At 60.0% G+C, this 57,671-nt stretch carries 51 protein-coding genes and 1 pseudogene (2 of these 52 cut by a window edge); 25 read left to right on the top strand and 27 right to left on the bottom strand.

Going from position 1 to position 57,671, the window contains the following annotated elements; translation table 11 throughout:
• The 10 genes from FP026_RS29000 to trxA all read left to right on the top strand — a co-directional run.
• Positions 1-278: the 3' portion of an HPr kinase/phosphorylase gene (locus FP026_RS29000; protein WP_149638012.1), read on the top strand. The gene continues 175 nt to the left of window position 1, outside the view; 278 of the gene's 453 nt are visible here — the last part of the coding sequence; its start codon lies off the left edge, out of view; the stop codon is at positions 276-278.
• Between the two features lie 153 nt (positions 279-431).
• On the top strand, positions 432-833 hold the full coding sequence (locus FP026_RS28995; RefSeq protein ID WP_015338202.1) for a PTS sugar transporter subunit IIA: 402 nt from the start codon (positions 432-434) through the stop codon (positions 831-833).
• Between the two features lie 19 nt (positions 834-852).
• Entirely contained in the window at positions 853-1,128 is a 276-nt protein-coding gene (locus tag FP026_RS28990; protein ID WP_149638011.1) for an HPr family phosphocarrier protein, read from the top strand.
• Between the two features lie 181 nt (positions 1,129-1,309).
• Positions 1,310-2,710: an adenosylhomocysteinase gene (gene ahcY, locus FP026_RS28985; protein WP_149638010.1), complete on the top strand. Its 1,401-nt coding sequence runs from the start codon at positions 1,310-1,312 to the stop codon at positions 2,708-2,710.
• Between the two features lie 205 nt (positions 2,711-2,915).
• Positions 2,916-5,495, top strand: coding sequence for a PAS domain-containing sensor histidine kinase (locus FP026_RS28980; protein ID WP_149638009.1), 2,580 nt, complete (start codon positions 2,916-2,918; stop codon positions 5,493-5,495).
• On the top strand, positions 5,492-7,003 hold the full coding sequence (gene tsaE, locus FP026_RS28975; RefSeq protein ID WP_149638008.1) for a tRNA (adenosine(37)-N6)-threonylcarbamoyltransferase complex ATPase subunit type 1 TsaE: 1,512 nt from the start codon (positions 5,492-5,494) through the stop codon (positions 7,001-7,003). The genes FP026_RS28980 and tsaE overlap by 4 nt, the downstream gene beginning before the upstream one ends.
• Positions 7,004-7,078: 75 nt before the next feature.
• Positions 7,079-7,810 (top strand): nucleotidyltransferase family protein, encoded by a 732-nt coding sequence (locus FP026_RS28970; protein ID WP_149638007.1) that lies wholly within the window; start codon positions 7,079-7,081, stop codon positions 7,808-7,810.
• Positions 7,811-7,814: 4 nt separating this feature from the next.
• The gene (gene addB, locus FP026_RS28965) at positions 7,815-11,006 is read left to right on the top strand and encodes a double-strand break repair protein AddB (protein WP_149638006.1); all 3,192 of its coding nucleotides are present in this window, start codon (positions 7,815-7,817) and stop codon (positions 11,004-11,006) included.
• Entirely contained in the window at positions 10,999-14,565 is a 3,567-nt protein-coding gene (gene addA, locus FP026_RS28960; RefSeq protein ID WP_149638005.1) for a double-strand break repair helicase AddA, read from the top strand. Before addB ends, addA begins: the two co-directional genes overlap by 8 nt.
• Positions 14,566-14,639: 74 nt before the next feature.
• Positions 14,640-14,960, top strand: coding sequence for a thioredoxin (gene trxA / locus FP026_RS28955; RefSeq protein WP_004127513.1), 321 nt, complete (start codon positions 14,640-14,642; stop codon positions 14,958-14,960).
• 276 nt (positions 14,961-15,236) lie between these two features.
• On the opposite strand, the gene FP026_RS28950 is transcribed toward trxA, so the two are convergent.
• The 7 genes and pseudogenes from FP026_RS28950 to FP026_RS28920 all read right to left on the bottom strand — a co-directional run bounded on the left by FP026_RS28950 (position 15,237) and on the right by FP026_RS28920 (position 22,356).
• Positions 15,237-16,565: a bifunctional folylpolyglutamate synthase/dihydrofolate synthase gene (locus tag FP026_RS28950; protein ID WP_188112713.1), complete on the bottom strand. Its 1,329-nt coding sequence runs from the start codon at positions 16,563-16,565 to the stop codon at positions 15,237-15,239.
• A 56-nt stretch (positions 16,566-16,621) separates the two neighbouring features.
• Positions 16,622-17,533 (bottom strand): acetyl-CoA carboxylase, carboxyltransferase subunit beta, encoded by a 912-nt coding sequence (gene accD / locus FP026_RS28945; protein ID WP_149638004.1) that lies wholly within the window; start codon positions 17,531-17,533, stop codon positions 16,622-16,624.
• Positions 17,534-17,641: 108 nt separating this feature from the next.
• Positions 17,642-18,481 carry a tryptophan synthase subunit alpha gene (trpA, locus tag FP026_RS28940; RefSeq protein WP_149638003.1) on the bottom strand — a complete coding sequence of 280 codons (840 nt, stop codon included), beginning with the start codon at positions 18,479-18,481 and terminating at the stop codon, positions 17,642-17,644.
• Between the two features lie 10 nt (positions 18,482-18,491).
• Positions 18,492-19,706, bottom strand: coding sequence for a tryptophan synthase subunit beta (gene trpB / locus FP026_RS28935; RefSeq protein ID WP_149638002.1), 1,215 nt, complete (start codon positions 19,704-19,706; stop codon positions 18,492-18,494).
• A complete protein-coding gene (locus FP026_RS28930; protein ID WP_149638001.1) occupies positions 19,703-20,377 on the bottom strand; it encodes a phosphoribosylanthranilate isomerase in 675 nt (224 codons plus the stop codon). The genes trpB and FP026_RS28930 overlap by 4 nt, the downstream gene beginning before the upstream one ends.
• 91 nt (positions 20,378-20,468) lie before the next feature.
• Positions 20,469-21,469 (bottom strand): annotated as a pseudogene (locus tag FP026_RS28925) (NADP-dependent oxidoreductase).
• A 71-nt stretch (positions 21,470-21,540) separates the two neighbouring features.
• Positions 21,541-22,356 (bottom strand): oxidoreductase, encoded by an 816-nt coding sequence (locus FP026_RS28920; protein WP_149638000.1) that lies wholly within the window; start codon positions 22,354-22,356, stop codon positions 21,541-21,543.
• A gap of 89 nt (positions 22,357-22,445) precedes the next feature.
• Between FP026_RS28920 and FP026_RS28915 the strand changes: the two genes are divergently transcribed.
• The gene (locus tag FP026_RS28915) at positions 22,446-22,877 is read left to right on the top strand and encodes a winged helix-turn-helix transcriptional regulator (RefSeq protein WP_149637999.1); all 432 of its coding nucleotides are present in this window, start codon (positions 22,446-22,448) and stop codon (positions 22,875-22,877) included.
• 132 nt (positions 22,878-23,009) lie between these two features.
• On the opposite strand, the gene FP026_RS28910 is transcribed toward FP026_RS28915, so the two are convergent.
• From FP026_RS28910 to FP026_RS28885, 6 genes are all read right to left on the bottom strand, one after another.
• Complete coding sequence (locus FP026_RS28910) at positions 23,010-23,771, bottom strand: M48 family metallopeptidase (protein WP_149637998.1); 762 nt, start codon at positions 23,769-23,771, stop codon at positions 23,010-23,012.
• A gap of 192 nt (positions 23,772-23,963) precedes the next feature.
• Positions 23,964-24,401: a DUF2852 domain-containing protein gene (locus FP026_RS28905; protein WP_149637997.1), complete on the bottom strand. Its 438-nt coding sequence runs from the start codon at positions 24,399-24,401 to the stop codon at positions 23,964-23,966.
• A gap of 321 nt (positions 24,402-24,722) precedes the next feature.
• On the bottom strand, positions 24,723-26,000 hold the full coding sequence (locus FP026_RS28900; RefSeq protein ID WP_149637996.1) for a polyhydroxyalkanoate depolymerase: 1,278 nt from the start codon (positions 25,998-26,000) through the stop codon (positions 24,723-24,725).
• Positions 26,001-26,293: 293 nt separating this feature from the next.
• Positions 26,294-27,136, bottom strand: a complete 843-nt coding sequence (locus FP026_RS28895) for a fumarylacetoacetate hydrolase family protein (protein WP_149637995.1) — start codon at positions 27,134-27,136, stop codon at positions 26,294-26,296.
• A 133-nt stretch (positions 27,137-27,269) separates the two neighbouring features.
• Positions 27,270-28,688 carry a pyridoxal phosphate-dependent decarboxylase family protein gene (locus tag FP026_RS28890; RefSeq protein ID WP_149637994.1) on the bottom strand — a complete coding sequence of 473 codons (1,419 nt, stop codon included), beginning with the start codon at positions 28,686-28,688 and terminating at the stop codon, positions 27,270-27,272.
• Between the two features lie 63 nt (positions 28,689-28,751).
• Positions 28,752-29,705: a glutathione S-transferase family protein gene (locus FP026_RS28885; protein WP_149637993.1), complete on the bottom strand. Its 954-nt coding sequence runs from the start codon at positions 29,703-29,705 to the stop codon at positions 28,752-28,754.
• Between the two features lie 176 nt (positions 29,706-29,881).
• On the opposite strand from FP026_RS28885, the gene FP026_RS28880 reads away from it, so the two are divergent.
• Positions 29,882-30,172, top strand: a complete 291-nt coding sequence (locus tag FP026_RS28880) for a DUF2218 domain-containing protein (protein WP_149637992.1) — start codon at positions 29,882-29,884, stop codon at positions 30,170-30,172.
• Positions 30,173-30,250: 78 nt separating this feature from the next.
• A complete protein-coding gene (locus FP026_RS28875) occupies positions 30,251-30,850 on the top strand; it encodes a nitroreductase family protein (protein ID WP_149637991.1) in 600 nt (199 codons plus the stop codon).
• Positions 30,851-30,920: 70 nt separating this feature from the next.
• Here the strand turns inward: FP026_RS28875 and gyrB are convergent, their stop codons facing one another.
• The 5 genes from gyrB to FP026_RS28850 all read right to left on the bottom strand — a co-directional run bounded on the left by gyrB (position 30,921) and on the right by FP026_RS28850 (position 36,375).
• A complete protein-coding gene (gene gyrB / locus FP026_RS28870) occupies positions 30,921-33,356 on the bottom strand; it encodes a DNA topoisomerase (ATP-hydrolyzing) subunit B (RefSeq protein ID WP_149637990.1) in 2,436 nt (811 codons plus the stop codon).
• A 256-nt stretch (positions 33,357-33,612) separates the two neighbouring features.
• On the bottom strand, positions 33,613-33,978 hold the full coding sequence (locus FP026_RS28865; RefSeq protein WP_149637989.1) for a helix-turn-helix domain-containing protein: 366 nt from the start codon (positions 33,976-33,978) through the stop codon (positions 33,613-33,615).
• Complete coding sequence (locus tag FP026_RS28860; protein WP_149637988.1) at positions 33,975-34,559, bottom strand: Smr/MutS family protein; 585 nt, start codon at positions 34,557-34,559, stop codon at positions 33,975-33,977. The genes FP026_RS28865 and FP026_RS28860 overlap by 4 nt, the downstream gene beginning before the upstream one ends.
• The gene (gene mltA, locus FP026_RS28855; RefSeq protein WP_149637987.1) at positions 34,559-35,677 is read right to left on the bottom strand and encodes a murein transglycosylase A; all 1,119 of its coding nucleotides are present in this window, start codon (positions 35,675-35,677) and stop codon (positions 34,559-34,561) included. Before mltA ends, FP026_RS28860 begins: the two co-directional genes overlap by 1 nt.
• Positions 35,674-36,375, bottom strand: coding sequence for a Tim44/TimA family putative adaptor protein (locus FP026_RS28850; protein WP_149637986.1), 702 nt, complete (start codon positions 36,373-36,375; stop codon positions 35,674-35,676). Before FP026_RS28850 ends, mltA begins: the two co-directional genes overlap by 4 nt.
• Before the next feature lie 146 nt (positions 36,376-36,521).
• Here FP026_RS28850 and FP026_RS28845 point away from each other — a divergent pair, with 146 nt between their 5' ends.
• Together FP026_RS28845 and secB are read left to right on the top strand one after the other, a co-directional pair.
• Positions 36,522-37,040, top strand: coding sequence for an FxsA family protein (locus tag FP026_RS28845; protein WP_149637985.1), 519 nt, complete (start codon positions 36,522-36,524; stop codon positions 37,038-37,040).
• 93 nt (positions 37,041-37,133) lie between these two features.
• Positions 37,134-37,616: a protein-export chaperone SecB gene (gene secB, locus FP026_RS28840; protein ID WP_112339883.1), complete on the top strand. Its 483-nt coding sequence runs from the start codon at positions 37,134-37,136 to the stop codon at positions 37,614-37,616.
• A 78-nt stretch (positions 37,617-37,694) separates the two neighbouring features.
• Here the strand turns inward: secB and dnaQ are convergent, their stop codons facing one another.
• From dnaQ to FP026_RS28815, 5 genes are read right to left on the bottom strand one after another with little or no spacing between them, the layout of a single operon-like run.
• Positions 37,695-38,411 (bottom strand): DNA polymerase III subunit epsilon, encoded by a 717-nt coding sequence (dnaQ, locus tag FP026_RS28835; RefSeq protein WP_149637984.1) that lies wholly within the window; start codon positions 38,409-38,411, stop codon positions 37,695-37,697.
• 14 nt (positions 38,412-38,425) lie between these two features.
• Positions 38,426-39,025, bottom strand: a complete 600-nt coding sequence (gene coaE / locus FP026_RS28830; protein ID WP_149637983.1) for a dephospho-CoA kinase — start codon at positions 39,023-39,025, stop codon at positions 38,426-38,428.
• Complete coding sequence (locus FP026_RS28825; protein WP_149637982.1) at positions 39,025-39,882, bottom strand: shikimate dehydrogenase; 858 nt, start codon at positions 39,880-39,882, stop codon at positions 39,025-39,027. Before FP026_RS28825 ends, coaE begins: the two co-directional genes overlap by 1 nt.
• A complete protein-coding gene (locus tag FP026_RS28820; RefSeq protein ID WP_149637981.1) occupies positions 39,875-40,474 on the bottom strand; it encodes a Maf-like protein in 600 nt (199 codons plus the stop codon). Before FP026_RS28820 ends, FP026_RS28825 begins: the two co-directional genes overlap by 8 nt.
• 33 nt (positions 40,475-40,507) lie before the next feature.
• Positions 40,508-41,329: a pyruvate, water dikinase regulatory protein gene (locus FP026_RS28815; RefSeq protein ID WP_149637980.1), complete on the bottom strand. Its 822-nt coding sequence runs from the start codon at positions 41,327-41,329 to the stop codon at positions 40,508-40,510.
• A 401-nt stretch (positions 41,330-41,730) separates the two neighbouring features.
• Between FP026_RS28815 and hemE the strand changes: the two genes are divergently transcribed.
• The 8 genes from hemE (at position 41,731) to FP026_RS28775 (ending at position 50,616) form a co-directional block, all read left to right on the top strand.
• Complete coding sequence (gene hemE, locus FP026_RS28810; protein WP_149637979.1) at positions 41,731-42,768, top strand: uroporphyrinogen decarboxylase; 1,038 nt, start codon at positions 41,731-41,733, stop codon at positions 42,766-42,768.
• Entirely contained in the window at positions 42,765-43,310 is a 546-nt protein-coding gene (gene hemJ / locus FP026_RS28805; RefSeq protein ID WP_188112712.1) for a protoporphyrinogen oxidase HemJ, read from the top strand. The genes hemE and hemJ overlap by 4 nt, the downstream gene beginning before the upstream one ends.
• A 200-nt stretch (positions 43,311-43,510) precedes the next feature.
• Positions 43,511-44,776, top strand: coding sequence for a transcription termination factor Rho (gene rho, locus FP026_RS28800; RefSeq protein WP_015341775.1), 1,266 nt, complete (start codon positions 43,511-43,513; stop codon positions 44,774-44,776).
• 154 nt (positions 44,777-44,930) lie between these two features.
• Complete coding sequence (gene mnmE / locus FP026_RS28795) at positions 44,931-46,250, top strand: tRNA uridine-5-carboxymethylaminomethyl(34) synthesis GTPase MnmE (RefSeq protein ID WP_188112711.1); 1,320 nt, start codon at positions 44,931-44,933, stop codon at positions 46,248-46,250.
• A gap of 108 nt (positions 46,251-46,358) precedes the next feature.
• Positions 46,359-48,239, top strand: a complete 1,881-nt coding sequence (gene mnmG, locus FP026_RS28790; protein ID WP_149637978.1) for a tRNA uridine-5-carboxymethylaminomethyl(34) synthesis enzyme MnmG — start codon at positions 46,359-46,361, stop codon at positions 48,237-48,239.
• A 26-nt stretch (positions 48,240-48,265) separates the two neighbouring features.
• Positions 48,266-48,883: a 16S rRNA (guanine(527)-N(7))-methyltransferase RsmG gene (gene rsmG / locus FP026_RS28785; RefSeq protein WP_149637977.1), complete on the top strand. Its 618-nt coding sequence runs from the start codon at positions 48,266-48,268 to the stop codon at positions 48,881-48,883.
• A 19-nt stretch (positions 48,884-48,902) separates the two neighbouring features.
• Complete coding sequence (locus FP026_RS28780; RefSeq protein ID WP_149637976.1) at positions 48,903-49,700, top strand: ParA family protein; 798 nt, start codon at positions 48,903-48,905, stop codon at positions 49,698-49,700.
• 31 nt (positions 49,701-49,731) lie between these two features.
• Positions 49,732-50,616, top strand: coding sequence for a ParB/RepB/Spo0J family partition protein (locus FP026_RS28775; RefSeq protein WP_149637975.1), 885 nt, complete (start codon positions 49,732-49,734; stop codon positions 50,614-50,616).
• 183 nt (positions 50,617-50,799) lie between these two features.
• On the opposite strand, the gene holA is transcribed toward FP026_RS28775, so the two are convergent.
• Genes holA through leuS form a run of 3 tightly spaced genes read right to left on the bottom strand, consistent with a single transcriptional unit; the run spans position 50,800 to position 54,992 of the window.
• Positions 50,800-51,837: a DNA polymerase III subunit delta gene (gene holA / locus FP026_RS28770; protein WP_149637974.1), complete on the bottom strand. Its 1,038-nt coding sequence runs from the start codon at positions 51,835-51,837 to the stop codon at positions 50,800-50,802.
• A gap of 13 nt (positions 51,838-51,850) precedes the next feature.
• Entirely contained in the window at positions 51,851-52,372 is a 522-nt protein-coding gene (gene lptE, locus FP026_RS28765; RefSeq protein WP_149637973.1) for an LPS assembly lipoprotein LptE, read from the bottom strand.
• A complete protein-coding gene (gene leuS / locus FP026_RS28760; protein ID WP_149637972.1) occupies positions 52,362-54,992 on the bottom strand; it encodes a leucine--tRNA ligase in 2,631 nt (876 codons plus the stop codon). Before leuS ends, lptE begins: the two co-directional genes overlap by 11 nt.
• A 201-nt stretch (positions 54,993-55,193) precedes the next feature.
• Between leuS and FP026_RS28755 the strand changes: the two genes are divergently transcribed.
• Positions 55,194-55,853, top strand: coding sequence for a YggS family pyridoxal phosphate-dependent enzyme (locus tag FP026_RS28755; RefSeq protein ID WP_149637971.1), 660 nt, complete (start codon positions 55,194-55,196; stop codon positions 55,851-55,853).
• Between the two features lie 59 nt (positions 55,854-55,912).
• Here the strand turns inward: FP026_RS28755 and FP026_RS28750 are convergent, their stop codons facing one another.
• Positions 55,913-56,620 (bottom strand): DUF1013 domain-containing protein, encoded by a 708-nt coding sequence (locus tag FP026_RS28750; RefSeq protein ID WP_149637970.1) that lies wholly within the window; start codon positions 56,618-56,620, stop codon positions 55,913-55,915.
• Between the two features lie 224 nt (positions 56,621-56,844).
• On the opposite strand from FP026_RS28750, the gene acs reads away from it, so the two are divergent.
• Positions 56,845-57,671, top strand: the 5' end (the start) of a protein-coding gene (acs, locus tag FP026_RS28745; RefSeq protein WP_149637969.1) for an acetate--CoA ligase. The gene runs 1,132 nt beyond the window's last position; only the first 827 of its 1,959 coding nucleotides appear in the window; it begins with the start codon at positions 56,845-56,847; the stop codon falls past the right edge of the window.

The following is a 57,671-nucleotide window of genomic DNA, read 5'->3' as shown; positions in this document are numbered from 1 at the left end:
CAGAACAGAACGGCTCCATTATCGCGAAATGCCCGCCCTCGATCGCGGGGCTCATGGAAATCCGCTATACCGGGATTGTTCGGATGCCTTATATTTCTGAGGGCGAAATGCATTTCGCCGTTCGCGCGGTGGACCCGGCGACGGCGGAAAGACTGCCGCCGGACGACGAGCATATCGATATTACCGGCTCCATCCGGTTGCCCTTGATCCGTCTGGCCGCAACCTCCACGAATCCACTCGCCGTAATAATGGCGAAAATCGGCGCGAGTTTCGATTAATCGGCCATTTAGGCCCGCACAGGCATGCAAATCCTATATTTTAAGCTTGCACTTCGCCTTTTCATCGCCAAGATGTCCCCCCACCGGTGGACGACATTGCTGCATTGCGATATTGGCCACCTGTTTGCGTAATGCCATGGGAGCAGTAATATCATGATTGGACTTGTGCTTGTCACTCATGGCAAGCTGGCTGAAGAGTTTCGGCATGCCGTCGAGCATGTCGTTGGTCCGCAGAAGTTCATAGAGACGGTATGCATTGGTCCCGAAGACGACATGGACAAGCGGCGACAGGACATTCTGCAGGCCGTTGCCGGCGCCGATGATGGCCACGGCGTCATTATCCTCACCGACATGTTCGGCGGCACTCCTTCCAATCTCGCAATCTCCGTCATGAATAGCGGCCACACCGAGGTCATCGCCGGCGTCAATCTGCCGATGCTGATCAAGCTCGCGGGCGTGCGCGGCGACAACAACATGGAAAGGGCCTTGGTGGAAGCTTCAGAGGCCGGGCGCAAATACATCAATGTGGCCAGCCGTGTGCTCAGTGGCAAATAACGAGGCAGACACCGCCCCCATGGCCGAGCTTTCCCGGGAACTCCTGATCATCAACAAACGGGGCCTGCACGCCCGTGCCTCGGCAAAATTCGTCCAGACCGTCGAAGCATACGACGCCGCCATCACCGTTTCGAGGGACGGCACCACCGTCGGCGGCAATTCGATCATGGGCCTGATGATGCTGGCCGCAAGCCCCGGCTGCAGTGTGCTTGTCACGGCAAGCGGCAATCAGGCAGCCGAAGCGCTCGAGGCGCTCGACCAGCTGGTCGCCAACAAGTTCGGCGAGGAAATGTAGGCTTTCCTACCTATCGCCACCTTGGATATAAAGACATAAAGACTTCTTTATATCATCATTGATTTCCGCCCTGAAGCCTGCTACACGGCATCATCCACACGCTGTCAGCGTGCAATTCTTGTTGCATTCGGCCGAGGCGTCTGCCCGCGGCGCGACTGCATCGTTCAGGCTGGAGACCTTCATGAGCACTGAAAAGGACTACATCGTCGCGGATATCGGCCTTGCCGACTTCGGCCGCAAGGAAATCACGATCGCCGAAACCGAGATGCCTGGCCTGATGGCTTGCCGCGCCGAATTCGGCGAAACGCAGCCGCTGAAGGGCGCACGCATCACCGGCTCGCTGCACATGACGATTCAAACAGCCGTTCTCATCGAAACGCTGGTGGCCCTCGGCGCTCAGGTGCGCTGGGCATCCTGCAACATCTTCTCAACGCAGGACCATGCCGCCGCCGCGATCGCCGCTTCAGGCGTTCCGGTCTTCGCCATCAAGGGCGAAAGCCTCGAGGACTACTGGACCTATACCGACAAGATCTTCCAGTGGACCGATGGCGGCGTTTCCAACATGATCCTCGACGATGGTGGCGACGCCACGATGTATATCCTGCTCGGCGCCCGCGCCGAAGCCGGCGAGGATGTGCTCTCCCATCCGCATTCGGAAGAAGAGGAAATCCTCTTCGCACAGATCAAGAAGCGCCTGCAGGCTTCGCCTGGCTGGTTCACCAAGCAGCGGGACGCCATCAAGGGCGTGACCGAAGAGACCACTACCGGCGTCAACCGCCTCTACCAGCTCAGCCAGAAGGGCCTGCTGCCCTTCCCGGCCATCAACGTCAACGACAGCGTCACCAAGTCGAAGTTCGACAACAAGTATGGCTGTAAGGAATCGCTGGTCGACGGCATCCGCCGCGCCACCGACGTCATGATGGCCGGCAAGGTTGCCGTCGTCTGCGGTTATGGCGACGTCGGCAAGGGTTCTGCAGCTTCGCTCTCCGGCGCCGGCGCTCGCGTCAAGGTCACGGAAGTCGACCCGATCTGCGCCCTGCAGGCCGCCATGGACGGCTACGAAGTCGTTCAGCTCGAGGACGTTGTTTCCTCGGCTGACATCTTCATCACCACGACCGGCAACAAGGACGTCATCCGCATCGATCATATGCGCGCGATGAAGGACATGGCGATCGTCGGCAATATCGGCCACTTCGACAACGAGATCCAGGTTGCGGCGCTGCGTAACCTCAAGTGGACGAACATCAAGCCGCAGGTCGACATGGTCGAGTTCGCCAAGGGCAACCGCATCATCCTGCTGTCGGAAGGCCGCCTCTTGAACCTCGGCAACGCTACCGGCCATCCATCCTTCGTGATGTCGGCTTCCTTCACCAACCAGACGCTGGCGCAGATCGAGCTCTTCACCAAGCCCGACCAGTATAAGAACGAAGTCTACGTGCTGCCGAAGCACCTCGACGAGAAGGTCGCCCGCCTGCATCTTGCCAAGCTCGGCGTGAAGTTGACGGAGCTTTCCGAAGAGCAGGCATCGTATATCGGCGTGACGCCGAAGGGTCCCTTCAAGTCCGACCACTACAGATACTGATTACAAAATCAATATCCACAATATCTTGTGGCCCTGGCATTGACAAAATGCCGGGGCTTATTTTTTAGCCAGCTCCCTTCCCGCAGATTCCCTTAGGCAGTATTGTTTTTACACTTGATTCGTGACGAACCGGGCCTGCCCGGAGCCATGAAAATGGGATGTCTTGTCAGGATGCGGCACATTAAAAGACGGAGACAGACCTCTTATGTTTGAAGGGGAAGACAAACTGCATCGACCAGCGCTACACGGAGTGGCGGCGCGGTTGCTGCGGGGCGGCGTATATCGGCTTTCGACAGGGGCAAAGCAGGGCAAGGGCCGGCTCGCTCGCCTGAGCCGCCTGTTGAGGCTCAGCGTTTTCGGCGGCCTGTTGACCGGCCTGGCCGGACCCGTTCTCGCCCAGAGCAATGATGCCGCGCAGGCGAGCATGCGCCTCTTCACTTCCTCGGAAATGGCCGTCTTCTCCGTCATCATCGGCGTCATTTCCGCCGCGCTCCTCTCGACCATGTGGATGGTCCGGCAGCGCGGCAACATGGAAAGCGAAAGCCGCGAGATCCGCACGGCTCTGTCCGATGCCAACCAGCGCATTTCGCAATATCAGGCGCTGATTGCCGACAAGAACCGCCGCATCGTCATTTGGGACGGTCAGAACGCACGGCCCGAGCTGCTCGGCCAGCTTCCGGTCGAGACCGGCGCACCACAGGACAACGAATTCCTCGCCTTCGGACGCTGGCTGAAATCATGGTCGGCCGGCGAACTCGACAAGGCGATCGACAAGCTGCGCGGCAGCGGCCAGAGCTTCGACATGGTGGTCGAAACCAACCGCGACGAAATCCTGGAGGCGCAGGGCCGCATTTCCGGAGGGCGCGCCTTCGTCCGCTTCATCGCCCTCAACAATCTGCGCGCCGAACTCGCCGAGCTCAAGATCGAGCGCGACCGGCTGATGACCTCGATCTCCACCTTCCAGAGCCTGCTCGATGCCATCGACCTGCCGGTCTGGCAGCGCGACGCGGAAGGTACGCTGACCTGGGTCAACCAGGCCTATAGCGAGGCGGTGGAAGCGGTTTCCGCGGAAGAGGCACTCCGTGAAGGACGCGAATTCCTGACAACCGTGGCTCGCGAACGCATTCGTGCGGCGGCCACGCCGGAATCTCCCTTCCACGACAAGATCTCGACCGTCGTGCACGGCAACCGTACCTTCTTCGATGTCGTCGACGTCAGGGCTCCGAATGGATCGGCCGGTATCGCCATCGACGTGTCCGAGGCGGAATCCGTTCGTGCCGAGCTCGCGCGCACGCTGAAGAGCCACGCGGAAACGCTTGATCATCTGGCAACCCCGGTTGCGATCTTCGACGGCGATCGGCGGCTGCAATTCTACAATCAGGCGTTCGTCCAGCTCTGGGAACTCGACATCGCGTTTCTGGAAAAGCGGCCCGATAACAGCGAGCTTCTGGACCGGCTGCGCAGCGCCAAGAAGCTGCCCGAGCAGCTGAACTGGAAGACATGGAAGGACGGCGTCCTTTCGGTCTATCGTGCGCTCGATACGCAGGCCGATCTTTGGCACCTGCCCAACGGCCAGATCCTCAGGGTTTTCGCGACGGCGCATCCGCAGGGCGGCGCCACTTGGGTATTCGAGAACCTGACCGAACAGGTCGATCTCGAAACGCGCTACAACACGCTGGTCAAGGTCCAGGGCGAAACCATCGACCATCTTTCCGAAGGCGTTGCCGTTTTCGGCCCCGATGGCCGCATCCGCCTGTCGAACCCGGCCTTCCGCATCCTCTGGAACATCACAGAAGCGCAGGCCAAGCCCGGCACGCATATCCAGGCCCTGGCAGAGGCCTGCACTCCCTCCTATGACCGGCCCGACGGCTGGAAGCGGTTTGCCGAGCAGATCACCAGCTTCGACGACGAGCGGCCATCCTCGCAAGGCACGCTGGAGCTCTTTTCCAATCTGGTGCTCGACTACGCCGTCATTCCTCTGCCCAATGCGCAGACCATGCTGACCTTCGTCAACAAGACAGACAGCGTGCGCGCCGAACGGGCATTGACCGAGAAGAACGAGGCGCTGCTGAAGGCGGACGAGCTGAAGAACGATTTCGTCCAGCATGTCTCGTACGAGCTACGCTCGCCGCTGACCAACATCATCGGCTTTACCGACCTCCTGAAGACGCCGGGTATCGGTTCGCTGAACGAGCGGCAAGCCGAATATATCGACCATATCTCGACCTCCTCCTCCGTGCTTCTGACGCTAGTCAACGACATTCTCGATCTGGCGACGGTCGATGCCGGCATCATGCGGCTGAACTATTCCGAGATCGTGCTCAACGACCTACTCGACGAAGTGTCGATGCAGATCGCAGACCGGCTGCAGGAAAGCGGCGTGATGCTTGAGATTACCGTGCCCGCTCATCTCGGCTCCATCGTTGCCGATCAGCAGCGGCTGAAGCAGATCCTGCTCAAGCTCCTGACCAATGCCGCCAATTTCGCGCCCGAGGGATCGACGATCTCGCTGAAATGCGGCCGCGAGGGCTCGGATTTCGTCTTCTCGGTCTCCGACAAAGGCCCCGGCATATCGGAAGAGCTGATCCATACGGTCTTCAACCGTTTCGCCTCCGGCGGCAAGGGTGGCAAACGCAGCGGCGCGGGCCTTGGCCTTTCCATCGTCGAGAGCTTTGTCAGCCTGCATGAAGGCGACGTTTCCATCGAAAGCCAGCCTGGCAAGGGGACGATGGTGACCTGCCGGATTCCTTCGGCTGAACTGCCTCACTCCGTCGCAGCAGAATGACAGCCTCCGGCAGCAGCATTTCCCTTTTCCTCGCGGATGACACGGCCACGGCCCAACTTGGCGAAGACCTGGCGCTGGCCTTGAAGATCGGCGACTGTCTGGCACTGTCGGGCGATCTCGGCGCGGGCAAATCCTCGCTCGCACGCGCGCTGCTGCGCTCCATGGCCGACGATGCCGAACTGGATGTGCCGAGCCCGACCTTCACGCTCGTGCAATCCTACGAGCTGCGCATTCCGGTCTCGCATTTCGATCTCTATCGCCTCGGCGACCCCAGCGAATTGACGGAACTCGGCTTCGACGAAGCCGTGCAGGCCGGCATCTGCCTTGTCGAGTGGCCGGAAATGGCCGAGGGCGAACTGCCGAAGGAGCGTATCGACCTCAAGCTCACGCATGAGGGTGATGGCCGGCGGGTCGCGATCACGGCACCGGCCAAACAGATGGCGCGCATCGAGCGCGTGCTGGCACTTCGCGCCTTTCTCGATTCGCATGGCTATCGCGGCGCCCAGAGACGCTTCCTCACGGGCGATGCCTCGCTGCGAGCCTACGAATCCATCTATCGCAGGGATGGCGGTGACCGCGTGATCCTGATGGATTGGCCGCGCCTGCCGGAAGGGCCGCCCGTGCTCGACGGCAAGCCCTATCCGAAGGTCGCGCATCTGGCCTGGGATGCCTATCCTTTCGTGGCGATCGCCAATATCCTCAGGGAGAATGGCTTTGCCGCCCCGGAAATCTTCGCTGCCGACTACGACCAGGGCATCCTACTGATCGAGGATCTCGGCGCCGACGGCGTGCTCGACGGCGAGGGAAAGCCGATTGCCGAGCGTTATCGTGCCGGCGTTGCATGCCTCGCGCATCTGCACGGCCTTTCGATCCCTCGCGACATTCCAGTCACGCCGGATCACGTCCATCACATCCCGGATTTCGACCGGACCGCGATGAAGATGGAAGCGCGGCTGCTTCTCGACTGGCATCTGCCCTGGAAGCGCGGCACGCCGGCAAGTGATGAAGAACGAGGCGACTATCTGGCGATCTGGGATAAACTAATCGACCAGCTCGACGACGCGGAAAAGAACCTGCTGCTACGCGATATGCATTCGCCGAACATCATCTGGCGGGCGCAGGAAAAGGGCATAAAGCGTATCGGCCTCATCGACTTCCAGGATGCGATGATCGGGCCGACCTCCTATGACATCGCCTCGCTGGTGCAGGATGCGCGGGTGACGATCGAGCGCGATCTGCATGACCAGCTGTTGGCTGACTATCTCGCGCTCCGGCACGCCCAGGGTGGCTTTGACGAGGCGAAATTCCTGAGGAGCTGGGCAATCATGTCGGCGCAGCGCAATTGCAAGCTTGCCGGCCTCTGGGTGCGGCTGTTGCAGCGTGACGGCAAGCCCGGATATCTGAAGCATATGCCACGCACGCTCGCCTATCTCGCCATAGCCTTCGAGCATGAAGCGCTCGCTCCCTTGCGCGAATGGTGCGAGAAGGCCGGGATCGGCCTGATATAACAGCCAGAGACCCGGCGACGGCTTTCCGCCCTTGTGCTAAGGAAAGCAGATAGCGAATCGAAAGTTCGAGACGAAATGACCATCAAGCAAGCCATGGTATTGGCCGCGGGGCTCGGAACCCGCATGCGGCCAATTACCGACACCATCCCGAAGCCGCTGGTGAAGATCGCCGGCAAGCCGATGATCGACTATACACTGGACGCGTTGGTGCAGGCAGGTGTCGAACGGGCCGTCGTGAATGTGCATCACCATGCCGACCAGATGGAGGCGCATCTGCGCAGCTATCGCGGCCTTGAAATCCTGATTTCCGACGAGCGGGATGCGCTGATGAACAATGGCGGCGGCCTCGTCAAGGGCTTGAAGCTTTTGAGCCGCGAGCCGGTGTTCGTCATGAATGCCGACCTGTTCTGGATCGGCGAGAGGCCCGGCCATCCCACCAATCTCGAAAAGTTAGCCGGATTCTACGACGAGCAGCGCATGGATATGGCCATGCTCTGCGTCGAACTGCAACGGACCACAGGCCATAACGGCAAGAATGACTTCGGCATGGCGCAAGATGGAAGACTCGCCCGCTACCGCGATGTCGGACACGATGGCGTCGTCTATGCCGGCGCAATCGCGATGAACCCGTCCTTCCTTGATGGCGCGCCTGATAATGCCTTCAACGTCAATATCTACTTCGACAAGGCCATCGAGCGCGGCCGGCTCTACGGCACCATGATGGATGGTCACTGGTTGACCGTCGGTACGCCGGAGGCGATCGGCGAGGCGGAGGAAGCGATCCGGACCTTCCGGGCGTTTGCGTGAGCCTATGACGGGTGGGCACCGGCAGCGCGTCCTGACGATTCCCGCGGGCCTGCCTTTCCTGAAGACCCTTGCGGCAGCGCTTTGCGATGGCCGGCTGACCGAACATTTCCGCCATGATCCGAGCGACCCGCTATCGCTCGCCAAGGTCAGCATCTTCCTGCCGACGCGGCGCGCGGCGCGCGTGCTGCGCTCGGAATTCGTCGACCTGCTCGGCGGCCGTTCCGCCATCCTGCCCGTCATTCGTCCGCTCGGCGAAACCGACGATGACAGCGGCTATTTCGAGGAGACCCTGCCGGAAACGGCCGATCTGGCACAGCCGCTTGCCAATACCGCCCGACTGCTGGAACTGGCGCGACTGATCCTCGCCTGGCGCAACAAGCTGCCGCAGATCGTGCGCGACATTCACTCCGATTCGCCACTGGTGGCGCCGGCAAGCCCGGCGGATGCCATATGGCTCGCACGCAATCTTGCTGAACTCATCGATTCGCTTGAGACCGAGGACCGCGAATGGAGCGAGCTTGCCACTCTCGGCGCAGAGGATCACGCACTCTGGTGGCAGCTGACGGCCGAATTCCTGGCGATTGCCAGCGCCTTCTGGCCGGCGCGCCTTGAAGAGCTCGGCAAATCGTCGCCAGCCCGCAACCGCAATGCCATCCTGCGCGCCGAGGCGCAACGGATCTCTACCATGCGGCACCCCGGGCCGGTCATCGTCGCAGGCTCGACCGGCTCGGTGCCTGCGACGGCGGAGCTCATCGCGGCGGTCGCTGCCCTGCCGCAAGGCGTGATCGTGCTCCCCGGCCTCGATCTTGCGATGCCGGAAGAGGATTGGCAGCTCGTGGCGCCGGAAACCTCCATCGGCGAAAGAGCCGATCCGACCACCCGCAGCCATCCGCAATATGGTCTTTCCCTGCTCTTGAAGCGGTTGCGCGTCACCCGGCGCGATGTCGAACCTGTCGTGGATGCGGCTGATGCCATGCAGATGCGGGCGCAGATCCTGTCGCGCGCGCTGGCGCCGGCCAAGGCGACGAGCGGCTGGGGAAGCTGGCGCAAGACGCTCTCTCCCGATGCGATCCCGGATGCATTCGCCGACGTGGCACTGATCGAAGCCGCCAACGAGCGCGAGGAAGCGACCGCAATCGCCATCGCCCTGCGGCTGGCTTTGGATAAGCCGGCGCGCAACGGCGGCGAAAGCCAGGCGGCCTTGATCACGCCCGACCGCAATCTTGCCCGACGCGTGACGGCCGAGCTTGCCCGCTTCGGCATTACCGCCGACGATTCGGCCGGCACGCCGCTGAACGCCACGCCGCAAGGCACGTTGCTGCAATTGCTGCTGGAGGCGTCGCTTCGCCCCGGCGATCCTGTCGCCGTCGTTGCACTGTTGAAACATCCTCTCGCCTTGTTCGGCCTGCCAGCGGAGACGCATCAGTCTGCTGTCGACGCGCTGGAGATCCTGGCGCTCAGGGGCGGTGTCACCAATATCGAAATCGGCAGGCTGGAGGCCCTGCTGGACGAGCGTGTGGCGGAGCAGGCCAATGACCGCCATGCGCCGCAATGGCGAAAAGCGCTGCCGCCTGAAGCCATCGAGCATGCGCGCGCCCTGGCCCAGCGTGTGACAGCGGCCTGCGAACCGCTGATATCGGCGCTTTTGCTGCCTGCGTCGGAAGGCCTGCTGACCCTTTCGGATTGGGCCGAGCGTACGGGCCGTGCCCTCGAAGCCGTGGCCGTCGACGAGCACGGCAGCCTGGCGGGTCTTTGGTCCGGCGAGGCCGGGGACACGCTTGCCAGCTTGCTCCGAGACGTCATCGACACCGACGGCCAGCTTGAAGCCGATGGGGTGCAGTGGATCGACATTATGGCAGCGCTCTGCGTGGGCCAGGCGGTGAAGCCGCGGGCGCTCAGCCATCCGCGTCTCTTCATCTTCGGCACGCTGGAAGCGCGGCTGCAGAGCGTCGATACGCTGATCCTCGGCGGGTTGAACGAGGGTTCCTGGCCAGGCCAAACCGCGAACAACCCCTTCATTTCCCGCAGCATGAAGACGGAGATCGGCCTGGAGCCGCCGGAGCGCCGCATCGGGCAGCTCGCCCACGATTTCGAAATGGCGAACGGCACACGCGACCTGATCTATTCCCGGGCGCTGCGCCAGGGTTCGACCCCGACGGTCGCGTCGCGTTGGCTGCAGCGGCTGATTGCGCTTGGCGGCAAGGAGTTGGAAGACGCCATGAAGGCGCGCGGCGACCAGTATCGCCATTGGGCCGCGATGATCGACGAGGGTGAAAACCAGGCGCCGGCGCTGCGCCCGGCGCCGAAGCCGCCTGTGGAACTGCAGCCGAAGAGCTATTCCTTCAGCGAGGTGGGCCGGCTGCGGCGCGATCCCTATTCGATCTATGCCCGCCGCGTGCTGCGGCTCGATCCGGTCGATCCGTTCAACCGCGATCCCGGCCCGGCCGAGCGCGGCACGCTCTATCACAAGATCATCGACCGTTTCATCCGTGAAGGGCATATTGCCGGCACGCCGGATGCGACGCTCGCCATGGATCGCATCATCGCCGACCTCTTCGATGCCGAACGGCTGCCCATCCATATCGACAGTGTCTGGCGGCCACGCTTTCGCGAGGTGGCTCGCGCTTTCCTTGACTGGGAAGCGGAACGGCGGCCGGCGGTTCGCATGACGGCGACGGAAGTACCCGCCGGCGTCGAGATCGAACCGATAGGCATCCGTTTGACCGGCGTTGCCGACCGTATCGACATCAAGAGCGACAGGGGCGCCGACCTCATCGACTACAAGACCGGCTACAATCCCTCTCCGCCACAGGCCCGCGCCCTGCTCGATCCGCAGCTGGCTTTGGAAGCCTATGCGCTGAAGGCGGGCGCCTTCCGCAATATCGGCGCACTGATCCCTGAGAACCTGCTCTATGTCCGCTTGCGGCCCGGCGACCGCTTCAAGGTCGATCAGGTCAACAATGAGCACTCCAGCCGCGGCGGCAAGACGGAGACGAAGTCGGCTATGGATCTCGCGCAGGAATCGATGGATCAGCTGGTGAAATTCGTCTCGCTGCTGCAATCCGGCGAGAAGGGTTTTTCCTCGCGGCTCATCCCAGCGCAGCAGTTCGAATATGGCGGCGACTACGACCATCTCGCCCGCGTTTCGGAATGGTCGACGGCCGAGACCGAGCAGGAAGGCGGCGGCGATGAGTGATTTTCCCGCCGACGATATCGCCACCCTGCCCGAAAGCGACGATCCCGGCGTCTGGATCGGCTGGACGACGATCCAGCAATCGATAGCCTCCGACCCCGAGCGCTCGGCCTGGGTCTCGGCCAATGCCGGCTCCGGCAAGACGCATGTGCTGACGCAGCGCGTCATCCGCCTGCTGCTATCAGGCGCACGCCCCTCGGCGATCCTCTGCCTTACCTATACCAAGGCTGCCGCCTCCGAAATGTCGAACCGCGTCTTCGACAGGCTCGCCGCCTGGGCGACGATGCCGGACGAGGAGCTGAAGAAGCGCATCGCAGATATCGAAGGCAGGGAACCGGATCTCTTCAAGCTTGCCGAGGCACGTCGGCTCTTTGCCAAGGCGCTGGAAACGCCGGGAGGGCTGAAGATCCAGACCATCCATGCCTTTTGCGAGGCCCTGTTGCACCAATTCCCGCTCGAAGCGAACGTCGCCGGGCATTTCTCCGTGCTCGACGATCGGGCGGCCGAAACCCTTCTCGACGATGCGCGCCGCGCCCTGCTGACATCAACGACGCCGCATGGCGATGCCGAGCTGGCGGACGCTTTTGCCTATGTGCTCGATCTCGGTGACGAATCCGGCCTTGAGACGCTACTTGGCGATATCGTCGCCAATCGCAATGCCATCCGCCGTTTCACGGAAGCCGCGGAACGCAAGGGCGGCATCGAAGCCGCGCTGCTCGCCCGGCTTGGCCTTTCACTGGGAGAGACGGAAACAAGCATTGCGGAGCAATACTGGCCCCTGCCCGGCCTTTCTGGTGCAACGCTGGAGCTTTACCTGACGCTCGCCGACGAGAAGGGCGGCGCCAAGGCTCAGGAAGTTGCCTATGCGCTCCGCCTTGCCAAGCGCGAGGCAAGTCCGCTCGCCCGCGCCGAGATCCTCGAAAAGGCCGTGCTGACCGCCAAGGGCGAACCGAAGTCGGACAGCCAGTTCTTCGTGAAAGCGATGCTGGCAGATGCGCCTGTCTTGGCGGACGCCGTGGCTACCGCGCGCGCCCATGTCGTTGCCAGCCGCGACCGGCTGAGGCTGATGCGGATGTACCGGGCCACCCGTGCCGCTCTCATTCTCGCCGATCGCCTGAACCGCGATTATGAGGAGCTAAAGAAGCGGCGCAGCCAACTCGATTTCGAAGACCTCATCACCCGCACAGCTGATCTTCTCACCAAGAAGGATGTCGGTCCCTGGATCCACTACAAGCTCGATCAGGGCATCGACCACATTCTGGTGGACGAGGCGCAGGACACCAGCCCGATCCAGTGGAGCGTCATCCAGTCGCTGGCGGAAGATTTCTTCTCCGGCGACAGCGCCCGGCCGACGCTCAGAACCATCTTTGCCGTCGGCGACGAGAAGCAATCGATCTATTCGTTCCAGGGCGCCCGTCCGGAACGGTTTTCCGAGGAGAGCGACCGCACAAGGCGGCGCGTGGCGGCGAGCGGCCAGCAATTCTCGTCGATCCGCCTGCCCCTCTCCTTCCGCTCGACGGCCGATGTGCTTGGCGCCGTCGATCATGTTTTCACCAGCCCGGACAATGCGAGAGGTCTCAGCGCCGTCAACGAGCCGGTGGTGCACCGCTCCAGCCGCATCGGCCATCCCGGCGCCGTCGATCTCTGGGAGATGATCGCGCCTGAACCGGCCGCCAAGGAAGAGGACTGGACCGCACCCTTCGATTCGACCCCGGAGAGTGCACCTCCCGCCATTCTGGCGCGACGGATGGCACAGACGATCGGCAATCTCGTTGGCCGGGAAAAGATCATCGAGAAGGGCAAGGCGCGCTTCATCGAAGCCGGCGACATTCTCGTGCTGGTGCGCAAGCGCGACAGCTTCGTCAACGCGCTGACCCGCGCCCTGAAGCGACGCGGCAACATCCCCGTCGCCGGCGCCGATCGTCTCGTGCTGACCAGCCATATCGCCATTCAGGATCTTCTGGCGCTGGGCCGCTTCCTGCTGCTGCCGGAAGACGATCTTTCGCTCTGCGCGCTTATGAAGAGTCCACTCTTCGATCTCAGCGAAGAGGATGTCTTTGCGGTCGCGGCCTACCGCGACGACGAGGAAAGTGTCTGGAGCCATCTGCAGAGATTTGCCGCAGACGGCCATGAACGTTTCAGCCAAGTGGTCGAACGGCTGCGAACCTTCCTTGCCTTGTCGAAGAGCCTTCCTGTCCATGATTTTTATGCGCGCGTGCTCGGCAGCTTCGGCGGCAGGCGGCAGTTTCTGGCGCGGCTCGGCACCGAGGTCAGCGATATCCTCGACGAATTCCTGACCTTCACGCTCGATCACGAGACAAGCGGCCTGCCCGGCCTGCAATCCTTCATCTCGACGCTGGAATTGGAAGCGCCGACGGTCAAGCGCGAGCAAGATAAGGGCCGCAACGAAGTGCGGATCATGACGGTGCATGCCTCGAAGGGGCTGGAAGCGCCGATCGTCTTTCTCGTCGATGGCGGCGGCAAGGCCTTCACCCATACGCATCTGCCGAAGATGCGGCTGATCGAAACCAGTGGGGATGAGATCCCGCTGCCGGTCTGGGTTCCGGTCTCGGCGCTTGCCAATTCGCTGACGCAGGCCGATACCGCGCGGCTGCAGTCCCTAGCGGAGGAGGAATATCGCCGGCTACTCTATGTCGGCATGACGCGCGCCGCCGACCGCCTGATCATCTGCGGCTATCGCGGTATCCGCGAAAATGCCGAAACCTGGCACGCGATGATTTCAGCCGCGTTGCGCGGGGATGAGCTGCATTGCACGCAGAAGACTTTCTCCGGACCTGACGGCGACTGGCAGGGCTTGAGCTGGCGGGTTGCGCAGGTCCAACTCGCATTCGAGACCGCTAAGGAGCATGAGACACGTTCTGAGCGCGCTGGCCTGCCCGACGGCCTCAACCGGCCGCTGCCGCCGCAAAGAAGCCTGCCGCGGCCACTGAGCCCCTCCGGCGTTGGCACCGTTATCGATGAGGAAGCCGACGACCTGCTCGTGACTTCGGCGCTCTTCGGCGAAAAGGCCAAGTCCGACCGCGCCCTGCAAAAAGGCCGCTTCATTCACCGCATGCTGCAGACCTTGCCTGAAATCGCGCCCGAGGAGCGCGCCGATGCGGCTCGGCGCTATGCGGAGCGGGCCGCGCGCTTTTGGCCGCAGGCCGAGCAAGAGGCGCTGGTGAAGTCCGTCACGGCGCTGCTGTCGCATCCGGATCTGCAGGGCACTTTCAGCACCCATGCGCAGGCGGAAGTCTCGATCATGGGCACGCTGAAGCTCGGCAGCCAGTCCTATGCTGTCTCGGGCCGCATCGATCGGCTCGCGGTGCTGGATGACCGTATCGTCATTCTCGACTACAAGACGAATCGCGTACCGCCGCCCGAGGAAAGCAGCATTCCCTTCGCGCACAGAGCCCAGCTTGCCATCTACCGCGAGATCCTTTCGCCGCTTTATCCGGGAAAGCGTGTAGACTGCATGCTGGTCTATACCGAAAATGCCTCGATCTACACGCTATCCGACGGGGCTCTTGCATTGGCGCTTGCGGAGCTCGAGACAAAGTGAATACCAGATATTGACATATGGGCACCGCACCATCACATATCTAGCATCCCGCAAATCCTGGTAAGGAGCAGCCTATGGCTACCGTTAAAGTCGATACCTCCAATTTCGCCACCGAAGTGCTGCAGTCCGCAGAGCCTGTGGTCGTTGATTTCTGGGCCGAATGGTGCGGTCCGTGCAAGATGATCGCCCCGGCTCTCGAAGAGCTCGCCGTGCAGTTCGAAGGCAAAGTCAAGGTCGCCAAGCTCAACATCGACGAAAACCCGGAACTGGCCGCCCAGTTTGGCGTTCGCTCGATCCCGACGCTCGCCATGTTCAAGGCCGGCGAAGTTGCCGATATCAAAGTCGGCGCCGCTCCCAAGACGGCCCTGCAGAACTGGATCTCCAGCGCATCCTGATCGGGTATCGATCGCATGAAACAAGAGCCCCGCTTCGGCGGGGCTTTTTGTTGGTCGGAGAGAGCGGGCCATCCTCGCCCTTCGAGGCTTCGCTCCTCAGGGTGAGGATGGAGCGCACGCCGTTGCATAAACCGATCCCTGGCGCATGAGGCGAACTCAATAGCTGGCTTGTACAGAAGGTTAGTCCTGATGGCGAGGTGCGTAGGCTCCTGAGCTTGCCGAAGGTGCCGGAGCCTCGAACCACGAGGGCGGGTGGCGAATAACCACCCGCCTCACTTACCGCGGCGGCGTGCCGTTGTCGGCAAGGACATCGCCGACGAGATAAAGCGAACCCCCGATCAGGATGCGCGGGGCGGGTGAATTCGGCACGGCTAAAGCCTTGATCGCATCCAGCGCCTCGACGACATTAGACATGGGCTCGGCTATGAGGCCGGCATCATAGGCGGCATTGGCCAGGATGACGGGGTCGATCATCGCATCGCTGCCGCGGATAGGCACGCAGTAGACCTTCTCCGCAAGGCCGGCAAAGGCCTTGAAGTATCCCACGGGATCCTTGGTGTTGATCATACCGATGATCAGGAACAGAGACCGCGGCCGACGTTCCTCGAAATTGGCCATGGCCTCCGCGATGACTTCTCCGGCGCCGGGATTGTGGCCACCATCGACCCAGATCTCGGCACGCTCCGGCGCATGCGATATCAGATCGCCTTCCGTCAGCCGCTGCAGGCGTCCCGGCCACTCGACGGATGTCATCGCCTTTTCCATCATCGCTTCCGTGACGACGAAACCGGCGGCCTTGACCGCCCGTATGGCGGCAGCGGCATTGCCATATTGGTGTCGGCCCGGCAGGCGCGGCAGCGGCAGGTCGGCCAGGCCGAACTCGTCCTGATAGACCAGCTTGCCATATTCCTCGTGGGCGGAAAAATCCTGGCCGAACACGGCCGTCGGGCAACGAAGCCGCTCGGCCGTCGAGATCAGCACATCGAGCGCGGCATCATAGTCCTGATGGCCAATGACGACCGGATGGCCGGCCTTCAGGATGCCCGCTTTCTCAGCCGCGATCAGCTCGACGCGGTCGCCGAGATAGGGCTGATGATCGAGCGAAATCGGCATGATGACCGAGACGGCAGGATCAGAAATGACATTGGTGGCATCGAAGCGGCCGCCAAGGCCGACCTCGATGACGACGGCATCGGCCGGATGCTCTGAAAAGAGGAGGAAGGTCGCGGCCGTCAGAATTTCGAAGACGGTGATCTTCTGACCGTCATTGGCCTTGGCGATGCGCCTCAGCACATCGGCGAACACGGCATCGTCGACAAGCTTGCCGCGGCCGCCCTTGACGCCGATGCGATAGCGCTCGTGCCAGTTGACGAGATGCGGCGAGGTATGGACATGCACGCTATAGCCGCCGGCTTCGAGCAGGGCGCGGCAGAAGGCCGTCACCGATCCCTTGCCGTTGGTGCCCGCGACATGGATCACCGGCGGCAATTTCTTATGAGGGTTGCCGAGGACGTCGAGCAGACGGGTAATTCTCTCCAAAGACAGATCGAAGCCCTTGGGATGCAATCCCATGAGCTTCTCGATTTCCCGCGCTGCCTCGCTCATTGCGGATTGATCCATGGATGTCATCCCGCACCTCCGCCTGTCGGCAATCGATGATGTCAGGCGCTCGCCGCGACCGGCAGCGCAACGCTGTTCTTGCTTTTTGCGGACACGTCGTTGGCAGGCACCTTGGTCAGGATTTTCAAAAGAGTTGCCAGGGTGTCCGGAATATCGTGACGCTTGACGACCATGTCGACCATACCGTGCTCCAGCAGGTATTCCGAGGTCTGGAAACCTTCCGGAAGCTTTTCGCGCAGCGTCTGCTCGATCACGCGCTTACCGGCAAAGCCGATTTCGGCGCCGGGTTCGGCGAGATGGATATCGCCGAGCATGGCGTAGGAGGCCGTGACGCCGCCGGTCGTCGGATTGGTCAGAACCACCACATAGGGCTGGCCCGATTCCTTCAGCAAATCGACGGCAACGGTCGTGCGCGGCAGCTGCATCAGCGACAGGATGCCCTCCTGCATGCGGGCGCCGCCCGAAGCCGGGAACATCACCACGGGACATTTTTCGGCGATCGCGCGTTCGAAAGCCTTCACGATAGCTTCGCCGGCCGCCATGCCGAGCGAGCCGCCGATGAAGTTGAACTCATGCACGATGGCGACAAGCTTCAGGCCGCGAACCTTGCCGACACCTGACAGGATCGTATCTTCCTGCTCGGTCTTGATGCGGCTGTCTTTCAGGCGATCGGTATATTTCTTCGAATCGCGGAACTTCAGCGGATCCTGCGCGACCTTCGGCTGCGGCAGGGCTTCGTATTCGCCATTGTCGAAGAGATCGGCAAGACGGGCCTTGGCCGGCATCTTCATGTGGAAGCCGGATGCGGGGATGACCCACTTGTTGTCTTCCAGATCCTTGTGGAAGACCATTTCGCCGGTTTCCGGGCACTTGATCCAGAGATTCTCCGGAACCTCGCGGCGGCCCAGCATGGAATTGATCCGCGGGCGGACGTAGTTCGTGATCCAGTTCAATTCGAAACTCCTAATCGACCGAATTAATCGATAGCTCAGTCGTCACCAAATGCCCATAGGCCTTTTCCTCAATCCGCAGCGGATTGCCGAAAGGCCTATATGGGGAAACTATTCGGCGGCAACAAGGCGGGCGGAACGGGTGCCTGTCGACAGGCCGCGCACCAGCGTCGCCACGGCCTGGATGGTATCGGCCGTTGCCTTGCCATCCTTGGTCAGGCTGGTGGCGATCTGGTTGACGATCGCGGTGCCGACGACGACGCCATCGGCGGAAGCGCCGATCAGCTTGGCGTGTTCGGCCGTCTTGACGCCGAAGCCGACGCAAACAGGCAGGTCCGTGTGCTGCTTGATGCGCTCCACTGCACCCGAAACCAGCGACGGATCCGGCAGTGCCGACCCGGTGATGCCGTTCATCGAGACGTAATAGACGAAGCCGGTCGTGTTCTTCAGAACCGTCGGCAGGCGCTTGTCGTCAGTGGTCGGCGTTGCCAGGCGGATGAAGTTGATGCCCTTGCGGATCGCCGGGATGCAGAGTTCATCATCCATTTCCGGCGGCAGGTCGACGACGATCAGTCCGTCGATCCCAGCTGCAAGCGCGTCATCGAGGAATTTTTCGACGCCGTAGATATAGATCGGATTGTAATAGCCCATCATCACGATCGGCGTATCGGCATCGACTTTTCGGAAATCGGCGGCGAGCTGCAGCGTCTTCTTCAGCGTCTGGCCGGCCTTCAAGGCACGCTGGCCGGCAAGCTGGATCGCCGGGCCGTCGGCCATCGGATCGGAAAAGGGCATGCCGAGTTCGATGACGTCGGCGCCGGCTTCCGGCAGCGCCTTCATGATGCCGAGCGAGATCTCGTAGTCGGGATCGCCACCCATGAAATAGGTGACGAGTGCCGGGCGGCCTTCAGCCTTCAAAGCGGCGAAGCGTTTGTCCATACGTGCGGTCATGGCGTCTAACTCACATTCCCAGAATCTTGCCGACGGTGAAGATGTCCTTGTCGCCGCGGCCGGAGAGGTTCATCAGGATGATCTCGTCCTTACCCATCTTCGGGGCGCGTTTGATCACTTCGGCGAGCGCATGGCTCGGCTCGAGCGCCGGGATGATGCCTTCGAGGCGCGTCAGCGTCTGAAAGGCTTCGAGCGCCTCATGGTCCATGATCGGCACATATTCGGCGCGGCCGATATCGTTCAGCCAGGAATGCTCAGGACCGATGCCGGGGTAGTCGAGACCGGCCGAAATCGAATGGCCTTCCTTGATCTGGCCGTCGCCATCCTGCAGCAGGTAAGTGCGGTTGCCATGCAGCACGCCGGGCGAACCGGCGGTGATGGAAGCGCAATGCTCGTCGCCTTGCAGACCCTTGCCGCCAGCTTCGACGCCGACGATCTTGACGCTTTCATCATCAAGGAAGGGATGGAAGATGCCGATGGCGTTCGAACCGCCGCCGACGGCAGCAATGACGAGATCCGGCAGACGGCCTTCGGCCTCCAGGATCTGCGCGCGGGCTTCGGTGCCGATCACGGCCTGGAAATCGCGGACCATTTCCGGATAGGGATGCGGACCGGCGGCCGTGCCGATCAGGTAATAGGTATCTTCGACATTAGTGACCCAATCGCGCAGCGCCTCGTTCATGGCGTCCTTCAGCGTGCCGCTGCCGGCTGTCACCGGGATGACCTCGGCGCCCAAGAGCTTCATGCGGAAGACGTTCGGCGCCTGACGTTCGACATCGGTGGCACCCATGTAGACGACGCAGGGCAGGCCGAAGCGGGCAGCCACAGTCGCCGAGGCGACGCCATGCTGGCCGGCGCCGGTTTCGGCGATGATGCGAGTCTTGCCCATGCGCTTGGCAAGAAGGATCTGGCCGATGCAATTGTTGATCTTGTGCGAGCCGGTGTGGTTCAGCTCTTCGCGCTTGAAATAGATCTTGGCGCCGCCAAGCTCGGCCGTCAGGCGCTCGGCGAAATAGAGCGGGCTCGGGCGGCCGATATAATGCGTGCCGAGAGACTTCAGCTCCGCCTGGAAGGCCGGATCGTCCTTCGCCCTGTTCCATTCCTCCTGCAGATCCAGGATCAGCGGCATGAGCGTTTCGGCTACGAAACGGCCTCCGTAAATGCCGAAACGGCCGTCCTCATCGGGGCCGGAGCGGAAGGAATTGGGTTTAGGCGTCTGGTTCACTTTCTACTCCCTGCTGCCGGTTCCGGCAGACATGCTTCTGCAAAAGCGTCGAAAAACTGGTCGATCTTACCGAGATCCTTCACGCCCGGTGCGCTTTCCAGGGCGGAGGAAAGATCGATGCCGCTGGCCCTGGTGGAGGACAGCGCCTCGGCGACATTGTCCTTGTTGACGCCGCCGGACAGCATGTAATCCACGCGATCGTCGAGCCAGCTCATCAGGCTCCAATCGAAGGATACGCCGTTTCCGCCCGGCAGCACAGAACCGGCGGGCGGCTTGGCATCGAAAAGGAAGCGATCGGCAATGCCGATATAGGATTCCACCCGCTTCAGGTCATCGGCCTCACGCACGGACATGGCCTTCATGACGGGAACGTTATGGACCGCCTTGATGGTCAGTACGCGCTCCGGGCTTTCATTGCCATGGAGCTGCAGCATATCCGGCCTCACCAGCGCCATGATCTCGTCGAGATCGTCGTTGGTGGGATCGACCGTGACGGCGACGATCTTCGCCTTGCCGCGCGCGCGCTCCGCCAGCTGGCCGGCGAGATCGGGCTCGATATAGCGCGGGCTTTTTTCAAAGAAGATGAAACCGATATGGGTAGCGCCGCGCTCAAGAGCACGATCCACCGCTTCCGGCGTCTTCAGACCACAAATTTTGACATCGGGGTTCATGGCAGCGGAGTGACACGAAATTTCGAAAGAGTCGAGCCTAAAGGCGACGTTGGCGGGATTTTTGCGCTATCCGGAAGCAACAGCTCGCGCTTTACTTCACCGAGATTACGACCTTGCCCTTAACTCGACCTGCCTCCACATAGGCTAACGCCTCGTTGATGTTCTCGAACGGAAAAACCTTATCCATGACGGGTCGCACGGCCCCAGTTTCGACCAAGGACGTGATCTGGCCAAGCTGCTCTCCGTTCGCCTTCATGAAAAGGAACGAGTAGCTGACCCCACGGCGCCTTGATTTCCTTCGGATGCCGTAACTCAGCAGGCCCATCACCTGCTGAAGCAGCCAGCCGGAACCATTCTCCCTGGCAAACGTCGGATCGGGCGGACCCGAAATCGAGATGAGCTTGCCGCCCGGCTTCAGCACGCGCAGTGATTTCTCCAATGTGTCCTTGCCAAGGCTATTCAGCACAACGTCATACCCCTGCAAGACCTTGTCGAAATCGTCCTTCTTGTAGTCGACGACGACATCGGCGCCGAGCTTCTTGACGAGATCGACATTGGCTGTGCTCGTCGTAGTTGCCACATGTGCACCTATATGCTTTGCGAGCTGGATGGCCATCGTCCCCACGCCACCCGAGCCGGCATGGATGAGAACCTTCTGTCCTTTCTTCAGGCCAGCGCGCTCAACAAGCCCCTGCCAGGCCGTTAAGGCGACCAGAGGCAATGATGCAGCCTCTTCCATGGTCACATTCTGCGGTTTCATCGCAACGTCGGCCTCATTTATCGCTATAAACTCTGCAAAGGTACCAATGCGATCCTGAGCCGGACGGGCATAGACCTCATCTCCCAGCTTGAAACGCCGGACTTTGGATCCGACCTGGACCACGACGCCCGCCAAGTCATTACCAAGGATCAACGGAAGGCTGTACGGCAGAATAAGCTTGAACTCGCCGCTCCTGATCTTGGCATCCAGAGGATTCACGCTGGCTGCGTAAACCTCTACCATCATGTCGTTTCCCGCAACTCCGGCATGGGACTTTCGCCGAGCCGCAGAGCACCGCCCTTTGCATAGCGATCGATCAGAAATGCTTTCATGAGAACTAACTTTCGTTTCCAGGGTAACGAGCAGCCAAACGCCGAACAACAGCATCCGGCGGCAGAGGCTGTCAGGCGGGAAGCCTGTTAAACTTGCGAAGGTTCTTGTCGATGAAGGACTCCGGCAGGAAGCGGCGTATGAAACGGACTTGCCCTGCCGCCTTTCCCGCCGTGTAGCGCCTCTTCGGCGATGCGGCGTTCGCGGCTTTGACCACGACGTCGGCTACCACCTCCGGCGCATCGCCCGCCTCAACAATCTCGCGCATCAGGTTCTCAGCGTCGGTGCGAACTTTGTCATATACCGGAAGCGGACCATCCGGTCGCGTAAGGTTCTCCTCGAAGGACGTGCGGGTGACACCGGGCTCTACGAGCACGACGCGGATGCCGTGCGTGCGAACCTCGTGGTCAAGGGATTCGGAATAGCCTTCTATCGCGTGCTTGGTCGATGCGTAGAGCGCGTTGAAGGGAGCGGGAATCAACCCAAGGATGGAACTCATGTTGATGATCCTGCCTTTCCGCTGACGTCTCATCACCGGAAGTATTGCATTCGTCATCCGCAGGACACCGAACAAGTTCACATCGAATAGAGCTTTCGCCTGCGCAACGGAGGATTCCTCAGCTGCGGCGAGCAATCCGATCCCGGCATTGTTGACGAGCAAATCGATTCGTCCTGCGCGGACCAGTATGTCATCGACCACACTCCGCACCGATTCATCATCGGTAACGTCACAGACCAGCATAACAACCCCGTCCGGGGTATCCGGCGTAGGCTTGCGGCTGGTTCCAAACACACGGTATCCAGCGTGCCGCAACGCTTGCGCGGTCACCAATCCGATGCCGGAGGAAGCACCCGTGACCAGGGCGACACCACGTTCTGTCTTACTCATTGTGCTCACCTTCATTTTTATCATGGCACATCGATGAGCATTCTGTTACTATCAAATCAATAGTAAGTCACTATCAAAAAGATATCGACATGAAGAATCTTTCGAGCCAGCCGTGTCTGATCGCCCGCAGCCTGGCATTGGTGGGCGATGCATGGTCCATGCTGATCATGCGCGATGCCCATGCGGGCCTCACTCGTTTCGACGAATTTCGCAAGAGTTTAGGTATCGCGCCGACAATGCTGACCGCTCGGCTATCTGCGCTTACGGAAGACGGCCTGCTGGAAAAGCGGCGCTACTCGGAACGCCCTCCGCGCGACGAATATGTATTGACGCCGGCCGGCCAGGACTTCCTGCCGGTGCTGTTTGCAATTGGTGCGTGGGGGCGTAAGCATCGTCCCGCGGACGGCGTGACCCGGTTCTTCGATGCCGAAACCGACACTGAAATCGATCCCGTCACCATTGACCGCGCAACCGGCGCCCCGATCGGAACACGTCCTATTCGTATTGCCATGCCGGAATGAACACCAATGCGCACGGGCCTGAAAGACTTTCATTCCCTGCGGGCGCCACCGCCGAGAAACTGACGCAAACCATTCAAACTGCGGAAATGGCCGAGTGCAATGTCGTCGAATGAGGGCGTTCTGATGGCTTGTTCAATCAAAATCGATCGCGTGCAGCTGACTGCCATGGCGCTTTAGCCAGGCTTTCGCCTCGTCCATGTCGGGGCAGAGTTTGCGGCAGAGCGCCCAGAAGCGCGGGCCGTGGTTCATTTCCTTGAGGTGGGCAACTTCGTGGGCGGCGAGGTAATCGATGACCAACGGCGGCGCCATGACGATACGCCAGGAGAAGCTTAGGTTTCCCTGCGAGGAGCACGAGCCCCAGCGGCTGCGGGTATCCTTCATGGTGATTGACGTGACGGTGGCGCGGATGGACTTGGCATGCACCGCGACGCGCTTTTCCAGATCGGCGCGCGCCTCCTTCTTCAGGAAGGTCGCGATGCGCCGGCCGGCATGTTCCGGCAGGCCGCTGACGCGCAGCACCGGAACGCCTTCCACGACGATGGCTTCGGTGAGGCCGCGCAGGGTGCCGGTATGCTCGATCCGGTGACGCACGCCGCGCAGGAGGATTTCGCTGCCACCGCGCAGACCGGTGTCGACGGAGAATTTTGCGAGCTTCGTCAGAAGCCAGCCCTGATGCCGGTCGAGAAAAGCGTTGACCTCACGGGCGGCAAGGCCGCGCGGAATGGTCATCTTCAGCGACCGCCCGCCGGGCTCGATCCTGAGCGTGATGCGGGTTGCCCGCTCGTGCTGGCGGATCGTCAGCGGCATCAGCCGGCCGGCGACATCGAGCGTACGCGTTTCCGGCGCGGGCGGCTTGGCCGGCGGTTTGCGGGATCTGGAGAGCAGCGGAAACATGGAGGCAGTTTTATATGATTCGCCAAAGCGCGTCGCAATCTTTCAGATTCGCTCCCAGCGCTTTGATCTTTAATTTTCGCATGTCGTTATCGCAAAACCGCTGCGCACTTTTGCGCGAGCTGCTTTGCGATTTCTGGCAAAGAAAAACCGGCATCGATCGATGCCGGTTTTGACCTCGTAACGGAACTCCCGTCACGGCGTCTGGAATTCGGTCGGCGAGCCGCCATTGTCATTGCGCTTGACGCTGTTGCGCTCGCGCATGAAACGGTCGAACTCTTCCTGGTCCTTGGCACGGCGCAACTCACGGACATAGGTGTCGAACTCGGCGCGCATCTCGTCGAGCTTGCGGCGCTCCTCTTCGAGACGCTCGAGTTCAGCCTTGCGCCAATCGTCGAAGGCGACGTTGCCGGTGGAGAAGGAATGACGGTGACGACCGCGATGACGGCCGCAGCCGGCAAACATGCCATCGGTTCTCTCATTCACGTCCCGTTTGAAATCCCGCAAACGTTCCCCGAAGAGAATATAGGCGAGCATGGCAAAGCCCAGTGGCCAAAAGACCACGAAGCCAAGCACCATCAGGGCAATAGTAGCCGGAGTCCAATCCGGACGAAGCAATGCAGATTGGTTCATTGTCAGGTATCCTCGCACGGCGCATGGCCCTCGACCGACAGCGATCGATGGAAAGGCTTCTGCGCGGTTTTTAAAGCTCTACCTGCATCACAGCGCGTTCCAAGGACGCGCGGCGCGGTAAACGGCCCGATCATCTCTGCGGTACCGCTGGAATCGAGATGGTAACCTCTTCGTGAGGCTTCAATGGCAGACCCAGGCGGAATCGGACAAGTGCTTGAATCCGCGCGGATAATTCAACAAAAGCTAATAGTTTGCACAGCAGGAACGGTTCGGCTCCTCAACAAGCTCCGAACCATTCTATCCATTTGAATTTGCTTGCTCTCAGGCGGATTTTCCGCCCTTGATGACCCGCTTGACGACAGGCCTGCCGGTGCGGGCGTGCTCGCGCGTGAAGGCTAGGATACGCGGTGCGATCTCGCGGCGGAAGCGCGAGCCGTTGAAGACGCCGTAATGGCCGACATCCGGCTGCAGATAGTGCATGCGCATATGGTCGGGGATATTGGTGCAGATGGTCTGTGCCGCATGCGTCTGGCCGACACCGGAAATATCGTCGTTCTCGCCTTCGACGGTCAAAAGCGCGATGTTGCGGATAGCGGAGGGATCCACGCGCTCGCCGCGATGCATGAGCTCGCCCTTGGGAAGCGCATGCTTGATGAACACGTGATCGACCGTCTGCAGATAGAATTCCGCCGTCAGATCCATGACGGCCAGATATTCGTCATAGAAATCGCGATGCTTCTCGGCCGGCTCGCCGTCATTCTTGACGAGGTGCACGAAGAAGTCCTTGTGGGCGATCATGTGACGGTCGAGATTCATCGACATGAAGCCGGAAAGCTGCAGGAAGCCGGGATAGACGGGCCGCATGAAGCCTGGCTGCGGCCAGGGCACGTTCATGACGACATTGTCGGCAAACCACTCCAGTGGCTTTTCCTTGGCGAGCTGGTTGACGGCGGTCGGATTGATACGGGTATCGATCGGGCCACCCATCAGCGTCATCGACGAGGGCGCCAGGCGATCGCCCGCCGCTTCCATGACGGCTGCGGCCGCGAGCACCGGCACCGAGGGCTGACAGACGGCGACGACATGCGTATCGGGGCCTAGGTGGTGCAGCATCTCGATGACGTAATCGATATAGTCCTCCAGATCGAAGGTGCCATCGGTCATCGGCACCATGCGCGCATCGATCCAGTCGGTGATGTAGACGTCAGCGCCCGGCAGCAGGGCCTCCACCGTGCCGCGCAGGAGCGTCGCATAGTGGCCGGACATCGGCGCCACGATCAGGATACGGGGATCGGCGCCATGGCCTGCGGGCAGGCTGCGCTCGAAATGGATGAGATTGCAGAAAGGCTTCTTCCAGACGATCTTTTCATGCACCGAGACCGGCTTGCCATCGATCAGCGTCTCATTGAGCCCGAATTCCGGCTTGCCGTAACGCCTGGTCGTGCGCTCGAAAACCTCGAGGCTTGCCGTCAAAGTGCGGCCGAACACCGTGTGCGAGAGGGGATTAAGCGGATTGGCATAGGCTAGGCGCATCATGTCTGCCGCGGCGCGAAAAGGGGCGAGAGCGGCATGATGGAGTTCATAAAACTGATAAAACATAGGGGCTTTACCTTTCGTGATGCGGTATGCGAACGCGCAAATCACCTAAATTATTGAAATGCATGCGTCTTGCGGTCGCTACCTTTGCTGCGGCGCTTCTCCAGTCGCGCTATGCAGCAGGACGATCGCGGCTCCTCTGCGCACCTCATCCTTTAAGCTCTTATTATCCAACCTAGCAGCTTTTGCTGCAAAGCAACATAACGGCCGCCGGTTCTTCCTATAAAAACGCCGGAGAATCGCTTCTCCGGCATCGACAATGATCTCAAAAAGTTAAAGTTCCTGAGCCGTACACGTTATGCGTCGGCGAGGAAGGTCTGGCGCTGGGAGCCAAGGCCCTCCATGCCGAGCTCGACGACATCGCCCGGCTTCAAATATTGCGGTGGCTTCATGCCCATGCCGACGCCCGGAGGCGTACCGGTGGAGATGACATCGCCTGGATGCAGCGACATGAACTGGCTGAGATAGGAAACGAGGTAGGCGACGCCATAGACCATTGTCTTGGTCGAGCCATTCTGCATCATCTCGCCGTTGACCTTCAGCCACATGCCGAGATTCTGCGGATCGGCGATCTCATCCTTGGTGACGAGCCAGGGGCCGATCGGGCCGAAGGTGTCGCAGGACTTGCCCTTGGTCCACTGTCCCGAGCGTTCCGTCTGGAAGGCGCGTTCGGAGACATCGTGGGAAACGCAGTAACCGGCGACATAGTCGAGAGCATCGGCTTCGCTGACATATTTCGCAGTCTTGCCGATGACGACGCCGAGCTCGACTTCCCAATCGGTCTTTTCCGAACCGCGCGGGATCAGCACATTGTCGTTCGGGCCGACGATGGCCGAGCTTGCCTTCATGAAGATAATCGGCTCCGGCGGTACGGTGGCGCCGGTCTCGGCGGCGTGGTCCGAAAAATTCAGGCCGATGCAGATGAATTTGCCGGTGCCGGCAACGCAGGCGCCGAGGCGGCCTTCCGGCAGTTCGGGCAGACTGTTCGGATCGAGAGCCGCGATCTTCGCCAGACCGGCAGGCGAAATGGCATCGCCACCGATATCGGCGACATGAGCGGAGAGATCGCGGATCTTGCCGTCGCTATCCAAAAGCGCCGGCTTTTCCTTGCCGACTTCGCCAACACGCAACAATTTCATGGATTTTCCTTCCCTGCATTTTCAAAGACGAGATTGATGGCATCATATATGAACGAATCATTCACCAGTGTCATTAATCGATTTTTTGAGAGCCTAGCATGGCTCGGCCCTCCGCGCTGGAAAAACAGCTTTTCTAGTTCGGGGATAATGACCTGGCGATTTCGACGATGACGTCAAACGCCGTGTCGATATCATCAGCCGTCGCCTCGAACTGGCCAGCCTGGAAGCGAATGACCAGCCGGCCGCCGACACGGGTCTGCGTCAGATAGATGCGGCCGTCATTGTTGATCGCTGTCAGCAGGCGCTGGGTATGGCTTTCCTGATCGGCACCTGCAGGCGCCTTGTGATCGAAGGAGAACAGCGACAGGAAGGGCTCGGTGACGATTTCGAAATCCGGCTCTGCGGCAAGGCGCTTAGCCAGATTCTGCGACCAGGACACATGGTTGCGGATCATTGTCCGCAATCCTTCCAGGCCGTGATAGCGCAGGAGGAACCAGAGCTTCAGCGCGCGGAAGCGGCGGCCGAGCGGCACTGACCATTCCGAATAGTTGATGATGCCGTCATGGCCATGCGTGCGCAGATATTCAGGCTGGATCGCCAGCGTGCGGACCAACGTCTCCGGCTCGCGGACGAATTGGACGGAGCAATCGAATTGCGCGCCAAGCCACTTATGCGGGTTGAAGACGACGGAATCGGCCTGCTCGACGCCTTGCCAAAGAGCGCGGAATTCCGGACAGATCATCGCGGAGCCCGCCCAGGCGGCATCGACATGGACATAGAGCCCATGCGCATGAGCAACCTCGACGACAGCGGCGATATCGTCACAGGCGCCGACGCTGGTGCCGCCGACGCAGGCGATGACGCCGGCAGGCAAAAGCCCGGCCGCGCGATCGCGCTCTATGGCTGCGGCGAGTGCTCTCGGATCCATGGCCTTGTTGGGACCGCTCGAGGGAATGCGCACCAGGTTTTCCTCGCCGATGCCTGATATCCAGATGGCGCGGTCGATGGAGGTGTGGACCTGGTCGGTGGAATAGATGCGCACCGCCCTGCTGGCCGCGAGCCCGCTTCTGTTGCCCTGCCAATCCAACGCTCTCTCGCGCATCACGAGGACGGCGGCAAGCGTGGCGGTCGAAGCGGAATCCTGAACGACGCCGGTGAAGGTTTCCGGAAGACCGAGTGCCTGGCGCAGCCAATCACCGACCTTCGTTTCCAGCTCGGTTGCGGACGGCGATGTTTGCCACAGCATGCATTGTGCGGCGATGGCGCTGACCAGATATTCGGCAACCACTGAAACGGGGGCGGCATTGGCGGGGAAATAGGCAAAGAAGCGCGGGTGCTGCCAATGCGTCATGCCAGGCACAAGGATATCCTCAAAGTCTTTGAAGATATCCTCCATGGCTTCGCCTGTTACCGGCGGGCAGGCGGCGATGCGGGCGGCGATTTCTCCCGGCGCCATCTTCGCCCGGACCGGCCTGTCGCGAAGCGACGCGCGATAGTCCGCGCCCCAATGTGCGGCTTTCTCCGACCATTGCCGGAACTCCTCCCAATCCATGACGGTCCCCCCGCTTCGTCGAACGAGGCGGACCTTAGACCGGTTTTGGAGGGCGGTCGAGTATCAGAACAGCTCGTCGAGAGCAGGCCCAAGCGGCACGATGCCTGCGGGATTGAGCGTCGCTATCGAGTAGTAGCCGCGCTTGATATGATCGAAATTCACCGTTTCCGCAATGCCCGGCCAATCCAGCATACGACGGCAGAAGGATTGCAGATTGGCATAGTCCGACAAGCGGCGAAGATTGCACTTGAACAGGCCGTGATAGGCGACGTCGAAACGAACGAGGGTGACGAACAGCCTGATATCGCTTTCGGTGGGATTGATTGCAAAGAGGAAATCCTTGCCCTCCAGCTCCGTCTCGACCTGATCGAGACAATCGAATACCTCATTGAAGGCCTCCTCATAGGCGATCTGCGTCGTGGCGAAACCGGTGCGATAAACGCCGTTGTTGAGGGCGGGGTAGATCCGGGCATTGAAACGGTCGATCTCTTCCCGCTTGCCGGCTGGGTAAAGATCGATGTCATGCCTTGCGAGATCGCCGAAGCCGTCATTCAGCATGCGCAGGATATCCGATGATTCATTGTTGACGATCGTGCCGGTCTGTTTGTCCCAAAGGACCGGAACCGTGGCGCGGCCTGTGAAGGCCGGATCGGCTTTCGTATAGATCTCGTGCATGTAGGTGGCGCCATTTATCGGGTCGTTCGTGGTGCCGGGATAATCGCCGAACCGCCAGCCCTGCTTGGACAGGATAGGTTCGACGACGGAAACGGAAATGACCTCTTCCAGCCCCTTCAGCTTGCGGCCAATCAGGGTGCGCGACGCCCAAGGGCAGATCAGTGCGACATAAAGGTGATAGCGGCCGGCCTCTGCCTTGAAGCGTCCTTCACCCGTCGGTCCTGCGCGACCATGGGGCGTGACCCAATTGCGAAAGCTCGAAGTCTGGCGGACGAAGCCGCCCTTCTCGTCCTTGGCTTGGACCGGCTGCCAATCCTCAGTCCATTTCCCATTTACCAGCAAGGCTTTGTCTCCACTCGCGCGCGTTCCCTCATGAGGACAGCATAGCGGAACAGAATTTCACCGGAATAACGCAAACTTGAAACAGACTGTCTACCTCAAGGATGCGGATGGCCCTATGTATGGAAAGTGCTGACTGCGATCAGGTTTTGCGATCAGGTTTATTGGAGCATCATCCCATGGCGACATCCGTTTCCAACGTTAAAACCGACCATGCCAGCCGCTATCTCCAGCAGCTCTGCAAGCACTGGAGCCACCGCTTCAGCGTGGAATTCGACGCGGCCGCCGGCAAGGTGCCCTTCAGCCCGGGAAACTCGCTCGATCTGGCGGCCGAGCCTGGCACCCTGATCATGACGCTGACAGTCGAGAAGCCCGAAGATCTCGAGCGCATGCAGACTGTCGTCGCCGATCACCTCAAGCGCTTCGCCTTCCGCGAAGAGCTCGACGTGGCCTGGACTGCCCGAGTTTAAGTTCTCATCCTGTATTATAACCAGCCAACGGCCGGTTTTGACCGCCCGCGGCCGATCCTCTCTAAGGAAAGAAGCCCCGTGACATCAAGCAACAGCCGCGAATCCCAATATCCTATCGACAAGCTCTTTCTCGACCGCTGGTCTCCTCGCGCCTTTTCCAACGAGAGCATGCCGGAAGCCGATCTGCTGACCATTCTGGAAGCAGCGCATTGGGCACCCTCCGCCTCGAACCTGCAGCCCTGGCGCTTCCTCTATGCCCTGCGCGGCTCGGAGCATTGGGACAGGTTCCTGAGCGTCCTCATCGACTTCAACCAGGGCTGGGTAAAATCCGCATCCGCCCTGCTTTTCGTCATTTCGCGCACCCACAGTGGCGAGCTCGGCTCGGCCGAACAGAAGCCCAGCTACAGCCATTCCTTCGACGCGGGAACGGCTTGGGGCTTCCTGGCGATCCAGGCGCATCTAGCCGGCTACGAAGCCCATGGCATGACCGGCTTCCACGTCGAAAAATCCTATGAAGTTCTCGGCATTCCCGACGGTTTCCGCGTCGAAGCCGCCGTCGCGATCGGCAAGGTCGGCGACAAAAACCAGCTTCCGGAAAAGCTGCGCGAGCGCGAGGTGCCAAGCCAGCGTAAGCCGCTTTCGGAACTGGCCTTCAACGGCACCTTCATCGCCAAGTAATTGATAGAAAAGAAAAAGGCCCGTCGAAATATTCGCGGGCCTTTTTGATCTTCGTCGAGCGCTCAAGCGATCAGATGTCGAGATTGGCGACGTTCAGCGCATTGTCCTGAATGAACTCGCGCCGCGGCTCGACTTCGTCGCCCATGAGCCGGGCAAACAGGCCATCGGCATCGGTCGCGTCGGTCACCTTCACCTGCAGCAGGGAGCGAACATTCGGATCGAGCGTCGTTTCCCAGAGCTGCTCGGCATTCATTTCGCCGAGGCCTTTATAGCGCTGCAGCGTCAGGCCCTTGCGGCCGCCGGCAAAGATCGTATCCAGCAGCTTGCGCGGACCGGAGATCTCGGTTTCACCATCGCGGCGGACAAGCTTCGGCGGCGTGACGTAGACTTCCTTCAACCGTGTGCCGAGCTGGTCGATGAGGCGGGCATCCTGTGAGCCGATCAGCGCCATATCGAGGAAGACGACTTCCTTGACGCCGCGGACCGTGCGCTCGAAACGCAGGCCACCCTCACCCGTCAAGGCGCCGGTCCAGCCGCGCTCGGTCTCTTCGGCGATGAGGTCGAGCCTCCTGGCAACGTCATTGACGAGCACTTCGGCGCGGGCGGGATCGCTGACCATTTCGGCATTGAGAGCACCGGCGATGGCGGCCTGCTCGACCACGGAGCGATTGTAGCGGGAATGCAGATTGTCGATCAGCGTGCGCAGGCGCAGCGCGTCGTAGATCGCCTCGCGCAGATCCTGGCCGGCGCGCACTTCGCCGTTGCCGAGATGCAGGCTTGCATCGTCGGTGCCTTGGCCGATCAGATATTCTTCCAGCGCCTTCTCGTCCTTGACATATTGCACCGACTTGCCGCGCGTCACCTTATAGAGCGGCGGCTGGGCGATGTAGAGGTGGCCGCGCTCGATGAGATCGGGCATCTGACGGAAGAAGAAGGTCAGAAGCAGCGTGCGAATATGCGCGCCGTCGACGTCTGCGTCCGTCATGATGATGATCTTGTGATAGCGCAGTTTCTCGGCGTTGAACTCGTCCTTGCCGATGCCCGTGCCGAGCGCGGTGATCAACGTGCCGATTTCCTGGCTCGACAGCATCTTGTCGAAGCGGGCGCGCTCGACGTTCAGGATCTTGCCGCGCAGCGGCAGGATGGCCTGGTTTTCGCGCGACCGGCCCTGCTTGGCCGAACCGCCTGCCGAGTCGCCCTCGACGAGGAAGACTTCGGATTTGGCGGGATCGCGCTCGGAGCAATCGGCAAGCTTGCCAGGCAGCGAGGCGATATCCAGAGCGCCCTTGCGGCGGGTGAGTTCGCGCGCCTTGCGGGCAGCTTCGCGGGCGGCGGCGGCCTCGACGACCTTGCCGACCAGTACTTTGGCTTCGGACGGATGTTCTTCGAGCCAGGTGCTGAGCGCTTCGTTGACGAGGCTTTCGACGACGGGGCGAACCTCGGAGGAAACCAGCTTGTCCTTGGTCTGCGAGGAGAATTTCGGATCGGGAACCTTGACCGACAGCACGGCGGTGAGGCCTTCGCGGCAGTCGTCACCCGTCAGCGTCACCTTTTCCTTCTTGGTGATGCCCGAGCTGTCCGCATAAGAGGTGATCTGGCGCGTCAAGGCCGCGCGGAAGCCGGCCATATGGGTGCCGCCGTCACGCTGCGGGATGTTGTTGGTGAAGCAGAGCACGTTTTCATGGTAGCTGTCGTTCCACCACATCGCCACTTCGACGGTGATGCCGTCCTTTTCGCTGCGGATCGACACCGGCTGCTGAACGAGCGGCTTCTTGGCTCGATCGAGATAGGAAACGAAGGCTTCCAGGCCGCCGTCGTAAAGCAACTCTTCCTGCTTGACGTCGGAATGACGCTTGTCGGTCAAAAGGATGCGGACGCCGGAATTGAGGAAGGCAAGCTCGCGCAGCCGATGCTCGAGCGTGCTGTAATCGAACTCAATCATGGTGAAAGTTTCGGAGCTCGGCATGAAGCTGACTTCGGTGCCGGTGGCATCGCCGGCATCACCCGTCTCCTTCAGCGGCGCATCGGCCACGCCATGGGTGAAGCTCATTTCATGGATCTTGCCGTGACGGCGGATCTTCAGGCGCAGCCAGACGGACAGCGCGTTGACGACGGAGACGCCGACGCCGTGCAGGCCGCCGGAGACCTTGTAGGAATTCTGGTCGAACTTACCGCCAGCATGAAGCTGGGTCATGATAACTTCAGCTGCCGAAACACCTTCGCCGCTGTGAATGGCCGTGGGGATGCCGCGGCCGTTATCCGTGACCGTCACCGAGCCATCGGGATTGAGCGTCACCGTCACGATATCGGCGTGGCCGGCCAAGGCCTCGTCGATCGCGTTGTCGACGACCTCGTAGACCATGTGATGCAGGCCCGAGCCATCATCCGTGTCACCGATATACATGCCGGGACGCTTGCGCACTGCATCGAGGCCTTTGAGGACCTTGATGGAGTCTGCGCCATATTCGGCGTTGCCACCATTATCGGTTACGGATGTGTCGCTCATATATTGAAGTCTTTCCAGTGTTTTAGAGAACCCTGCCGATCCCTAGAGCATGATGCCGAAAAATGTGATCGGTTTCGGAACGACATCATACTTCTTTGAGTTTAGAGCGGATTCGGATTTTAGGTCGTACCGACCTAAAATCATCCGACTCCAACGAATCAGCGGTTTTTCCTAGCCTGTATATAGGATGTTTCGCCCTGAAGTTCCAAATGGAAGGCCCCGGAATCAGGTATAAAACAGGGGATTAAGGCGGTTTTCAGCCGGTTTTCCCGGCATTTTCCAAAACCCGCGTCAGTTCCCGGATCGTCGCGGCGTCAAGGCCACGGATCCTACCGGCCAAGTGATTGACGAAGGCCGTATATTCGGGTGCAAGCCCGGACGTATCGACGACGACGCGTGGATCGGAAAACCGGGCCAGCAGGAAGAGTTCTTCGGCTTCGTCCCAGATGATATTGAAATATCCGGCGATGCGCTGCAGCAGATCGAAGGTCGGCAAGCCGCGCTTTCCATGTTCTAAGGCGGATAAGTAAGCCGGAGTCACATTAAGAGCAGCTGCCATCTGCTTTTGCGAGACGCCCTTGCGCAGCCGCAGCTTGCGCACCGCTTCGCCGAACGGGGTCAAGGCTTCTCCCCCTTCAGGCGCGACAGGCGGATATAAAGCGCACCCTCGCCGCCGTGATGTTGCGCAGCTGTCTCATAGGAGGAGATCAGGAAGCGGAATTCAGGCTTGGAAAACCAGAGTGGTACGGCGCGCTTCAGCGCGCCCTCGCTGCCCATGGAGCTGCCTTTGCCCGTTATGACGAGCACATGGCGAAGGCCGCGGCTATGAGCCCGCAATAGGAAATCCAGAAGCATGGAATGCGCCTCGCTCTGGATGAGGCCATGAAGGTCGATCCGGGCTTCGAGTGCCAGATGACCTTTGGCGATCTTGCGCTTGACGGGACGCTCGAGCGGATGATGGCGGCCGGCCGGCTGCTTTACGGGCGCAGGGGCTTCCGACGCTTCTGCAGATACAGACGCCGATTTTGCCTTTGTGTTGCGGGCGCGTTCCTCGCTTTCGGCTTCCGCCTGCAGCGCCGCTTCAAAAGCCTCGATATCAGCCATTCGGCCCGGCATGGGGCGGGTGCTCTTGGCAACCTTACCCCAGAGGATGCGGTCTTCCGCGCTGAGCTTTCGATCCTTGTTCTGCCGTTCCGGGGCCATCAGCCGAACCTCTGCACCGCCGCCTTCGGAATAAGTATATAAAAATCGGCGTCATTGCGCACGGTGCCGGCGAGCTCTCCCGCATCATAGCCCGAACCGGTAAAGATATCTCCGCGCGCCGGCCCGACGATCGCCGAGCCCGTGTCGAGCGCCAGCATCAGCCGCGCGAAAGGCTTGCCGGCATCGAGATGCGTCAGGCTTTCCGAACGGATGAAGAAGGGGAAGCCGAAGGTGTGGATCAGCCGATCGATCGCAAGGGACCGGCCTGATACCAGCGGCACCTTGGCGGCCGCGATTGGACCCAGGGCCACATCGCTGACATCGGCCTCGCGGAAGAAGATATAGGATCGATTATGCCAGAGGATCTCGTCGACCTGATCCGCATGCGCATAGAGCCAGTTGCGGATCGTCTGCATGGAGATCGTGGTGCGATCCAGCAAGCCGCGCTCTATGAGCAAGCGCCCGACGGCCGAGAAGGGATGCCCCGCCTTGGCGGCATAGGTGATGCGGCCGAGACGCCCGTCCGGATAGCGCAGACGCGCCGCGCCCTGCACATGCACGAAGAAGACATCGACCTTGGATTTCGCCCAGGCGATTTCCAGCCCTTTCCCTTCCAGATAGCCGCGATCGATCTCGCCGCGGTCGGGATAGGCGGAAATCGAACCGCCCTGAAGCCTGCCGAACATGTAGGACGGATCGAGGTCGGCCGGGCGGTTGCTGTTATCGAGATCGATCAGATCGGCCGGGCGGCGATAAAAGGGATAGCTGTAGGTTTCATCCGCCTCGGCCGAAACTTCGATTTCCGGCTCGTAGAAGGCAGTCACGAAACCGGTCGCGCCGCCACCACGGCGAATGAAGAAAGGCCGGCAATGCTCCTCGAAAAAAGCCCGGGCCTCCACCGCATCGCGCGGTTCCCATCCTTCGGCGGCATCGAGGAGCGTCAGGAGATCATCCACAGTCAGTCCCACCGCACCCGTGCGATAGGGTTTGACTTCACGGATATAGGACCGACAGTCCCTCATCGCGCGAAAAAGGCTGGAAGGATCATCGTCCTTCCAGCCCTTCAGATCGGCGAAGGTTGCCGGCTCCAGCCTGAATTCCTGCGATGGGGTCGTCATTGTTCGGATTCGGTCGCCACGAGTTTCCAGTTCGGATCGCGCGAACGCGTGTCGCGGGCGAAGGTCCAGAGGTCACTGATCTCGGCCACGGCTTCGGCATCGCCATCGATCAAGGCACCGGCCTTGTCATAGGTGGCGGAAATCATCTGGCTGACGAGGCGCATGGTGATGAAGGATTCCGTTCCCTTCATCTCGGCGCTCAGGATATCAGCCTTGTCGATGCCGACGAAGGTCGATTTGACTTTCTCGCCCTTGGCCTCGCGATCGGCGATGGCGGCATCGAAACCGTCATAGACCTCGCGCGACAGCAGTCCCTTCAAGGACTTGCGATCGCCATCGGCAAAGGCCATGACGATCATTTCATAGGCCATGCGGGCGCCGTTGACGAATTCCTTCGGATTGAAGGCAGGGTCGGCCTTGCTCACCTCACGCAGCGATTCGTTCAGCGGCGTACCGGCCGGGGTGAAGGTATCGATGGCAGCGAAACGGTCTTCCTCTTCGGTCGTATCGCGCCGCGGCAGGGTCACGACCTTGCCGGCATCCGGCGGCGTCGGACCATTTGCCGGATCTGCAGAACCATAGAGATCGCGCGGCGGCTTCTCATTCCCCGTGCGGCGGCCAAGAACGCTGCGCAGCTGAAAGAAGATCAGCACCGCCGCCACCAGGAAAAAGATCGTCACAAAGTCGTTTGCACCCATCTCGTATCGGAACCACCGTTAAAATTAAAAGTTCAATCCCCATATAGTCTGCATCCTTCTATCATTCAAATAGCGGACCAGTTTCTTTATGATACGCGAGAAACCAACGCTTAGGCGAAGAAACCCGCTTTCAGGACCACCGTAACATGCGCCTATCGCTTCTTCCTATCTTCGTTTCTCTGATGCCTCTGGCGGAGATCGCCGGATTCATCGTCGTCGGAAAGATGATCGGCGTCTGGGCCACACTGGGGCTCGTCATCCTCAGCGTGCTGCTCGGTGCCGCTCTCCTCAGAATTCAAGGGATCGGGATCCTTCAGCGTATCTCGGCCGAAAGCCGCAATGGCGGCGATCCCGGCCGCGAGATGGTGCATGGCGCCATGATCGTCGTCGCCGCCTTTTTCCTGATGCTGCCTGGCTTCATTTCCGATATCATCGGCCTGCTGCTTTTCATTCCGGCGGTGCGCGATCTCGCCTGGACGGTCCTGCGCAGGCGCATCGTCGTCGTCGGCAATTCGCGCCCCTTCCGGCGAGGACAGGGTCCGGGCGCCGGTCCTCAAGACCGGCCGAATAATCCCGGAACCGTCGTCGATCTGGACGAAAGCGATTTCCATCGCGAGCCGGACCGCAACTCGCCATGGTCCGATCAGAAGCGTCTGAAGGACTAGTACAGCGCGCTCGAGCGCCGGGCCATAAGGGTTGTAAGCCCCTATTCTAAATGCTAGATGGCGACACCCATCGAGACGTGAGAGGACACCCCCATGGCCAACGAGACCAACGGCAACGGCGCAGCCAGCCCGAGCCTCAGCATCCTTGCTCAGTACACCAAGGATCTTTCCTTCGAAAATCCGGGTGCTCCGCGCTCGCTTCAGGCCCGGGAAAATGCTCCCGACATCAATATCAACGTCAATGTCAACGCCAACCCGTTGTCGGACGAGGATTTCGACGTCGTGCTGACGCTGAACGCCGAAGCCAAGGACGGCGAGCGCGTTCTCTTCCATACCGAGCTGGTCTATGGCGGCGTCTTCCGCGTCACCGGCTTCCCGCAGGAACACATGCTGCCGCTGCTCTTCATCGAATGCCCGCGCCTGCTGTTCCCCTTCGCGCGCCAGATCATCGCCGATGTCACGCGCAATGGCGGCTTCCCGCCGCTGATGATCGACCCGATCGATTTCGCGCAGATGTTCACGCAGCGCATGGCCGAAGAACAGGCCCGTGCCCAGGTTTCGGCCGTTCCGAACTGAGCCTGGATTTCTATTTTTCTGGAAACGAAAATGCCCGGATCACGTCCGGGCATTTTCTTTTGATGCTCAAAAGACGCTCTATTCGGAAGCGCCATATTTCGACCAGATCCCTTTTGCGCCGAGCTTGGCGATAAGCGCGGCATGAGCTGAAAGTTCTTCCTCGCTCAACCGGCTCGGCAATGGATTGGGCCGAGTAAAGATATCGGCGACAACATCCTCCGCATCCTCGCTCTGTCGCGAGCGCGACGACGAACCGATGACGCTGCCGAGACCGAGCGCGGTCTGCCGGCCGCCGATCATCTCGATATAGACTTCAGCCAGCAGTTCGGAGTCGAGCAGGGCTCCGTGTTTCGTGCGATGCGAATTGTCGATGCCGTAGCGGCGGCAGAGCGCATCCAGCGAATTCGGACCCATGGGATGCTTGCGCCGCGCCATGGCCAAGGTGTCGATCACCATATCCGGGAGGATCGGCGGCCGGCCGAGCCTTGCGAATTCGGCGTTGACGAAACCCATATCGAAGGTGGCGTTATGCGCGATCCATTTGGCATCGCCGAAAAATTCGAGGATCTGATCGGCGACGATTTCGAAGGCCGGCTTATCCTTCAGTGATTCATCGGTGATGCCGTGCACAGCAAGCGCATCGGGATGAACCTTGCGGTCGCCGGGGTTGATAAACAGATGCAGCGTCTTGCCGGTCGGGAAATGGTTGAAGAGCTCGATGCCGCCGATTTCGATGATACGGTCTGCCCTGTTGTCGAGCCCGGTGGTTTCCGTATCGAAGATGATTTCGCGCATTCGGTTCCGCTTTCCTATGTCTCGATCTGTTGCTTGCGCCGCAGATCCGCAATGATCTCTCTCACCTGCTCACGCGCCGCATCGATGCTTCCGCCCGTATCGATGACATAATCGGCGCGCGCCCGCTTTTCCGCGTCCGGCGTCTGCCGGGAGAGAATCATGTTGAATTTTTCCTCCGTCATGCCCGGTCGGGCAAGCACCCTCTGTCGCTGAATCTGTGGATCACAGCTGACGACGACGATCTTATCGACCCTCTCGTCCGCGCCGGTTTCGAACAGAAGCGGAATATCCAGCACCACCATATCGGCGCCTGCCTGCCGCTGACGTTCCAAGAACTCGCGCTCACGCTCACGAACGAGCGGATGGATAATGGCTTCGAGACGCTTGAAACCGGAGGGATCGCCCGCAAGCTTCCAGCTGAGTTCCTGCCGGTCGACTTTGCCATTGCCGGTCGTACCGGGGAAGGCAGCCTCGACCAGAGGAACCGCTTCGCCGCTATAAAGATCATGCACGACCGCATCGGAATCGTTCGCCGGGATTCCGGCTTCGGCAAAGAGTTTCGCCGAGGTGGATTTTCCCATGCCGATCGATCCCGTCAGCCCGATCCTGATCATCAATGCTTTTCCATATCCGCGATGATCAACGCCCTTAAAGTATCATCAACCACCGGACGCTTTCCGAACCATTTCTCGAAACCCGGTACGGCCTGATGCAACAGCATGCCAAGACCATCGACGATGGCAAAACCCTGTTCCTCAGCCTGCGCCAGAAGCGGCGTCTTCAGGGGTACATAGACAATGTCGGTGACGACAGCCCCTTGTGCAAGAGGCGAGAAATCGATAGGCGGCGCAGCTTCGCCGTCCATGCCGAGCGAGGTCGTGTTGATGAAAAGGCCGGCACCTTGCATGACATCCTTGAGCGCTGCCATCGGATGGGCATGAACCCGTTCGCCGAACCGATCCGCCAATTCCCGCGCCCGCTCGACCGTGCGGTTGACGACATGAATTTCCCTGAAGCCGCGATCGCGCACGGCCTGTATCACCGCCCGACTGGCGCCGCCCGCCCCGAGGATCACGGCGCTATCGCTGCGATCCCAGCCGGGATGCCGCTCATCGAGGTTCGCCGTGAAACCGCCGCCATCGGTATTCGTCGCATGCAGTAGTCCGTCTTCGAGCCATAATGTGTTGGATGCGCCAAGTTCTTCCGAAAGCACGTCCGGCCGATCGGCGAGTTTGAACGCCGCTTCCTTGTGAGGGATTGTGACATTGCCGCCGACGAAGCCGCTGGTGCCAGCTTTCAGAGACGCGATGAAGGCAGCGAAGTCCTCTGCGGAAACTTCATGCGCGCGATAGCTGCCGGCCACGCCAAGCTGCCGCAGCCAGTAACCGTGGATCAGCGGCGAGCGCGAATGCTTGATCGGATAACCCGTTACGAAAGCGTTTACGACCGGTGTTTCACGTGAATCATCCATCGATCGCCCCCAATTCGCGCAGTTTTTCAAGCAGCGGCAACATCGGCAACCCGACAATCGTGAAATAATCGCCGTCGATTTTCGAGAAGAGCTGGATGCCCTCTCCCTCGAGCTGATAGGCGCCGACACTAGACAATGCCTTCTCTCCGACGCGGCCGAGATGCCGGTGGATGAAATCAGCCGGGAGCTCCCGCATGGTCAGATCGGCGTGAGACACATGCTCCCAGATGATATCGCCATTGCGCGCGAGCGCGATGGCGCTGTTCAGGCGATGCATCTTGCCCGAGAGGGTCCGCAGATGATTTTCCGCATCCGCCATCGTCTTCGGCTTGTGGAAGACCTGGACGCCGAGCGACATGGTCTGATCCGAACCGATGACGAGCGAACCGGGGAAGCGATCGCTGACGTCCTTCGCCTTCGCCTTCGCCAGTACGAGCGCGACGGTATCCGGACTGGCGCCATCCCGTTCGAGCGGGGCTTCGATCGCGCGTTCGTCGATATCGGCGGCTATGGCCTGGAAATGCAATCCGGCATTTTCCATCAGCACTCGTCGGAACGGGCTGGATGATGCAAGAATAAGGGGCACGGTCATGACGGCTGCCTCCGAGATAATAATGTGCAGCGCTTAACGCAGCTTGGGGCGCAGGGCAACAATGGCGGCAGCGGTCTCTTCGATCGAGCGCCGCGTGACATCGATGATCGGCCAATTGTGCCGCGCACAGAGCGAGCGGGCATATTTCAACTCTTCGGAGATGGCGGCGCGATCCGTATAGTCACCACGATCGAAACCGGGCGTCGTGCCGAGAATGCGGTTTTCGCGTACCTGCGAGATCCGGTCCGTCGTTGCCACCAGTCCGACGATCAATGGCTTCGTCGCCCTGCTCAAGCTCTCCGGCAACGGCACGCCGTGGACGATGGGGATATTCGCGGTCTTGATGCCGCGATTGGCCAGATAGATGCTTGTTGGCGTTTTCGAGGTGCGGCTGATGCCGATGATGACGACATCGGCATCGTCATAATCATCCGGCATCTGCCCGTCATCGTGATCCATGGTGAAGTTCAGCGCTTCGATGCGGGCGAAATAGTCGGCATTCATCACATGCTGCGCGCCCACCCGGCGGCGCGATGCCGTGCCGAGATAGGTCTGGAAGACATTCATGACCGGTTCGAGAACATTGACGCAGGGCACGCCCATCTCCTTGCACCGCTCGGCAATGAAATCGGCGAGTTCACGATCGACGATCGTATAAAGGACGATGCCGGGGCTGTTGTCGATCGCTTCCAGAACCGGCAGCAGCTGCTTGCGATTCCGAATCAGCGGATAAACGTGCTCGATCGGCTGGCTGGCATGGAATTGCACCGAGGCGGCGCGACCGGCGGAGATGAGAGTCTCACCCGTTGAGTCAGAAATCAGGTGCAGATGAAAGAAGCTCGTTCGGTTTTCCACGCTACTTTCCATCACCTGTTGATATCTCGGGAGAAAAGAGAGGTACGAGAAGGGGCCCGTCCTCGGCAAGTGGAAAACGGCCGAGTTTTCCACATTTGGGATTTTCGAGAGAACGCTTTCGCGGCGGCTGTGGGCAATGTGGACAAGATCGGCAATGCCTCGTTCATCCCCGACTTGTCCCCAGAAGGAGAAGAGCCAAATTTCTCTTCAACCTCCTAAAAAGATTAGAAAATCGCCTTTCTTTTCCACATATCGAATTGCGATTTCGAAATCTCTCCAGATTTATGCGCAAGGCGCGACAAATTGGACAGGCAAGGGATGAACTTTAATCCTTGCTACTCACCGACTCTAAGAAATAGAAACCTTTCTATATATCTTTGATTTTATATAGGACGACGTCTGTGAGCGATGAACGCCGGAAGATCATGCGAGTGCTGAGCGGCGAAACGCTCACCCCTCCCCCTCTCTGGCTGATGCGGCAGGCGGGCCGTTATCTTCCCGAGTATCGGGAAACTCGCGCGAAGGCGGGGAGCTTCCTCGATCTCTGTTATACGCCCGACCATGCGGTCGAGGTGACGCTGCAGCCGATCCGGCGTTATGGCTTCGATGCCGCCATTCTCTTTTCCGACATCCTGGTCATCCCTGACGCATTGAAGCGGAACGTTCGCTTCACCGAAGGGCATGGGCCGGAGATGGATCCGATCGATGAGACAGGGATCCTGGCGTTGAAGCCGGAGGGCATCATGGCGCATCTGGCGCCGGTCATGGAGACGGTACGACGATTGCGCCAGGAGCTGCCGGTGGAGACGACGCTTCTCGGCTTCTGCGGGGCACCCTGGACCGTTGCGACCTACATGATCGCCGGCCATGGCACGCCCGATCAGGCCCCTGCCCGGCTGTTTGCCTATCGCCATCCTCAAGCGTTCGAGCATCTCTTGATGCTGCTTGCTGATATCTCCGCCGATTATCTCGTGGAGCAGATCGATGCCGGCGCCGATGCCGTGCAGATTTTCGATTCCTGGGCCGGCGTGCTTGGCGAGAAGGAATTCGAGGCTTTCGCGGTCAAGCCGGTTGCGAAAATGATTGCGTCGGTGAAGGCACGGCGGCCAAAGGCCCGGGTGATCGCTTTCGCCAAGGGTGCGGGCTATCTGCTGAAAACCTACCGGCAGAAGACGGGTGCCGATGCGATCGGTCTCGACTGGTCGGTGCCGCTCGCTTTTGCGCAGGAGCTTCAGAAGGACGGACCTGTTCAGGGAAATCTCGATCCCATGCGCGTAGTTGCTGGCGGCAAGGCGCTGGAGGACGGGATCGACGATATTCTGCAGCATCTCGGACAGGGGCCGCTGATTTTCAATCTTGGGCATGGGATAACGCCACAGGCCGATCCCGACAATGTCGCGGTGCTTGTCGAGCGCGTGCGGGGATGGAGGAACCGATGACGGTGGAGAAGCAGACGGACACCGCTCCGGGCCAAAGAGCCGGACGACGCGCGTATTTCATGATCCTCATTTTTGCCGTTTTGGCGATTGGCCTGTTCGCCTGGCATCCGGCCGATCTTTATCTCTGGATCAAGGCGCTGCATATCATCGCGGTCATTTCGTGGATGGCCGGCATGTTCTATCTGCCGCGGCTTTTCGTCTATCATACCGATGCCGAGCCGGGCTCGCAGCAATCCGAGACGTTCAAGGTGATGGAGCAGCGGCTGCTGCGCTACATCATCAACCCGGCAATGATTCTGACCTGGATTTTCGGGCTGTATCTCGCCTGGTCGGTCTATGATTTCCAGGGCGGCTGGCTGCATGCCAAGATCGGGCTTGTTGTGTTGCTTTCGGCCGTTCACGGTCATTTCAGCGGCGCCGTGCGCGCCTTTGCCCGTGACGAAAACAAGCATTCCGCCCGGTACTGGCGGATGATGAACGAAGCGCCGACGCTTCTGATGATCGCAATCGTCATCCTCGTGGTCGTAAAGCCGTTTGCGTGAAGCGTGGGCTGAATTAGGGGCGCGTTAAATTTCCTTCATTTTGCGTGCCCCCCTTGCGGTTCGGAAAGTGAGTCGCTATTTTCCCGCCATCTTCTCTTCGTGGCATGTATTCCATTCTGTCGCCCGCGAGCGCCCCAATCGCGGTTCTGAATACGAGCAACATTGCCTTTCCCCTCTTAAAAAAACGAGTAATTCCCTTCATGGCTGAAATGAAGCTTCAGGAACTGAAAAATAAATCCCCGACCGATCTCCTGGCCTTCGCCGAATCGCTCGAGGTCGAAAACGCCAGCACGATGCGCAAACAGGAACTGATGTTTGCAATCCTGAAGGAACTGGCGAGCCAGGACGTAGAAATCATCGGCGAGGGCGTCGTCGAAGTTCTGCAGGACGGCTTCGGTTTCTTGCGTTCCGCGAATGCAAACTATCTTCCCGGTCCGGACGACATTTACATCTCTCCCTCCCAGATCCGCCGCTTCTCGCTGAAGACGGGCGACACGGTCGAGGGACCGATCCGCGGACCGAAGGAAGGCGAGCGCTATTTCGCTCTGCTGAAAGTCAACACCATCAATTTCGACGACCCGGAAAAGATCCGTCACAAGGTACACTTCGACAATCTGACGCCGCTCTATCCGAACGAGCGTTTCCGCATGGAACTCGACGTACCCACGTCGAAGGATCTTTCGCCCCGCGTGATCGACCTTGTCGCGCCGCTCGGCAAGGGCCAGCGTGGTCTGATCGTTGCACCGCCGCGTACGGGCAAGACCGTTCTCCTGCAAAACATCGCCCATTCGATCACCGCCAATCATCCGGACTGCTATCTGATCGTTCTCTTGATCGATGAACGCCCGGAAGAAGTGACCGACATGCAGCGCTCCGTCCGTGGCGAAGTCATCTCTTCGACCTTCGACGAGCCGGCCGTGCGCCATGTCCAGGTCGCCGAAATGGTGATCGAGAAGGCCAAGCGTCTCGTCGAGCATGGCCGCGACGTCGTCATCCTGCTCGATTCGATTACCCGCCTCGGACGTGCCTACAACACCGTCGTTCCCTCCTCCGGTAAGGTTTTGACCGGTGGTGTCGACGCCAACGCCCTGCAGCGCCCGAAGCGCTTCTTCGGTGCCGCCCGTAACATCGAAGAAGGTGGTTCGCTGACAATCATCGCAACGGCGCTGATCGATACCGGCAGCCGCATGGACGAAGTCATCTTCGAAGAATTCAAGGGTACCGGTAACTCGGAAATCGTGCTCGACCGCAAGGTAGCCGACAAGCGTATCTTCCCGGCGATGGATATTCTCAAATCCGGTACGCGTAAGGAAGACCTGCTGGTGCCGCGCCAGGATCTCCAGAAGATCTTCGTCCTGCGCCGCATCCTCGCGCCGATGGGCACGACGGACGCAATCGAGTTCCTGATCGACAAGCTCAAGCAGACGAAGAACAACCCGGATTTCTTCGACTCGATGAACACATAATCATTAGCCGGATTCTTCGGGCAGCCCGCTTTGGAGATACTGTTAACATGCTATGATCGGGGTCGCCTTTTAGCGGCCCCGATTTCGTTTTAATGAGCGGGATTCCTTGAGGCGAGATAATCGACGGAGATCGATTCGGATACGGATCAATTCAATGGCGGCAGACGACACAATCTATGCACTCTCCAGCGGCGGCTTGCCGGCCGGCGTCGCCGTGATCCGCATTAGTGGGCGCTCGGCATTTCCCGTCACTCAATCCCTTGCCGGGACATTGCCTACCCCGCGACAGGCTATGCTTAAAACGATTCGGACTCGTAACGGTTTAACCATCGACCGGGGACTTGTTCTGATTTTTCCGGGGCCAGCCTCTTTTACCGGGGAGGATTGCGTCGAGATTCATGTTCATGGCGGCAAAGCCGTCGTGAATGCGCTTCTGGCGGAGCTCGCCACCTTCGATCGGTGCCGTCTTGCGGAACATGGAGAATTCTCGCGCCGTGCGCTTGAGAACGGCAAAATGGATCTTGTCGAGGTGGAGGGCCTAGCGGACCTCATTGGCGCCGAGACAGAAATGCAGCGCCGGCTCGCGTTGGAACACGCTGCTGGTGGACTATCGGAGCTCTATAATGGCTGGGCTGACCGGCTGACGCGTGCACGTGCGCTGATCGAAGCGGAGCTGGATTTCGCTGACGAGGACGATGTGCCCGGCTCCGTATCGGATATGGTATGGGCGGATATGAAGCGCCTGCATTCCGAGCTGTCTGATCATCTCAAGGGTGCTGATCTTGGTGAGATTATCCGCGACGGTTTGAAGGTGGTGATTGCCGGGCCGCCGAATGCCGGCAAATCCAGCTTGATGAATGCGTTGGCAAAGCGTGAGGTGGCAATCGTCACGGACATTGCCGGAACGACGCGGGACGTTCTGCATGTCGACCTGAATATCGAGGGATATGCCGTCAAGCTTTATGATACGGCCGGCTTGCGGGAAACCGACGAAATTGTCGAGCGCGAGGGGATACGCCGCGCCCTTAAGACCGTCGCTGATGCCGATCTTGTTCTGTCATTGGCGGAGATCGGCGATCGTCCGCAGCTGGATTTTCCCGGTTTCTCGGGCAAGATCGTCACGCTGGGGACAAAATCGGACTTGCATCATGGTCAAGGCGGCGGTGAATATGACGTGCTTATCTCATCAGAGACCGGCGGCGGACTGTCGGCGCTGCACCAATTTCTTCGGCAAGATCTGCAAGATCGTTCAGAATCTCTATCGTTGGCATTGCCGAGCCGCTTGCGGCATAGGACGCTACTCAACGAGAGTCTCGCCGCCGTTGCGGCAGCACTTGCTTCCGAGGATCGGGGTCTCGATATCAGGGCTGAGTATTTGCGGCAGGCAGCCACGAGCCTAGGACGCATAACGGGGCGCGTCGATCTCGAGGATTTGCTGGATGTCATTTTCTCGGAATTCTGTATCGGCAAGTGATTCACGTGAAACATGTCCGATTGGTTTGACGGATCGGCGTTTCACGTGAAACCTTCTTGACTCCTGAAATTGGTGTGCCAAACAGACGGCACGACCGAGGACTTGATGATGTTCGATGAAGTATATGATGTGATCGTTGTGGGAGGCGGCCATGCCGGCAGCGAGGCCGCGGCCGCGGCTGCGCGTCTGGGCGCGCGCACCGCACTGGTGACACATAAGCGAGACACGATCGGCGTCATGTCCTGCAACCCCGCGATCGGCGGTCTCGGCAAGGGTCATCTCGTACGGGAAATCGACGCGCTCGACGGCTTGATGGGGCGGGTTGCCGATGCGGCCGGTATTCAATTCCGGATGCTCAATCGCAAGAAAGGGCCTGCTGTCCGCGGACCGCGTACGCAGGCGGATCGTAAGCTTTATCGTTTGGCCATGCAGGCCGAAATCGGTGCGATCGGCAATCTCGACGTCATTGAGGGTGATGCATTTGATCTCATCCTTGAGCGAGGGCGCGTGTCCGCAGTCACGTTGAAGGATGGCAGGGTCATCCGTTGTGGCGCCGTCGTTCTGACCACCGGAACGTTTCTCCGCGGTCTTATCCATATTGGCGACAAGAAAATTCCGGCAGGCCGCGTCGGCGAAGAGCCTTCGGTGGGCCTTTCGGGAACGCTGCTGCGGTATGGGCTTGCCCTCGGTCGCTTGAAGACGGGAACCCCGGCTCGCCTCGACGGTACGACGATCGACTGGGACGCCGTTGGAAGACAGGGTGCGGATGAAGATCCCACGCCCTTTTCTTTCATGACAGATTCCATCGTGAATCCGCAAATCGAATGCGGGGTGACGCGAACGACCCCGGAGACGCATAGGATCATTGCCGATAATCTCAAACGTTCGGCGATGTATTCCGGGCAGATCGAAGGCGTCGGACCGCGCTATTGCCCCTCCATTGAAGACAAGATCGTGAAGTTTGGTGAGCGTGATGGCCACCAGATATTCCTGGAGCCGGAGGGCCTCGATGATACGACCGTTTACCCCAACGGTATATCAACCTCCCTTCCCGAGGATGTTCAGGAGGAGTTCATCAAAACCATTCCGGGTCTGGAACGAGTCAAAATCCTCCAACACGCCTACGCCATTGAATATGATCACGTGGATCCGCGCGAGCTGAAACTCTCCCTAGAGGTGGAAAAGATTCCGGGTCTCTTCCTGGCTGGTCAGATCAACGGCACGACGGGATATGAAGAGGCTGGCGCGCAGGGCCTCGTTGCCGGCTTGAACGCCGCGCGTCTTGCTTCGGGGGGTGAAGCCATCCAATTCAGCCGGACGGACTCCTATATCGGTGTGATGATCGATGATCTGACGTCGCGCGGTGTTGCGGAACCCTATCGTATGTTTACCTCCCGCGCAGAATATCGCCTTTCGCTGCGGGCTGACAATGCGGATGTGCGCCTGACGCCGATTGGCTTGTCTATTGGTTGCGTTGGTGCTGATCGTGCATCGCGTTTCGATCGGTATTTGGCGAAGCTTGAGCAAGCTCGCATTCGCCTGAAAGGTTTGAAGGTCACTCCAAGCGAAGCCGAAAAAGCCGGGATGCATCTGAACAAGGATGGTCAGTGGCGTTCCGCCTATGAGCTGCTCTCGCATCCGGGGCAATCGATCAAAGCACTGTCGCGGCTTTGGCCGGAGCTGCAATCCATGGAACGGGGCATTGCCGAAGCGGTCGAGATCGAAGCGGCCTATGCGGTTTATATGGATCGACAGACAGCCGATATAGCCCAGGCCCGGAGAGAGGAAGAGCGTGCTATTCCCTCCGACTTCGACTTCGCTGTTCTCTCAGGACTGTCCAACGAGCTGAAGCAGAAGCTGGCCGCAGCAAATCCCAAGAACATTGCTCAAGCGTCGCGGATCGATGGGATGACTCCGGCGGCCATATCTCTATTGCTGGCGCATCTGAGAAAGATGGGCAATCAGGATGCACAGAAGCTCGTATCCTGATACTACAAGGTTAGAGAGTCCAAAGCATGGAATTGAACGGTGTACGTGTTTCACGTGAAACACAGGAACGACTGCAGCATTTTGCCGAACTCTTCCAGAAGTGGGCGAAAACTATCAATCTTGTGGCGCCCTCTACCATTGACGACCTCTGGCGCCGTCATATTGCCGATAGTGCACAGATCTTTCAGCTCCATCCCACGCCGAGCCATTGGGTCGATCTAGGTAGCGGCGGCGGCTTTCCCGGGGTGATAACGGCGATTCTCCTGGCTGAAACGGGCGCCGGACATGTCGATTTAATCGAGAGCAATCAGAAGAAGGCCGCTTTCCTGCGCGTATGCCTACGGGAATGCGAAGCCCGAGGCGCGGTTCATGCGGTTCGCATCGAAGAGGCACCCGGCATCATCACGCATTGCGATGTCATCTCGGCGCGAGCTCTCGCGGAACTGGAGTTGCTGCTGGATTACGCGGCGCCCTGGCGCGAGCGCAATGAAAATCTGCGCCTTTTCCTGCATAAAGGCCGGGATTACGAACGCGAGCTCGCGAAAGCCCGTGGTCGTTGGGAATTCGATCTGGTAAAACATCGGAGTGTCGTCGAGCGAGATTCCGTCATTTTGGAGCTCACTCGCCTGCGACGCCTGAATTAACCATAATTGGATGCGGCAGATGATCGGCGAGCGAAACCGGATTATTACCATCGCAAATCAAAAGGGTGGCGTCGGCAAGACAACGACCGCCATCAACCTGGCGACTGCGCTTGCCGCGATCGGCGAGCGCGTCCTGATCGTTGATCTCGATCCACAGGGTAATGCCAGCACGGGTCTCGGTATCGAACGGCGGGATCGCAAGCTATCCTCCTACGATCTTCTGGTCGGCACTCATTCGATCATGGATACCGTACAGGAAACCGCCGTCCCCAATCTCTTCATCGTGCCATCGACAATGGACCTGCTCGGTATTGAGATGGAGATCGCACAGCAGTCGGATCGTGTCTTTAAGCTTCGCCGGGCGCTGAATACACCGGAAGCCCTCGCCTTTTCCTATATCCTGGTCGATTGCCCGCCATCCTTCAATTTGCTGACGATGAATGCCATGGCGGCGGCACATTCCGTGCTTGTGCCGTTGCAGTGCGAATTTTTCGCACTGGAAGGCCTCAGTCAGCTCCTGGAAACCGTCGATCAGGTTCGCCGCACGGTCAATCCGTCCCTGGATATTCAGGGGATTGTTTTAACGATGTTTGATTCCCGCAACAATCTGGCCCAGCAGGTGGTCAGCGATGTCCGCACCCATCTGGGTGAGAAAGTCTACCATACGTTGATCCCACGCAACGTACGCGTGTCTGAGGCGCCTTCTTATGGCAAGCCGGCCATTCTCTACGACCTGAAATGCGCAGGCAGCCAGGCCTATCTGCAATTGGCCTCGGAAGTGATCCAGAGAGAACGGCAGCGCAAGGCTGCCGCATGAGATAGTAATTGTTCCAGAGTGAGTATCGGTGATGAATGATGATCTTTCGAAGCGACGTCTCGGGCGCGGACTGGCGGCTCTCATTGGAGAGATGGACCAGCCGACACCGGTGGATGCGGGCAAATCAGCCGTCAACCCGGATCGTCTGGTGCCGATCGAATTCATCAGCCGTAACCCGCGAAACCCGCGGCGCTATTTCGATGAAACCGAGCTGCATGATCTAGCCAGCTCCATCCGCCAGCACGGCATCGTCCAGCCGGTTGTAGCCCGGACGATTTCGGCGGATCGCTATGAGATCATAGCCGGCGAAAGACGCTGGAGAGCGGCACAGCTTGCCGGCTTGATCGAAATTCCGGTCATTGTCCGGGATGTCGATGACAAGACCGCCCTCGAAATTGCAATCGTTGAAAACGTCCAGCGTGCCGACCTCAACCCACTGGAAGAGGCATTGGGCTATGAACAGTTGATTGCCGAGCATGGCTATACGCAAAACGATCTCGGCGAAATCATTGGCAAAAGCCGCAGCCATGTCGCTAACTCGCTACGACTATTGAAGCTGCCCGATCCGGTGCGCGATATGCTTGCCGGCGGCAGTCTTTCTGCCGGCCATGCGCGTGCCCTGGTATCGACATCCGATCCGGCCTCGCTGGCCCGCACCATTGTTTCCAAGGGCATGTCGGTGCGCGATGCCGAGCGGCTGGCGCAGAATGACATCAAGGCGCAGAACGATCCCCGTCCCGTAGGTGCCCGTAAGGACGAGAAGGATTCCGATACGCTGGCGCTGGAGCGCACGCTCTCCGATACGCTCGGCCTGGATGTTTCGATCAATCATCGCGGCAACGGCGGCCAGGTGAAGATCAGCTATAAGACGCTGGAGCAGCTCGAGGAGATCTGCCGGCTGCTGGAGCGGCGCTGAAGGCAGTCAGCCGACCAAGGAAAAACCGGATCCATTAGAGCGTTTCCGCGATTCGAAGAAAAGCGGAAACGCTCTAACCCTTTGCTTCGACGCAATTCCGGACGGAAAACCGCTACGCACTTTCTTGGAATTGCTCTAGAAATAGCCCTGTGGCCTCTTGGGCTGGTCATTTCCGGTGAGACATCAACCCTTTCGGGCCGATTGCAAGGTGGTTGCCAACAGGGTCTGAGTGGCAATGGTATCTTCCAGGCTGGCACGCTGGCGTGTCTGCAGAATAGCTGTCTGCAATCTGTTCATTTCCCGGGCAATGGCGGGCGCGGTCCAGCTTCTCAGTGCCTGTTCGATGATGGGCTTGCGCCGGAAATGCAGATGACGGCCATGTGTCTGCATGACCTGAGCAGGGGCGAGCCGCTTTTCATCCATCTCAGCTCGCATCGTGTCAAGCATCTGAAACTGCCTCAGACAGCCTTGAAGCACGAGGAACATTGGAGTTTTAGATGAAGCGATCCTCTGCATGGCGCGCAGGAAAGCTTCCAAATCACCCTTCAGAATGGCATCGACGGCGTCATCTGCGGAAACGGCGCTAGCGTCACCGATAATTTCGATGACATGCTGCTCCTCGATCATGTCCTGGCCGCGGCAATATAGGGCAAGCTTGCGCACCTCGTTGCGGGACGCGATGCGATCGCCTCCGAGAAGCTCCAGCAGCGTCTGGCGAGCGGCCTGCGTGATACGCAGCCCCTCGTTTGCCAGCTCAGTATCTATCAAGCTGTTGAGCGCCCTGACATCATCGGCATAACAAGGAATGGTGGCGATGCTGCGAGCCGGCTCCGCGACCTTGCGCAGCCCCGATCCTTTCTTGAGGTCGCCGGCTTCGATGATGACAAAGCTGGCATCCGGAGGATTGTCGGCAACGATCTGCAGCGAATCGATGAGTGCCTTTTCGTTGGCGGCACCGCGAATCCAGACGAGCTTCTCGCCGCCGAACAGACCAATGGCATTCACTTCATCAAGCAGGCGGCCGGCATCATTCTGCAGGTCCGCGACGTCGAGTTTGATAAGGGAGAAGGCATCGTTCAGGTCGACACCGGTTTTGCCGGCTATTTGCGCGGCACGTTCGGATACCAGGCCGCGATCCGGCCCATAAATGACAAAGATGCGGTAGTTTCGCGCGGCATTTTGGAGGAATCCGTCGAATTCGTGAGACTTGATTTCCGCCATGCCGCGCTCTTTGTCAGTGGCTGAGCGCGGCTGCTATGTCGGCAGCCACCATCTCGGCAACTTCGCGGGCCGCACGGTCTTCCGAATCACGGATCGCGCGCTGCTTGGCGAATTCCTGCGTCGGGAAATCGACGAGCGACGTTACCGAGCGGCTGCCTGATTTAAGGACCTTGCCCGTGACGGCTTCTTTCAGCGTAAAGGACGCAGTCACTGTGGTACGGCCGGCTGCCGACGTACTGGACGACGGCAGGTAGATAACGCCTCCCGTACCGGAGGCAACGCTGAGATCGACGGTATATTTCGGCGTCTTCGTTTCGCCGGCGCCTCGGCCCGCAATGAAGATCAGCTGATTGCGGACCTGCAGGCCGACGCGCGAACCGACGTCGGAGAAAGCGACTTCCGAAAGCTTCTGCGTAACGCCCGTGCTGACGGCATAGAGCGGCCGAACCTGACAGGAGGACAGAAGGCCGGCAACAGCCACAAGGGAAGCGACGCCGGCGACGCGGGCGAACTTGAAAAGACTATCAGACGACAATGTTTACGATCCTCTGTGGAACGACGATGATCTTCTTTGGCGCCTGACCATTCAATGCGCTCGTAACGGCATCCAGGGCGAGCACGGCCTGCTGCACGGCATTCTGATCTGCATCGCGCGCGATTGTCAATTCGGCGCGCTTCTTGCCGTTGATCTGAACGGGATAGACGATTTCGTTTTCGATGACGAGTGCCTCGTCATAGGCTGGCCAGGCACTGGTCGCGATCATGTGCGTGTTGCCGAGCGCCGCCGAGCATTCTTCAGCCAGATGCGGCGTGATCGGCGCAACCAGCGCAATCAGGATTTCGACGGCCTCGCGGACCGCGGAGCGGTAGGCGCCATCCGCCTCACCAGCCGCGACCTTGCTTAGCGGGGTGGCGAGAGCATTGACGAATTCGTAGATGCGTGCCACGGCCTTGTTGAAGGCGAGCTTGTCGTAATCGCCCTGAACCGCCTTCAGCGTGCGATGGGCGATCTGCGAAATCGCCAGCGCTTCGCCTTCCTTAGCCGGAGTCGGTTCAACGGTCTTCAGGGCGTCGGCGGCTTCGGAGACCAGCCGCCACATGCGCTGGGTGAAACGATGCGCGCCTTCGACGCCCGCTTCCGACCAGATGACGTCGCGATCGGGCGGCGAATCGGAGAGCACGAAGAAGCGGGCCGTATCGGCGCCGTAGGAAGCGATGATGTCATCCGGGTCGACGACGTTCTTCTTCGACTTCGACATTTTCTCGATCGAGCCGATGGCGATGTCCTCGCCAGTCGACAGCAGCGTGGCGCGGCGCTGGCCGTCCACTTCCTCGATCTTGATATCCACCGGCGAAACCCATTCGCGCGTCAGGCCATTGCCGCGGCTATAGGTCTCGTGCACCACCATCCCTTGCGTGAACAGGCCCTTGAAGGGCTCCTTCACGTCGAGATGGCCGGTTTCACGCATGGCGCGGGTGAAGAAGCGCGAATAGAGCAGGTGCAGGATCGCGTGCTCGATACCGCCGATATACTGGTCGACGGGCAGCCAGTGATTGGCCGCTTTCTGATCCGTCGGCTGGCTTTCCCAGGGCGCGGTGAAGCGCGCGAAATACCAGCTCGAATCGACGAAAGTATCCATCGTATCGGTTTCACGCCGTGCATCCTTGCCGCATTGCGGGCAGGCGACATGCCGCCAGGTCGCGTGCCGATCGAGCGGGTTGCCTGGCTGGTCGAAGGTCACGTCGTCGGGCAGCCGGACCGGCAGATCCTGCTTCGGCACCGGCAGCACGCCGCAATCGTCGCAATGGATCACTGGGATCGGGCAGCCCCAATAGCGCTGACGGGAAATGCCCCAGTCGCGCAGGCGGAAATTCACCTTGCGCTCGGCCTGCGGCGCATTGCCAAGGCTCGTCTCCGAGAGCTTCGCCGCCACCGTCTCGAAGGCTTCCTCGATGCCCATGCCGTCGAGAAAGCGGGAGTTGATCATTACGCCATCGCCATCATAGGCGGTGTCGCCGATGCTGAAGCTTGCGGCATCACCATCCCTCGGCATGACGACGGCAACGACGGGCAGGCCGTACTTGCGCGCGAAATCCAGGTCGCGCTGGTCGCCGGACGGGCAGCCGAAGATGGCGCCCGTGCCATAGTCCATCAGCACGAAATTGGCGATGTAGACGGGCAATTCCCAGGACGGGTCAAAGGGGTGGCGAACCCGAATACCGGTATCCATGCCCTTCTTTTCCGCCGTTTCCAAGGCGGCGAGCGATGTACCGGCGCGCCGGCACTCCTCGCAGAAGGCCTCGATCGCCGGATCCTTGGCGGCCGCTTCCTTGGCGAGCGGATGGTCAGCCGAGATCGCCAGAAAGGAGGCGCCGAACAGCGTATCGGGCCGGGTCGTGTAGACCGTGATCTCGCGATCGCTATTGGGGGCGGTTTCGGCCACGATTTCCCAGCGGACGGTCAGGCCCTCGGAGCGGCCGATCCAGTTCTTCTGCATCAGCCGCACTTTTTCGGGCCAATGGTCCAGCGTGTCCAGGGCATCCAGCAGATCCTGGCTGAATTCGGTGATCTTGAAGAACCACTGTATAAGCTCGCGCTGCTCCACGAGCGCGCCGGAGCGCCAGCCGCGGCCGTCGATGACCTGCTCATTGGCGAGAACGGTGTTGTCGACCGGGTCCCAGTTGACCTTGGACTTCTTGCGGTAGACCAGGCCTTTCTCCATCATGTCGATGAAGAGCATCTGCTGACGATGATAGTAATCGACATCGCAGGTCGCGAACTCGCGGCTCCAGTCGAGCGACAGGCCCATGGCCTTCAGCTGGGTGCGCATCGAAGCGATGTTCTGGTAGGTCCATTCCTTCGGATGTACCTTGTTGTCACGCGCGGCGTTTTCGGCCGGCATGCCGAAGGCGTCCCAGCCCATCGGATGCAGCACGTTGTAGCCGCGGGCGCGCTTGTAGCGGGCGACGACATCGCCCATGGCGTAGTTGCGCACATGGCCCATGTGGATGCGGCCCGACGGATAGGGAAACATCTCAAGAACGTAGTATTTCTCACGCGGATCGGCATTGTCTGTCACGAAGACCTTTTCTTCGTTCCATTTTTCCTGCCAGCGGGGCTCGGCATCGCGCGGATTATAACGTTCGGTCGTCATCTGATCTTGTATTCCGGAAAATCATGGGGAGTTAGGGGGTGACCTTCACCACGAAACTATCGAAGCGTCAAGTTTAGCGGTTGCGGCAAGTGCCTTATCTTGCAAAGCAAAGCCGGATTCGGGTGTATTCGCCCTTGGCAAAGCCTGGCTGCCTCATTACTGCAAGGGTTGAGAAGCAAGCGAACATATCGAGGCGAAAAGATGGAACTTCAAGAGCGCCTGAACGAAGTCCGTTCCCATATCACGGCAGCCGAACGCCAGGCTGGCCGACCCACCGGCGCCGTGCAGCTCGTCGCCGTTTCCAAGACATTCGACGCCGATCAGATCCGACCGGCGATTTCGGCGGGCCAGCGGGTGTTCGGCGAAAACCGCGTGCAGGAAAGCCAGGGCAAATGGCCGGAGCTGAAGGCCGAAACGCCGGGGATCGAGCTGCACCTGATCGGTCCGCTGCAATCGAATAAGGCCGCCGATGCCGTGGAGCTATTCGACGTCATCGAGACGATCGATCGGGAAAAGATCGCCCGCACCATCGCCGATGAAATGAAGCTTCAGGGCAAGAGCGTGAGGCTTTATGTGCAGGTCAATACCGGCCTGGAGCCGCAAAAGGCCGGTATCGCTCCCGATGATACCGTCGCTTTCGTCGATTTCTGCCGCAAGGAGCTCGGACTTTCGGTCGAGGGCCTGATGTGCATTCCGCCGGCGGACGAAAATCCGGGGCCGCATTTTGCCCTGCTCGCAAAGCTCGCCGGGCAAGCCGGCGTCGAAAAGCTCTCCATGGGCATGTCGAGCGACTATGAGACCGCCGTTGCCTTCGGCGCGACAAGCGTGCGCGTCGGCTCTGCGATTTTCGGCGCGCGCTAGCGCGCAAAAAACCCCGGTCGAAAACCGGGGCTTTGCATTCTTATCCGCTATGCCGGATTTTAGAACTGATCGTCGTCCTCGTCGTCGCGGCTGGTCGACTTCAGCGACTTCAGCTTGGCGAAAACGGCGTCGGCGTCGATTTCCTTTTCCTTCTCTTCTTCACGCTCATAGCTGAAGCCGAGCTTCTCGGTTTCCTGAGCCGGCTGCAGCGTCGCGCCGAGTTCGGCGGCGGTCGGCAGCGGACGGCCCTTGGAGGCCTTTTCGACTTCCATGTCGAGGTCGATCTGGCTGCAGAGGCCGAGGGTGACCGGGTCCATCGGCGCCAGGTTGGCCGAATTCCAGTGAGTGCGGTCGCGGATCTGCTCGATGGTCGACTTGGTGGTGCCGACGAGGCGGGAAATCTGCGCATCCTTCAGTTCCGGATGGTTGCGCACTAGCCAGAGAATGGCGTTCGGTCGATCCTGACGCTTGGAGACCGGCGTGTAGCGCGGGCCGCGGCGCTTGGATTCCGGTACGCGAACCTTCGGCTCGGAAAGCTTCAGCTTGTGGTTCGGATTGGCTTCGGCGCGGGCGATTTCGTCGCGGGTCAGCTGACCGGTCGAGATCGGGTCGAGGCCCTTGATGCCCTGAGCGGCTTCACCGTCGGCAATGGCCTTCACTTCAAGCGGGTGCAGCTTGCAGAACTGCGCGATCTGGTCGAATGACAAGGCTGTATTGTCGACAAGCCAGATGGCGGTTGCCTTCGGCATGAGCAATTGTTGAGCCATGGATATAGTCCTTCTGTCAGTCCGCGCCGGTGTCGCGGTCCGGGGTGTAACACCACATTGTCCGGGAAATACGGCCCTATATAGCGACAGTGTCGCGGAATTGCAATTCTTTGCGCATGAAATGCACTTTGTCCAATTGCTGTCGTAGTTTGACCTGCTATTTATTGCGCGGAAAGGGCACTCGCATTTGTAAATCGGAGTGCCGGGGATTTGAGGAGGAAACAATGTCGGAGAAGATTCATCCTGTGACGAAGCCTATCAAGGCGCACGCCTTGATCGACAAGGCGAAGTACCGGAAATGGTATGAGCAGAGCGTCGAGGATCCCGACAAATTCTGGGGCAAGCATGGCAAACGCATCGACTGGTTCAAGCCCTATACCAAGGTGAAGAACACGTCCTTTACCGGCAAGGTCTCGATCAAGTGGTTCGAGGACGGTGTCACCAACGTCTCCTATAATTGCATCGACCGGCATCTGAAGAAGCATGGCGATCGCGTCGCTTTCATATGGGAAGGCGACAATCCCTATATCGACAAGAAGATCACCTATAACGAGCTCTACGAGCAGGTCTGCCGGCTGGCGAATGTCTTGAAGAAGCATGGCGTCAAGAAGGGCGACCGCGTCACCATCTATATGCCGATGATCCCGGAAGCCGCCTACGCGATGCTCGCCTGCGCCCGCATCGGCGCGGTGCATTCGGTCGTCTTCGGCGGCTTCTCGCCGGAAGCGCTCGCCGGCCGCATCGTCGATTGCCAGTCGACCGTCGTCATCACCTGCGATGAGGGCATTCGTGGCGGCAAATCCATCCCGCTGAAGGAAAACACCGATACGGCGATCAAGATCGCCGCCAAGCAGAAGGTTTCGGTCAAGACCGTCATCGCCGTGCGTCGCACCGGCGGCAAGGTCGGCTGGGAGCCGGGCCGCGATCTCTGGTATCACGAGGAAATCGCCAAGGTGAAGGCCGATTGCCCGCCGGCGAAGATGAAGGCGGAAGACCCGCTGTTCATTCTCTATACCTCCGGCTCCACCGGCAAGCCGAAGGGCGTGCTGCA

Source organism: Martinezella tropici (assembly GCF_008370325.1).
Taxonomy (GTDB): Bacteria; Pseudomonadota; Alphaproteobacteria; order Rhizobiales; family Rhizobiaceae; genus Rhizobium; species Rhizobium tropici_B.
This window is presented reverse-complemented; position numbering and strand designations above follow the sequence as displayed.

Coding starts and splice junctions, on each gene's coding strand:
- mltA (WP_149637987.1), bottom strand. CDS start 35,677: ATGACGACCCCATCGCAGGAATTCAGGCTGGAGCCGGCAACCTTCGCC.
- trxA (WP_004127513.1), top strand. CDS start 14,640: ATGGCTACCGTTAAAGTCGATACCTCCAATTTCGCCACCGAAGTGCTG.
- FP026_RS28755 (WP_149637971.1), top strand. CDS start 55,194: ATGGAACTTCAAGAGCGCCTGAACGAAGTCCGTTCCCATATCACGGCA.
- addB (WP_149638006.1), top strand. CDS start 7,815: ATGACGGGTGGGCACCGGCAGCGCGTCCTGACGATTCCCGCGGGCCTG.
- FP026_RS28860 (WP_149637988.1), bottom strand. CDS start 34,559: ATGGCCCCGGAACGGCAGAACAAGGATCGAAAGCTCAGCGCGGAAGAC.
- FP026_RS28905 (WP_149637997.1), bottom strand. CDS start 24,401: ATGAACCAATCTGCATTGCTTCGTCCGGATTGGACTCCGGCTACTATT.
- FP026_RS28980 (WP_149638009.1), top strand. CDS start 2,916: ATGTTTGAAGGGGAAGACAAACTGCATCGACCAGCGCTACACGGAGTG.
- FP026_RS28930 (WP_149638001.1), bottom strand. CDS start 20,377: ATGAACCCCGATGTCAAAATTTGTGGTCTGAAGACGCCGGAAGCGGTG.
- FP026_RS28995 (WP_015338202.1), top strand. CDS start 432: ATGATTGGACTTGTGCTTGTCACTCATGGCAAGCTGGCTGAAGAGTTT.
- FP026_RS28990 (WP_149638011.1), top strand. CDS start 853: ATGGCCGAGCTTTCCCGGGAACTCCTGATCATCAACAAACGGGGCCTG.
- coaE (WP_149637983.1), bottom strand. CDS start 39,025: ATGATCAGGATCGGGCTGACGGGATCGATCGGCATGGGAAAATCCACC.
- FP026_RS28895 (WP_149637995.1), bottom strand. CDS start 27,136: ATGAAATTGTTGCGTGTTGGCGAAGTCGGCAAGGAAAAGCCGGCGCTT.
- FP026_RS28825 (WP_149637982.1), bottom strand. CDS start 39,882: ATGGATGATTCACGTGAAACACCGGTCGTAAACGCTTTCGTAACGGGT.
- mnmE (WP_188112711.1), top strand. CDS start 44,931: ATGGCGGCAGACGACACAATCTATGCACTCTCCAGCGGCGGCTTGCCG.
- FP026_RS28820 (WP_149637981.1), bottom strand. CDS start 40,474: ATGACCGTGCCCCTTATTCTTGCATCATCCAGCCCGTTCCGACGAGTG.
- holA (WP_149637974.1), bottom strand. CDS start 51,837: ATGGCGGAAATCAAGTCTCACGAATTCGACGGATTCCTCCAAAATGCC.
- secB (WP_112339883.1), top strand. CDS start 37,134: ATGGCCAACGAGACCAACGGCAACGGCGCAGCCAGCCCGAGCCTCAGC.
- FP026_RS28970 (WP_149638007.1), top strand. CDS start 7,079: ATGACCATCAAGCAAGCCATGGTATTGGCCGCGGGGCTCGGAACCCGC.
- FP026_RS28920 (WP_149638000.1), bottom strand. CDS start 22,356: ATGAGTAAGACAGAACGTGGTGTCGCCCTGGTCACGGGTGCTTCCTCC.
- FP026_RS28915 (WP_149637999.1), top strand. CDS start 22,446: ATGAAGAATCTTTCGAGCCAGCCGTGTCTGATCGCCCGCAGCCTGGCA.
- gyrB (WP_149637990.1), bottom strand. CDS start 33,356: ATGAGCGACACATCCGTAACCGATAATGGTGGCAACGCCGAATATGGC.
- FP026_RS28950 (WP_188112713.1), bottom strand. CDS start 16,565: ATGAGCGAGGCAGCGCGGGAAATCGAGAAGCTCATGGGATTGCATCCC.
- ahcY (WP_149638010.1), top strand. CDS start 1,310: ATGAGCACTGAAAAGGACTACATCGTCGCGGATATCGGCCTTGCCGAC.
- FP026_RS28845 (WP_149637985.1), top strand. CDS start 36,522: ATGCGCCTATCGCTTCTTCCTATCTTCGTTTCTCTGATGCCTCTGGCG.
- FP026_RS28775 (WP_149637975.1), top strand. CDS start 49,732: ATGAATGATGATCTTTCGAAGCGACGTCTCGGGCGCGGACTGGCGGCT.
- FP026_RS28880 (WP_149637992.1), top strand. CDS start 29,882: ATGGCGACATCCGTTTCCAACGTTAAAACCGACCATGCCAGCCGCTAT.
- hemJ (WP_188112712.1), top strand. CDS start 42,765: ATGACGGTGGAGAAGCAGACGGACACCGCTCCGGGCCAAAGAGCCGGA.
- FP026_RS28750 (WP_149637970.1), bottom strand. CDS start 56,620: ATGGCTCAACAATTGCTCATGCCGAAGGCAACCGCCATCTGGCTTGTC.
- FP026_RS28910 (WP_149637998.1), bottom strand. CDS start 23,771: ATGTTTCCGCTGCTCTCCAGATCCCGCAAACCGCCGGCCAAGCCGCCC.
- addA (WP_149638005.1), top strand. CDS start 10,999: ATGAGTGATTTTCCCGCCGACGATATCGCCACCCTGCCCGAAAGCGAC.
- rsmG (WP_149637977.1), top strand. CDS start 48,266: ATGGAATTGAACGGTGTACGTGTTTCACGTGAAACACAGGAACGACTG.
- FP026_RS28780 (WP_149637976.1), top strand. CDS start 48,903: ATGATCGGCGAGCGAAACCGGATTATTACCATCGCAAATCAAAAGGGT.
- trpA (WP_149638003.1), bottom strand. CDS start 18,481: ATGACCGCACGTATGGACAAACGCTTCGCCGCTTTGAAGGCTGAAGGC.
- FP026_RS28900 (WP_149637996.1), bottom strand. CDS start 26,000: ATGTTTTATCAGTTTTATGAACTCCATCATGCCGCTCTCGCCCCTTTT.
- leuS (WP_149637972.1), bottom strand. CDS start 54,992: ATGACGACCGAACGTTATAATCCGCGCGATGCCGAGCCCCGCTGGCAG.
- dnaQ (WP_149637984.1), bottom strand. CDS start 38,411: ATGCGCGAAATCATCTTCGATACGGAAACCACCGGGCTCGACAACAGG.
- FP026_RS28890 (WP_149637994.1), bottom strand. CDS start 28,688: ATGGATTGGGAGGAGTTCCGGCAATGGTCGGAGAAAGCCGCACATTGG.
- rho (WP_015341775.1), top strand. CDS start 43,511: ATGGCTGAAATGAAGCTTCAGGAACTGAAAAATAAATCCCCGACCGAT.
- tsaE (WP_149638008.1), top strand. CDS start 5,492: ATGACAGCCTCCGGCAGCAGCATTTCCCTTTTCCTCGCGGATGACACG.
- FP026_RS28850 (WP_149637986.1), bottom strand. CDS start 36,375: ATGGGTGCAAACGACTTTGTGACGATCTTTTTCCTGGTGGCGGCGGTG.
- mnmG (WP_149637978.1), top strand. CDS start 46,359: ATGTTCGATGAAGTATATGATGTGATCGTTGTGGGAGGCGGCCATGCC.